Below are 54,385 nucleotides of genomic sequence, written 5' to 3'. Positions count from 1 at the left end.
GCGCCGTGCCAGGCCAGGCCGGCGCTGAGCGCCAGGGTGGAGACGGTGAAGGACAGGCCGAGCGCCTGCACCAGATCGTCCCGCCCCAGGCCCAGTGCGCCGAGATAGGGCACGGCGGGGATGACGAAGACGCCGGTGGCGCCGGTGACGAGGCCGGTTGCCGCGCCGACGGCCGGCCCGGCCCAGCCTTCCGCCGCTGGGGGCACGCGCAGCCGCAGCTTCGCCAGGCCCACCACCGCGTAGAGGAGCAGGGCGGCGCCGAGGGCCGCGGTGGCAAGGTGCCCGGCCCCGCCCGCGATCACGCCCGAACCGGCCCAGGTGCCCAGGGCGATGCCGAGCATCATGCGCCAGAGCCGACGGAGCAGCGCGCCGAAGCGCGGGCCGGCGAGAAGCTGCCAAACATTCGTCACCAACGAAGGCACAAGCAGCAAGGCCGCCGCTTCCGCCGGTGGCATGATCAGGCCGAGCAGGCCCATGGCGACAGTGGGAAGGCCGAGGCCGATCACGCCCTTGACCAGCCCGGCCAGCAGGAACACGGCGGTGATCGGCAGCCAGTAGGGCCAGAGGTCGCTCATGGCGGCGAGATTGCGGCCCGCCGCTGGCCCGGCACAATCTGGGAGTGGCAAAGCATACCTTCGGTGTTGACGAAGGCTCGAATCGAACGGAGCGCGCCTTGCATTTCGACCTGACCGATTTGCGGCTGTTCCTGCATGTGGCCGAGGCCGGCAGCATCACCGCGGGCGCGGCGCGCTCCGGCCTCGCCCTCGCCTCGGCCAGCGCGCGGATTCAGGGGATGGAGGAGCAGGCGGGGATTGCCCTGCTGGAACGCGGGCGGCGCGGCGTGCAGCCCACGCCGGCGGGGCGGGCGCTGCTGCACCATGCGCGGCTGGTCACGCAGCAGGTGGAGCGGATGCGCGGCGAGCTGGGCGAGTATGCGCGCGGCCTGAAGGGCCATGTGCGCCTGCTGGCCAATACCGCGGCCATGGCCGAGTTCCTGCCCGAGGCTCTCGCGGGCTTTCTCTCAGCGCATCCGAATGTGGATGTGGAGCTGGACGAGCGACCCAGCCCCGAGGTGGCCCGCGCCGTGGCGGAGGAGCTGGCGGATGTCGGGGTGGTGGCCGACCATGCCGACTTCACAGGGCTGGAGAGCTGGCCGTTCCGGAGGGACCGGCTGGTGCTTGTCGTGCCGCCCGGGCATGCGCTGGCCAGCAGGGGGCCGGTCGGCTTCGCGGAGGTGCTCAGGGAGGAGTTCGTGGGGCTGACGGGGGACAGCGCCCTTCACCATCACCTGGCCGGGCATGCGGCCCGGGCGGGCGGGCGGATGCGGCTCCGGGCGCGGGTGCGCGGGCTGGACGTGGCGTGCCGCATGGTGGCGCTCGGCGCCGGCATCGCCGTGGTGCCGGAGGCGGCGGCCCGCCGCTGGAGCGGCCATGGGGGGGCGCTCGTGACCCTCCGCCTGACCGATCCCTGGGCCGAGCGGCTGCTGACCGTGGTCGTCCGGCGGCTCGATGCCCTGCCCACGCATGCGCGGCAGCTTGTGGAGCACCTCGCCGGGCTGGCCTGACCGGGTTCCTGGAGCGCCCCTAGCCGGAGCAGGCGGGCCCAGGGAATTGTTGCGGCTGGTCGGTGCGGTCCGTCCCGCGCTGCGGGCCGGCCTGCGGGGCCGAGGGCCCGGCGGCTCAAAACTTGTGCCGCGCCAGGAGGCGCGCGAGCTGTGCCTTGTCCACAGGCTTCTCACAGCGCGGCACCTGGGAATAGGGCTCCGGGATGGCGGTGGCGTCGTAGCCCGTGGCGAAGATGTAGGGCAGGCCGCGGGCGGCCAGGGCATCCGCGACCGGATAGACGCGTTCGCCATGCAGGTTGATGTCGAGCACGGCGCCGTCCAGCCGTTCCTTCTCCTGCCCGAGCAGGGCCAGTGCCTGCTCCACCGAGCCGGCAGGGCCGACGACCTGGACGCCGAGCTCCTCAAGGGCCCGCACCAGTTCGACGGCGATCATGTAATCGTCCTCCACGACCAGTAACCGACGCCCGTGCAGCCCGCCGGGGCGGCTGTCACTCATCTCTGGCCTCCCTCCCGCTCGCGCTGACCGGCATCAGGACGGTCCAGCGCACGCCATCCGCCCTAAATTTGAGCTTGGTCTTTCTCTTGAGACGGTAGGGAAGCGCATAACCGTTTAGTTCGCTTCTAGAATTTTCTCGAATCGGTGAAATGTGATCCGGGATGACGCTACTGCCGGGCGCACCGGCTTCGACGTGCCTGGTCACGATGATCCGGCCCCTTCCGCCACCAGGGACCCATATTTCGTGGTGTTGCTTGCCAGTTCGTGCAGAACCCGGACGGCGTTGGCGGCCTGGGGCGCGAGGAGGGTATCGGCGGAGGCGCTGCTCATCCCGGCCTCCGAATAGGCCGACAGGCGCTCGGCGCCGGGTTCCAGCCCATGACCATGCTTTCCGGCCGCCCGGCGAGAATGGCGAAGTCAGTCGCGCTCTTGGCCAGGAACCTGAACAGCACGTCCTTGCGGACCGCTCCTGGCCCGGGCGGGCCCAACGACACCTCGCTCACACGCCTTCTCCTGTCCCACCGCGGGCTCCGGGGCGGTTGCCCAGGCCAGCGCGCTTCCCGCAGCCCTGCGGGGCTGGGGATCCCGGGCGCAGGACCCCGGCCGCAGGATCGGGGCAGCGAGCGTTCCATGGGCGGCGGGGGGTCTTCCATCACCTATGCTGGGGCCTGTGCCCGCCCCTGCGCCGGCCGGTGCTGGCCGGATCGGTCCCCCGCGCCTATCTTCCGGGTGAACCCTCCAGCAATTCGCAGGTCCTTGATGCGAGACCCCAACTTTACCGGCTACACCCCGAACCGCGTTGCCGGCGTGACGGCTGAGGAGGTGATCACGGTCACTTCCCGCCATGTGTTCTGTGACGGCGGCGGCTTTTCCGGCCATCCCGGCGTCTGGCTCCGCATTGAGGGGGAGGAGATCACCTGTCCCTATTGCTCCCGCACCTATCACCTCGCGCCGGGAGCGGGGGACGACGGGCATCACTGATGGATGAGGCTGGGGGAAGAAGATTTCTTTCCCGGCTTCCATCAGCTTTTTCCCTGGGTTTCCCGGGGGCGCCAGTAACGCTGGCGCGCCAGCGCTCCAGATAGAACAGGAGGTCCGGGGGTACGTCCTCCGGCTTTTTCGAGGACCGAGATGGCCACTGACCGTGAGAGCGCCGACGAGGCTATCGACAAGGAGCCCGTCAGCGACCCCGTCTCGGCCGAGGTGAATCCGGAGCGCCACCTGATCCTGGTGGACGGGTCCGGCTACATCTTCCGGGCCTTCCATGCGCTGCCGCCGATGACCAACCCGGCGGGGGTGCCGGTGAATGCCGTGTTCGGCTTCACGCAGATGCTGGCGAATTTCCTCTCCAAGCATGTGGGCAGCCACCTCGCGGTGGTGTTCGATGCCTCGCGCAGCACGTTCCGCAACGCGATCTATGCCGATTACAAGGCGCACCGGCCGGAGGCGCCGGAGGAGCTGAAGCCGCAGTTCGGGCTGATCCGGGAGGCGACCGACGCCTTCTGCGTCGCACGGGTGGAGCTGGACGGGTATGAGGCCGATGACCTGATCGCGGCCTATGCGACCGCCTTCGCCAAGGAGGGCGGGCAGGTCACCATCGTCTCCTCAGACAAGGATCTGATGCAGCTGGTGGGCGGCAGCATTCGCATGCTGGACCCGATCAAGCAGAAGCCGATCCTTGAGGCGGAGGTGCGGGAGAAGTTCGGCGTGCCGCCGGAGAAGGTGGTGGAGGTGCAGGCGCTGGCCGGCGATTCCACCGACAACGTGCCGGGCGTGCCGGGGATCGGCATCAAGACGGCGGCGCAGCTGATCGAGCAGTTCGGGGATGTGGAGACGCTGCTGTCGCGTCTTTCGGAGATCAAGCAGCCCAAGCGTCGCCAGGCGCTGGAGGAGAATGCGGAGAAGGCGCGCATCTCCCGCAAGCTGGTGGAGCTGGACCGCAACGCGCCGCTGCCCTGCCCGATGGATGAGTTGGTGACGCGCGCGCCGGATACGGGGAAGCTTTCCGCCTTCCTGAAGACCCATGGCTTCCGCAGCGTGCAGCACCGGCTGGGGCTGGACGCGAATGGGGAGGTGCCGAAGTCGCGCCCGGCCGGGCCGGCGCCGGCGCCCGCCGCGCTGACGCTGGCGGAGGAAGGGGTGCCTTTCGGGCCCTATGAGACGATCACCACGATCGATGCGCTGCATGCCTTCGTGGCGGCGGCGCGGGAATCCGGGGTGATGGCGCTGGATACGGAGACGACGAGCCTGGACGCGCTGAATGCGTCGCTGGTCGGCATCTGCATGGCTTATGCGCCGGGCAAGGCGGCCTATCTGCCGCTGCGGCATGAGGGCGCGGATATGCTGACTCCGGCGCCGGAGCAGTTGCCCTTCGATTCCGCGATCGAGGTGCTGCGGCCGTTGCTGGCCGATCCTTCCGTGCTGAAGGTGCTGCACAACGCCAAGTATGACCTGGAGGTGCTGAACCGGGAGCCGAATGGCGGGCTGGAGGTGTCGCCGATCGACGATACCATGATGATTTCCTACAGCCTGGATGCCGGGCGGCACGGGCATGGGATGGACGAGCTGTCGCGGCGCCATCTCTCGCACCAGCCGATCACCTATGACGAGGTGACGGGCACGGGGCGGGCGCGGAAGCCCTTCGCGCAGGTGCCGCTGGACATGGCCACCGCCTATGCCGCCGAGGATGCCGATGTGACGCTGCGGCTGTGGCAGGTGCTGCGGCCGAAGCTGCGCGAGGAGAAGGCGCTCGCTCTCTACGAGCAGGTCGAGCGGCGCATGATCACCGTGTTGCGCGACATGGAAATGGCGGGGGTGAAGGTGGATGGCCCCGCGCTGAAGCAGACGGGCGCGGAATTCACCGAGCGCATGGCGGCGCTGGAGAAGGAGATCCACGAGATCGCCGGCGAGGCCTTCGCGGTGGGATCGCCGAAGCAATTGGGCGAGATCCTGTTCGGCAAGCTGGGGCTGCAGGGCGGGAAGAAGGGAAAGTCGGGCGCCTATTCGACCGATGCGGCGACGCTGGAGGAGCTGGCGGCCACCACGGGGCACCCGTTGCCGCGCAAGGTGCTGGACTGGCGGCAGCTCTCGAAACTGAACTCCACCTATGTGGAGGGGCTGCAGGCGCAGCTGGCGGCGGATGGACGGGTCCATACGGACTTCTCCATGGCAATCACCAGCACGGGGCGGCTCTCCTCCACCGAGCCGAACCTGCAGAACATCCCGATCCGCACGGAGGAGGGGGCGCGCATCCGGCGGGCCTTCGTGGCGGAGCCCGGGCATTTGCTGCTGGCCGCCGACTATTCGCAGATCGAGCTGCGGCTGCTGGCGCATGTGGCGCAGGTGCCTTCCCTATTGGAGGCCTTCGCGACCGGGCAGGACATCCATGCCCGGACGGCCGCCGACATCTTCCGCATTCCGCCGGGCCAGGTGGACCGGGAGGCGCGGCGGCGGGCCAAGACGATCAATTTCGGCATCATCTACGGCATGTCCGCCTTCGGCCTGGCCGGGCGGCTGGGCATCGGGCCGGCTGAGGCGCGCGGGATCATCGACGCCTATTTCGCGCAATATCCGGGCATCCGTGACGCCATGGAGCGGTTCAAGGAGGATGCCCGGACCAATGGCTATGTCCTGACGCCCTTCGGGCGGAAGCTGTGGATCCCTGAGATCGCGTCAAAGAATCAGGGTCTGCGCGGCAATGCGGAGCGGGCGGCGATCAACGCGCCCTTCCAGGGCGGGGCGGCGGAAATCATCAAGCGGGCCATGGTCCGGCTGCCCAAGGCGCTGCGGGACGCCAATCTGCGCGCCCGCATGCTGTTGCAGGTGCATGACGAGTTGCTGTTCGAGGTGCCGGAGGAGGAGGTGGAGCGGACCAGCCCTGTGGTCCGCGAGGTGATGGAGGGTGTCGCCACCCTGGCCGTGCCGCTGGCCGTGGAAATCGGCACCGGGCATTCCTGGGCGGAGGCGCACTGAGCCTCCGCAGGGGCGCCGCCGCCTTCCTTTCCGCCGTTCTGCAATAACAAGGTGGCGTCGTGGCCGAAATGGCTGTTCTATTTGCTGGTGCCGTTCCGCCCCAGCGACTACTTCTGTTCTACTGTTTCCGGTACCGGCCATTGACGGCTGAAGCCGTATGACTTCGAGTGCGGAGCGCCTTATGTCCGAGTACCTCAACAGTGGCATCGAAGCCATCGGCAGCGTCGGCTGGGGCACGCATTTCTGCCAGTTCTACGAGACCGCCGACGATCTGGTCAGCACGCTGGTGCCCTATTTCAAGGCCGGGCTGGACGGGGGCGAGCGCTGCATGTGGGTCACGGCCCCACCGCTGCGTGCCGCCGAGGCAACCGATGCTCTGCGCAATGCCGTGCCGGATCTCGACCGGCGCCTCGCGCGCGGGGACATCGAGATCATGGACCATGACCGCTGGTATCATGCTGGCGGGGGCAAGATGGGCGCCGATGCCGTGATTTCCGGCTGGTTGCGGCGGAAGGACGAGGCCCTGGCCCTGGCCCTGGCCCTGGCCCTGGCCCTGGCCCTGGCCCTGGCCCTGGCCCTGGCCCTGGCCCTGGCCCTGGCCCTGGCCCTGGCCCTGGCCCTGGCCCTGGGCTATGCCGGCATGCGCGTCACGGGCAACACCTATTTCCTTGAGGCGGATGACTGGGATTCCTTCGCCGAATACGAGGAGAAGGTGAATGCCTGCTTCTGCGATCAGCGCATCCTCACTCTGTGCAGCTACTGCACGCTTCGGTGCGATGCGGGCCATGCCCTGGATGTCGTGCAGAACCACGAATTCGCCCTGGCGCGCCGCCGGGGCGCCTGGACGATGGTCGAGAGCAGTTCGGTCAAGCAGGCGAAGCAGGCGCTGGCGCGCGCCAATGCCGAGCTTGAGATGCGCGTGGAGCAGCGGACCAGCGCCCTTAGCAAGGCCCTGTTCGAGAAGGACATCCTCCTCAAGGAGGTGCATCACCGCGTCAAGAACAACCTGCAGGTGGTCGCCGCCCTCATCCAGCTCCGGGCGAAGCAATCCGATGATCCCGCGGGGCGCGCGGCCTTCACGGAAACCCTGCAGCGCATCAAGGCCATGAGCCTGGTCCATGACCAGCTCTATGGCGGCCAGGATACGAGCGGGATCAACTTTTCCGAGTATCTCGGTTCCCTCGCCGAAGCGACAACCTCGGGCTACGGCATGGTCGGGCAGGTGGCGATCGAGGTGGCTCCGTCCGCGGATCTTGTGGACCTGAACACGGCCGTGCCCCTGGGGCTGGCGGCGGCGGAGGGGCTGGCGAATGCCCTGAAGCACGGCTTCCCGGGCGGCCGGCGCGGCCATCTGTGGCTGAGCTTCCGCGCACCGGCGGGGGGAGTGGAGGGGGAGCTGATGATCCGGGATGACGGCATCGGCATCCAGGAGCAGGCGTCGGCCGGGCCGAAAGGCGTCGGGCTTTCGCTTGCCACCGCGCTGGCGCGCCAGATCGGCGGGCGGATTTCGGTGTCCCGCGACGGCGGAACGGTCTGGCGCCTGACCTATCCGGCCCCTTCCACACGAAGCAGCGATTTCGGGGTGCCGGACTCTGCGCCTGGTGGCTCTGCGCCTAGGATGGATTCCTGACGGGGCATCCCGGGCAGGGAAGGGTGACTTGTGACGACGATGTTTAGGGGGGGCTGCCTCTGCGGCGCCTCGCGTTACACGGCGCGTGGAGAACCGATCAATATCCGCATCTGCCATTGCCGTCTTTGCCAGAAGGCCACCGGCGCCGCCTTCAACGCCCGCGTCCTGATGCCCCGCGAGGCTGTCGAGGCCACCGGTCCGATCGGCCGCGTTGCCTCCTCCGCGGAGTTGAAGCGCGGCTTCTGCACGCAATGCGGCACTACCCTTTTCTCTGAGCGCGCGAGCGCCGGCGTCGTCGGCCTGACCTTCGGCAGCCTGGACGACCCCGATGCTTTCCAGCCCACCGACCATATCTGGACGTCCAGCAAGCAGAGCTGGCTCCGGCTTGATGACGGCCTGCCGCAACACCCGGAGGGGCCGCCTGCCTGAGGCGAGGCAAAGCGGCCCTTACGCGGACGAGAGCAGGCACTGATGGCACCAGACAGCGTGGCGGAGGATTCCGGGCTGGCCTTCCTGGCCGGCGGGGGCGAGCTGGGAAGGCTGATCGCCGGCTATGAATGGGCCACCACGCCACTGGGGCCCATCCAGGGCTGGCCGTCCATCCTCAAGACCACGGTCGCGCTGATCCTCCGGTCTCCCGTGCCCATCGTCACGCTTTGGGGCGAGGACGGCATCATGATTTACAATGATGCCTATTCCGGCTTCGCGGGTGGGCGGCATCCCTGGCTTCTCGGCACCAAGGTGCGGGAGGGCTGGCCCGAGGTCGCGGATTTCAACGACCATGTCATGAAGGTCGGCCTGGCCGGGAGGACGCTGACCTATCAGGACCAGGAGCTGACGCTGTACCGCAACGGGCAGCCGGAGCAGGTCTGGATGAACCTGGACTATTCGCCGATCATCGGCGAGCAGGGCGAGCCGCAGGGCGTCATCGCGATCGTGGTCGAGACCACGGGAAAGGTGCGGGCGGAGCGGAAGCTGCGCGTGACCGCCGAATCCCTGGCGCAGCTCAACACAACGCTGGAGCAGCAGGTTCAGGAGCGGACGCGCGACCGGGACCGCATGTGGCGGCTTTCCTCCGACATCATGCTGGTGGCGGATTTCGAGGGGCGCATCGAGGCGGTCAACCCGGCCTGGACCAGCTTGCTGGGCTGGGCGCAGGCGGAGCTGATCGGCGGGAACTTCATCGCCTTGGTGCATCCCGAGGATGTTGCGGCCACCCTGGCGGAGGTCGGCCGGCTGGCGGAAGGCATCACCACGCTGCGCTTCGAGAACCGCTACCAGCACAAGGACGGCAGCTACCGCTGGCTCTCCTGGACGGCGGTGCCGGACGAGCAATTCATCCATGCCGTTGGCCGCGACATCCAGGCGGAGAAGGAGGCGGCCGAGGCGCTGCGCCGGACGGAGGAGGCGCTGCGGCAGAGCCAGAAGATGGAGGCGGTGGGCCAGCTGACGGGCGGCATCGCGCATGACTTCAACAACCTGCTGACCGGCATCAGCGGCAGCCTGGAGCTTCTCAGCGGCCGCATCGCGCAGGGCCGATGGAGGGATCTGGACCGCTACATCGCCACCGCCCAGGGCGCGGCGGCGCGGGCTGCGGCGCTGACGCACCGGCTGCTGGCCTTCGCGCGGCGGCAGACGCTGGATCCCAGGCCCACCAATGTGAACCGCCTGATCGCGGGGATGGAGGAGTTGATCCGCCGCACTGTGGGCCCCGCCATCACCGTGGAGGTGATCGGCATTGCCGGACTCTGGACGGTGCTGGTTGACCCCAACCAGCTGGAGAGCGCGCTGCTGAACCTGTGCATCAATGCGCGGGACGCGATGCCGGAGGGCGGGCGGATCACCATCGAGACCGCCAATACGTGGCTGGACAAACGCGCGGCGCCCGAGCGCGACCTGCCGCCGGGCCAGTATATCTCGCTCTGCGTCACCGATACCGGAACCGGCATGACGCCCGAGGTGATCGCGCGCGCCTTCGACCCCTTCTTCACCACCAAGCCGATCGGCCAGGGGACCGGGCTTGGTCTGTCCATGATCTACGGCTTTGTCCGGCAATCGGGCGGGCAGGTGCGGATCTATTCCGAGGTCGGGCAGGGCACGACCATGTGCCTCTACCTGCCGCGCCACCATGGGCCGGAGGCGGCGACGGAGAGCCCGGCGGAACTATCCGCGGCGCCGCGGGCCGAGCAGGGCGAGACGGTGCTGGTTGTGGATGACGAGCCCACCGTACGCATGCTCGTGACCGAGGTGCTGGAGGACCTTGGCTATACCGCTGTTGAGGCGGTGGACGGCTCCACAGGGTTGCAGGTGCTGCGGTCGGACAGACGCATCGACCTGGTGGTGACGGATGTGGGGCTGCCGGGCGGGATGAACGGGCGGCAACTGGCGGATGCGGCGCGGGTTCTGCGACCGGGGCTGAAGATCCTGTTCATCACCGGCTATGCCGAGAATGCGGCGGTGGGGCATGGCCATCTGGAGCCGGGCATGCATGTGCTGACCAAGCCCTTCGCGATGGAAGCGCTGGCCAGCCGCATTCGGCAGGTGATCGCCGGACCCTAAGTCTGGTTCTTCTTCGCACGCGTTCACGTCGCATGCTCCGGCCAGCGCCCGGAAAATGCGTTCTCGCTTCCGGGCCGGCAGCCCTTGGCAATCCGCCCTATTCGTTCGGGCGGAGGACGTAACCCCGCTCGTTGAAGTAGCGGTCCAGCGTGGCCCGTGATGGTTTGGGGTCTGCCAGGGCTACATAGGTGTCGGGCCGGAGCAGATAGGCCGCGTCACGGGCCAAGCCCGCTTTTCCGTGTTCCGGACGCCATTCATAGGCGTGGAGCGGAATGCCATGGTTCTCGCACCATGCCCGCAGATCGGAGCCGGCCGTGCCATAGACCTGGACCTGCCAGGCGATGGCGGAAAGCGGGGCGTGGTTGTCCGAGCCTTCCGCGGCGACCCAGGGCAGCCGGTCACCGCCCCTGACCTGGCCGGCCATTCCCTCGCTCAAGGGGCTCTCGTGATAGTTCAGCGTGATCTGCGAGATGACGCTGAACATGAACTCGCGGACGGATTCGAAACCATAGGCGACCGTGGCGAAAAGAGGCGCGATCCTGGTTCGCACGAAATCGGCGAAGCTGCCTTCGGCGGTGATGAAGGTGAACAGGCGGTCTGTGGTGTCGACCAGCTTGCGTGCGAAGGCCAGGCGTTCGGTGTTGTAGCTGTCGAGCAGGCTGTCGGGCGCTTTTCCCTTCAGCACGGCCGCCAGCTTCCAGGCCAGGTTGATCGCGTCGCCGATGCCCGTGTTCATGCCCTGGCCGCCTGCCGGGCTGTGGACATGCGCGGCATCACCGAGCAGGAATGCGCGGCCGTGCCGGAACTCGCCGGTGACCCGGTGATGCACGCGGTAGGTGGAGAACCAGTTCACCTTCCGGATCTGCAACCCAAGGCTTCCGATCGCGCGGTGGCCGACATCATCGAAGGTCAGGCTCTCGGCATGCTCGGCCCTGTCGTCGCGCACGGCGCCGATCAGGCGGGCCTGGCCGTTCTTTCCATAGGGAAGCAGCACGACGAAATCCGAGGTGTCGAGGGCGATATGCGCCTCGCCATCCGGCAAGGGGCTGCTTGCCTCGATATCGGCGACGTAGAAGATGTGGCGGTAGGTTCCGCCCTCGAAACCCGTCCCGAGCTTGTGGCGGATGGGGGAGCGCGCGCCATCGCATCCCGCGATGTAGCGCGCTTCACAAAGCTGCTCCTCTCCGCCGGGGGTCCGCAGGCGGGCGGTCACATGATCGCCCCTATCCTCGAAATTGAGGAGTTCCGTCTCGCGCTCGACCGTGACGCCCAGCGCCTCCAGCCGCCCGACCAGCAGCTGTTCATGCTGGTCCTGCGGGTAGATCAGCAGGAAGGGATAGGGCGTCAGCTCCACGCCGGCCGTGCCGAAGGAGACAAGTGCCTTCTGTTCGCCCCTGACCCAGAGGTTGATCGCCTGGCTCTTGTGCCCGGCGGCGATCACGGCATCGGCCAGATCGAGCTGACGGTAGAGTTCGAGCGTGCGGGCCTGGACGCCCATGGCGCGGGAGGTGGTCCCGGGGCCGCTGCTCTTGTCGATGATGCGGACCTTCACGCCCTGTCTGGTCAGCCACATCGCCAGGACGAGGCCGGTTGGCCCGGCGCCGACGATCAGCACATCCTCGCGCGTCATGGCGCGCCTCCCTCTGCCTTGGTTTCATCCTTCGTCCTGAGAAGGCCGCGCAGGACGGTGTTCGCGTGCTGTGTGGCAAGCGCGCCCAGATCCGGAAGCGGCGCGCCGACCCCGCCGAAGACCTGGTGGAACAGCAGGGCCGCGAGCATTGGCCCGAGGATCGAGAAGGCATGCAGGCGGGGGTCGCCTTCCGCGACCTCTCCGCGCGCCTGGGCGCGTGCGACGATGCTGGTGACCAGGCCGAGGACCTTCGAGGCCACGTCGTCGTGCCAGATGCGGGCGAGGTCGGGAAAGCTGCGGGCCTCGGCGATCACCATGCGGGCGATGGCCGGGATGCGGTTGTCGCCCATCCCGCTGGCGGCGCGGGCCAGAAGCAGCGGCACGAGATCGGCCAGCGAGCCGTCGAAGGCTGTCGCGGCGCGTTCGATGGCCTCCAGGTTGGAGGCGATCGCGGCCCGCGCCACGGCGCGGAACAGGTCGTCCTTGGTTTCGAAGTAGAGATAGAGGGTTCCCTTGGCGACCCCTGCCCGCCGCGCGACCTCCTCGAGTTTTGTGGCCGCGAAGCCTTTCTCGGCGAAGACATCCATCGCCGCGTCGATGATTTCGCCCGGGCGTGCCTGTTTGCGCCTCTGGCGCCTGGGTTTCTCGCCGGCGGTCATGTCCATGGCGGGCCCGCATAGGCGGCGGCGCCATCCAGCCTGAGCCGTTCTCGTAGCCCGGTCATCACCTGTTCCGACCCATCCCGCCGGTTCTGTCGTCAACCGAAGCCCGGCCCGAAGGCGCGGGCATTCCTGTTCCGCCCACTAATGACTTTACGGTCATTAACGATCAAGGGTCGGATGATTCATGAATCCGGGATCGTTCCGGGACCGCCATCGGCTTTCCGGTGCGGGGCGCAACTGGCCCGCCCACTCCGCCTTCTGAGCGCGCCATGGTATCGCAGGGACGCGAATCCGGAGGGAACCCGACCATGCCGCTGAAGATCTATGGAGTCCTGCGATCCCGCGCGACGCGGCCTGTCTGGACGGCCATGGAGATGGGGCTGGAATTCGAGCGGATTCCCGTGGTCCAGGCCTACCGTCTGAAAGATCCTGCGGCGCCCGATGCGCCACTCAACACGGCCTCCCCTTCCTTCCGGGCGATCAATCCGAACGGGCTGATTCCCTCGATCGAGGATGACGGGTTCATCCTGCATGAGTCGCTGGCCATCAGCCTTTATCTGGCCCGCAAGCATGGCGGGCCGCTGGCACCGGCGGATGCGCGGGAGGAAGGGCTGGCGGTGATGTGGTCGCTCTGGGGGATGGGAACCGAGGCGGATTGCCTGGCCATTGTCCAGAAGCGCGATCCCGAAGCGGCGGCGGGCCGGCTTCGGGCGCCCTTCGGTGTGCTGGATGCCGCGCTGAAGCAGGGGGGCGGGCATCTGGTCGGGGGCCGCTTCACCGTGGCGGATATCAATCTGGCGGAGGTGATCCGCTACGCGCAGCCGGCGACGGCGCTGTTCGAGGAGAACCAGGCGGTACAGGCCTGGATCACGGCCTGCCAGTCCCGCCCCGCATTCCGGGCCATGATGAAGGAGCGGGAGGCGGAGCCGGCCTGACGGGCGGGATGGCTGACCTTTGGGCCGCCCATGCGTTAGGCGGCCAAGCGGTGGATTCGGAGGGATTTCCCAACGGGTCCGCCGCCCAATGGAAATCGGCGTCCTTTCCACTATATTACATGCCTGTGAGAAATCTCCTCGGGAGGACCACCCTTATGCGCCGCCGCGCCCGTCTTCTGGCCGCCTTCGCCGCCCTGGCGCTGGCACTTGCCCCCGCCTTCGCCGAGGCTCGCCCCGGTGGCGGGTCCTCCTCGGGCAGCCGTGGCAGCCGCAGCTACAGCGCGCCGCCCAGCACCCGCACCGCGCCCGGTACCGCCTCACCCTTCCAGCGCAGCGAGACGCCGCGCCAGGATCCGGGCGTGAACCCCGGCTATGGGCAGGCGCGTCCGGCCCCCTCCTACACCACGCCTTACAATAACCGGGGCGGGATGTTCGGCGGCGGCTTCATGTCGGGCCTGATGGGCGGGCTGCTCGGCGCCGGGCTGGCCGGGATGCTGTTCGGGAATGGCGCCTTCGGCGGCATGTCGGGCGGCGCGGGCTTCCTGGGCTTCCTGCTGCAGCTCGGCATTATCGCCGGCCTGATCTGGCTGGTGCTGCGCATGCTGCGCGGCAGCCGGGCCGGGTCCATGGCCAGTCCGATGATGGCGGGCAACCGTGGTGGCGCGGTGCCCGGCACCTATGCCCGGGAGATGGACGGCTCGATGGGCGGTGGCGGTGCGGTCCGTGGGCCCGCCGCGCGGCCGGTGGAGATCAACAACACCGACTTCGCTGCCTTCGAGCAGACGCTGATCCGCATCAACGAGGCCTGGTCGCGCCAGGACATGGCGACGCTGCAGCGGCTCTCGACGCCGGAGATGGCGCGCTACTTCCAGCAGGATCTGCGTGACCTGCAGGCGCGTGGCTGGCGCAATGAGACGCGCGATGTCCGGCTGGAATCCGGCGACCTGTCGGAGGCCTGGGCGGAGGATGGCGTGGATTATGCGACGGTCGCCATGCGCTTCAGCCTGGTGGACGTGACCCGCGACGCCAATGGCCAGGTGGTGGAGGGCGACCCCAATGCCCGCCAGACCGTGACCGAGATCTGGACCTTCGTCCGCCGCCCGCGGGAGTCCTGGCTGGTCTCCGCCATCCAGCAGACGCGCTGACGAGAACGGGCGCGCCAGCGACGCCGGCGCGCCCGCGAAAGAAGATGAGGGCCGGGGGAATTCCTTCCCCCGGCCCTTTTTGTTTCAGCCCGCCGTGATCTTCCCGACCTCCACCACGCGCCGCCACCGCTCGATCTCGCCATTCTGGAAGCTGGCGAATTCCTCGGGTGTGCTGCCGACCACCTCGAAGCCGAGTTCGTCCATGCGACGCGCGACCTCCGGCGAGCGGAGGGCGGCGACGGCCTGGGCGTGAATACGGTGCATGAGGGCAGGCGGCATGCCGGCCGGGCCGCCGAGGGCCTGCCAGGAATAGACCACCAGATCCTTCAGCCCGGCCTCGACCCCGGTGGGGAGGTTGGGAAGGAGGGAATGGCGCTTCTCGGCGGTGATGAGGATGGGCTTCACGCGGCCATCCGAGATCTGCGGCGCGATGGAGCCGAGATTCTGGAAGGAAAGCTGGACGTTGCCGGCGATCAGGTCGGTCGTGGCGGGGGCGCCGCCGGCATAGGGAACATGGGTGATGTCCGTGCCCGTGAGCTGCTTGAACATCTCCATGGTCAGATGGTCGGAGGAGCCGACACCGGAGGTGGAGTAGGAGGCGCGGTTGGCCTTTAGCCAAGCGATGAGGGTGGGCAGGTCGTTGGCCGGAACCTGGGCGGGATTCACGACCAGCACATTGGGGGTGCGGACGGTCTGGGTGATGCCGTTGAGCTGCTTCACCGGATCGTAGCCAAGATTGGGGCGCAGGGCGACGTTGATGGCCCAGGTGCTGATGGGGGCGTGCATCAGGGTATGGCCGTCCGGCGCGCTGCGGATCACGGCGCGGGCGCCGAGTTCGCCGGTGGCGCCGGGGCGGTTCTCGACCACCACGGGCTTGCTGAGGGCCTGGGACATCGGGCCGCTCATGGCGCGGGCCACGATGTCGGAAGAACTGCCGGGGGCGAAGGGAACGATGATGGTGACCGGGCGGGCGGGCCATTCCTCCTGCGCCCAGGCAGGCCGCATGGCCAGGATGGCGGGGGCGGGCAAAAGGCGCAGCAAGGCGCGACGGTTCATGAACCGTATCCTCCGGGATGTCATTGCCCCGGAGGCTAGGGCGGATCGCCAGGAGGTGGAACTACCCGGGATCGTGAGCGGGCGGAGGGGACCGACCCGCGCGGCTCAGCCGGCCAGGCCAAGCGCCATATAGGCCCGCGCGGCCGGCGGCCAGGCCTCCACGATGTCGATCCGCCAGTACCAGGCGGCCCCCAGCGCGGCGAGCAGGAGCAGGAGGGAGACCGCCCAGGCCAGGCCCGTGCGGCGGGCCGAGCTGGCCCGGGGGGCCAGTGCCGGGGCGGGACGCTCCGGCGCGAGGCGCGAGGTGATGATGGGGGCCGCCGACAGGTCGTCGTCCGTGAAATCGGCCTGGACTGCCGGGGGAAGCGGCGGAATTGCGACGGAGGGTTCGGGAACAAGCGTCCGGGCCGGTTCCATCGGAACCGGGATGGGCCGGGCAGGCTCCGCCGGAACCGGGACGGGCCTGGCGGGTTCAGCCGGAACCGGAACGGGCCGGGGGGCTGGGGCCGGGGGTGGAACCGGCTCGGGGGAAGTGGTGGCCAGGGCGCCGGTGGCGGCGGGGGACCAGGTGATGCCGCAACGGGCGCAACGCACGGTGCGCCCCTCCTCCAGCCGCGCGGCGATCGCGGGGGGAAGGTTGTATTCGGCGGCACAATTGGGACAGGCGACGCGCATGGCGCAAAATGCCGCTCACCCCCGGATTCGGCAACGCCCCCCGGCGCCGACACGCCGGTGCTATCGCTTCCCGGCCTGTCATGGCACATCGCGGGGATGGTGCGCTTCTCCCAGGTCGGGCTGCGCTATCCCGATCCCACCCGTTTCGGCGGCGGCGAGCGGGAAACGTTGCGCGACATTTCCTTCACGCTGCCGCAGGGGTCGTTCACTTGGCTGACCGGGCCCTCTGGCGCGGGCAAGACCTCTCTGTTGCGGATGATGCAGCTCGCATTGCGGCCGACGCGGGGGGAGGTGGAGGTGCTGGGCGTGCCGCTTTCCACCGCCAAGCGGGCGGATCTGCCCAGACTCCGGCGGCGGATTGGGGCGGTGTTCCAGGAATTCCGGCTGCTGCCCTATCTGACAGCCTTCGACAATGTGGCGCTGCCGCTGCGGCTGGCAGGCCGTGCGGAGGCCAGTTTGCGGCCGGATGTGGCGGAGATGCTGCGCTGGGTGGGGCTGGAAGGGCGCGAGGACGCGCTGCCGCAGCAGCTTTCGGGCGGCGAGCAGCAGCGTGTGGCGATCGCCCGCGCCGTGGTGACGCGCCCGGCCCTGCTGGTGGCCGACGAGCCGACGGGCAATCTGGATCCCTTGCAGGCGCGGCGGCTGCTGGTGCTGCTGGCGGAGATGAACCGGCTGGGGGCCACGGTGGTGGTGGCGACACATTCGCGGGAGCTGATCGCGCAGCATCCGGGCTGGGTGATGCAGGTGGATGGCGGGCGGATCGTGGGGCTGGACCCCTGGCCCTATGCGCCGGCGGAGGAGTTGCCGGCGACCGGTGGCCAGGAGGCCGGGGGGCCTGTGCCGGACATCGAGGCCGGGATGGTGCCGTCCGGGCCGGTTCCGCAGGAGCTGTCCCCGCCCGGGCCCGGACTGCCGGGCGACGCCAGAGAGGGGGTTCCGCCGGCCGATTCCTCCCAGATCTATGGGATGGACGCGGAAGCACCCTCGGAGCCCTTGCCTGAAGCCTTCGCGCCGGAAGGGATTGGCGGGTGGCAGACGGAGCCGGGCGGCGATCCCGAGGGGATGCCGGGCGAGACCGCCGGGGATGGGATCGGCCCTCCGCCGCCGCCACGCCGGGCCCGGCGGATCACGCAGAATATCTGGCCGAGCCTGAGGTCGGGTTCGCAGGATGGCTGAACGGCGGCGTCGTATTGCGCGCGACCCGTTGGGGTTGCGGCGCGCTCTCTCGGACCGGCTGCTACCCGGGCTGGTGGCGGCCATGGCGCTGTTGGCGGCACTGGCCCTGGCTGGGGCGCGCGGGGCAGACCGGCTGGCGGATCGCTGGCAGGCCGGGGCAGCCGCCGCAGTGACGGTGCAGGTGCCTGATCCGACACAGGAGCGGATGGCCATGGCGCTGGAGTTGCTGCGGGGCGATCCGATCATCGCCACGGCCACGGCCGTCAGCCCGGAGCGAGTGGCGGAGCTGCTGCGGCCCTGGCTGGGGGAGGCGCCCGTGCAGATCCTGCCGGGCGTGATCGAATTGCACCTGGCCGCCGCGCCCGAGGCGCTGCCGCCCCTGGCGGCACGGCTGGCCGAGGCGGTGCCGGGGGCGGAGCTGGAATCGCATGGAATCTGGGTGGCGCGGCTCTCGGCCCTGGCGCGCTCCGTCCAGGGGGTGGCACTGGCGGTGCTGACCCTTGTGGTGGGGGTGGCGGTGGCCGTGGTGGCGGTGGCGACACGGGCGGGGCTGGCGGCCCGGCGGGAGGCAATCGCGGTGCTGCATGACCTGGGCGCCACGGACCGCGCCATCGCCGGGCGCTTCGCGCGCCGGGTGGCGCTGCTGACCGGGCTGGGGGCGCTGCTGGGCGCGGCGCTGGCGGTGCCGGCCCTGGCGGCGCTCTCCGGCCTGGCCGCGCCGCTTTCGGGCGGGGTGGCGGCTTCGGGGGTGCTGGGGCAACTTCCCTGGGCGGGCATCGCGGCGCTGCCCCCCATGGCGGCGCTGATCGGCTGGGGCACGGCCCAGGCCACGGTCCGCCGCTGGCTGCGGCACCTTCCGTGATCCGGGCCGTGGCCTCCCTCCGCCCCGCGTTGCGGCGGCTGCCGCTGCTGTCCCTGGCAATGGGGATCGCGGTTCTGGCGCTTTCCGGCGGGTTCCTGTGGTTCCTGCACCGGGCGGCCGAGCCCACGCCCCCCGGCCCGCCCACGCCGGGGATCGCCGTGCTGACCGGGGGACCGGACAGGGTGGAGGCGGGGCTGACGCTGCTGGCGGAGCGGCCGGGGGCGCGGCTGATCGTTTCCGGCGTCGGGGCCGATTCCGGGCTGGTGGATCTGGCCCGGCAGGCCGGGATAGACCCTGCCCCGTTGGCCGCGCGCATTTCGCTGGGGCGTCAGGCCACGAGCACACGGGGCAATGCGCGGGAGATCGCGGCATGGGCCCGCGAAACCGGCATCCGGGAGATCACCGTGGTGACAGCCAGCTTCCATATGCCGCGTGCCTTGTTGGAGCTGCGGCGCAGCCTGCCGGAGGCCGTTCTGTATCCTTATTCCGTCCCCCCTTATATCTCGCGGCCCGTGCCGATGGTGCGCGAGTACGTGAAGCTGGTCGGCGCCGCGCTGGGGCTTTCGGCGCTGACGGAGCAGCCACGGCAGGCACGCTCGTGACCGTTATCCGCTCCGCCCTGTTCAATCTGCTGTTCTTCAGCCTCACCGCGATGACGGTGCTGTTCGGCCTGCCGCTGCTGGCCTTCCCACCGCGGGTCATGCACCGGTACCTGCGCGGCTGGTCACTCGCTTCGCTCTGGCTTCTGCGGGTGGTCTGCGGCATCCGGCTGCGCGTTACCGGGGCGGAGAACCTGCCCGTGTCCGGGCCGGCGCTGATTGCGGCCCAGCACCAGTCGGCCTTCGACACCATTGTCTGGCACGCCCTGCTGCCGCGCCCGGCCTATGTGATGAAGGCGGAGCTGATGCGGATTCCCGGCTGGGGGGCAATGGCGCGGCATGTCCACTCGATTCCCGTGGACCGGGAAGGGGGAGCGGCCACGCTGAAGCGGCTGGTGCGGGCGACGCGGGATGCCGCGGCGGCGGGATATCAGGTGGTGATCTTCCCGGAGGGCACGCGTTCCGCCCCTGGGCAGGTTCAGCCCTGGCAGCCCGGCTTCGCGGCCATGGCGGCGGCCACCGGCCTGCCCGTGGTGCCCGTGGCGACGGATTCCGGGCGGTACTGGGGGAAGCGCGCCTTCACCAAGCGGCCGGGCACCCTGACGGTGGCGGTGCTGCCGCCGATCCTGCCCGGTCTGCCCCGCAACGAGCTGACGGCGCGGGCGGAGAGCGCCGTGGCCAAGGCCTCGGCCGAGCTGTCGGGGGGTGTGGACAAGTTGGTGGAATAGCGGGACAGCACGCTTTCAACCGCGGCCGAAGACTCCCCGGCAAAGCCTTGTGGAGTCTTGGTTTCCCGAGGGTGTGACCGGGCTGTGGATAATGAAAAACTAAGACTTTTCAGTTGGTTGACTGATATTTTGTGGGAATCCGAGGAGTCCGGGGAACAAACTGGGGACTCAGGGGGGCTTTTGGGTGAGTCAATCGCCCCGTCTGTGGATAAGTTGAGGGAAAACTTATTTGGGGGAGTCCGTCGCCCACATGCCGCAGTGCCGCTGACCAGCCACGCGATCTTCCGGCTGCAAGTGCCTGAATGACTTGATAGGGCAACGAGGCCGTTGCCCGCCTCAGTCTGCGGGTTGCAGCAGGGCGGCGATGCGGTCGAGCCCGGCGTCGCGTACGCCGAGCTCCCGTAGGTGGGAGACGGTGTTGAGGAGGTAGTCGCGGTTCGGGCCCATTACCCCGTGGCCGCGCGCAATGGCGACCGCAGCGGCGTCGGGGGGAAGGGCGCCGCAATAATCCTTGGAGCGGCGATCCGCCACGAAGGTAACAGCGCGGCGCGTGCCGTCGCTATCGAGCAGGCACACCGGCAGGAGGCGGCGGTGATAGACATCGCCCGACATCTCCCGCTCGTGCAGATAGGCCAGGACTTCGGCGGCCCGGGGCGCGGCGACGCGGAAGGCGACACCCCGGCAGGAGCCGCCCCGATCGAGGCCGAGGACGAGGCCGGGCGCTTCCGGCGTGCCGCGGTAGCGGTGCGACCAGATGCAGAAGCGCCGGTGGAAGCCGCGCAGCAGGGCCGGATGGGCGGATTCGAACTGGAAGCCCGGCTTCCAGATCAGGGAGCCGTATCCGAAAACATAGAGATAGCCGTCTGGATCGAGCAGCGGAGACGGATCCAGCGTGGCGGGGTCCAAGGCTTCGGGTGCGGGGGCGGATGTGGGCGGATTGCTGGGGATCATGGTGCCGTTTCCCAACATAGGTGATCCCGGGCGGCGCTGCATCGGCCGGAGCACCTGGGCAAGGCTGGTGGCGCGGGGCCATATGGGCGCGCTGTGAGCGACACCGAGACCGCCCCCTCCCCCGCCACCCCGCGCCGCTGGCTCCGGCCCGGGCGGCTGATCCTGCTGGGGGTACTTCTTCTTGCGCTTCTGGCCGCGGCGCACAGCATTCTCTGGCACTGGATGGGCGAGCGGCTGCAGGCGGGGTTCGATGCCTGGGCGGCGGCGCGGCGGGCGCAGGGCTGGCGGATCGAATATGCCGCCCCGGTGCGCGGCGGCTGGCCGCTTTCCGCCACGCTGCGGCTGCGCGACTTCCGCATGGCGGGCGGCGGGGCAACCATTCCCGGCGGGCTGGACTGGACCGCGCCGGTGGTCGTCCTGCGGGTGGCGCTGCACAGCCCAGGGGAGCTGCGGATTTCCGCGGGCGGACCGCAGCGGCTGCGGATGGGTGCGGACGAGATCCGCTTCGCGGCGGACCGGTTCACGGCGACGCTGCCGCTTCAGGCCAATGTCCTGCCGCGCGGCGGCGAGTTCGAGGTGAGCCGGCTGCGGGTCGGCAACGCGGCGGGTGGAGTGGAGATCGGTTCCGCCCGGATCGCCCTGGACAGCCGAATGACCGCGATCGAGGGCGAGCCCGCCGTTACCCTGGAAGGCGAGGCGGAAAACGTGACCCTGCCCGCCCCCACGCCGCTGGGCCGGCAGGTGAGGTCGCTGCGGCTGGACGCGGCGCTGATGGGCCCCCTGCCCGGCGGACGCAATCCGACCAACCGGGCTGCCATATGGCGCGACGCCGGCGGCACGCTGGAATTGCGGCGGTTGAATCTGGAATACGGCCCGGCCACCGCCGAGGCCTCGGCCACCCTGGCGCTGGATGACCAGCTTCAGCCCATGGGCGCCGGGACGGTGAAGCTGACCGGCGCGGAGGCGGTGCTGGACGCGCTGGCGCGGGACGGGCTGATCACGGCGCGCAATGCGAATCTGGCGCGGCGTGTGGTGGCCCTGCTGGCCCGCCCGCCGGCTGAAGGGGAGCCGCCCCAGCTTGAGGTTCCGCTGACCCTGGAGGGGCGGAGCCTGGCGGTTGCGCGAATTCCGGTGGCGCAGATGCCGGTCCTGGTCTGGCCGGGGCCGGCTGAGGGAAGCGGGCCGGGGCCCTGAGGACGCGAGTGGCTGTGGGGAAGTGGCGCCTGGAAGGTGCCGCTATCCCCGGCGTGCCAGGATTGCCGACTGCCGCGCCAGGGTGAGGAGCGCCGTGCGGGCCACGGCGGCATCGGGCATCGGGCGGCCCGTGCCACCGGATTTGCTCTGGCGTTCGGCCTCCAGGAGGTTCGCCAGGACGGTCTCCAGGGCTTCCGGGCGCCAGATACGGAGGGCTTTCTCGAAACCGGGCTTGCTGCGGAAGAAGACCGGCGGTTGCAGGGCCTGGATGCCGGCGATCGAGGCCAGGTGCAGGCGCTGGACGTGGCGCAGCAGGGCGCGGATGACCTGGACGGGGTTGGCGCCCTCGGACATGGCGGATTCGAGGGCGCGGTCTGCGGTCGCGACATCGCCGGCGGTGGCGGCGATCAGGGCTTCGTCGAGTTCCAGGGCGGAGCCATCGCCGATGCAGGCAAGGACGTCCTCCTCGGCCAGCTTGCCGCCGGGGCCGGCATAGAGGGCGAGCTTTTCCAGCTCGCGGCGAAGGGTCTGGCGGTCATCGCCAAGGCGGCCGGCGAGCCAGGCGATGGCGGCGGGCTCGGCGGTAACACCGTTTTCCTTCAGCAGGGCGGCGATGGTGGCGGAAAGCTCGGCGCCGCGCTCGCGGTAGCAGGCGATGGCGGCGGCACGGGGATGGGCCTCGGCAAGCTGGCGGAGCTTGGAGCGGGCGGGAAGTTCGCCAGCCTCGACCAGGATGAGGGTGTCGCCCTCGGCGTCCAGCACCTCGCGCAGGGGCGTTGCCAGCGCGTCGGTGGCATCGCGGATGCGGACCACGCGGCGGCCGCCGGTAAGGGCAAGGGCGGCGGCTTCGCCGGCGAGGGCGCCGGGGCGGGCGGCGATGTCACGCGGCAGCTCGGCGACGCGGAAGGGATCGTTGCCGGGGGCGATGGCTTCCTGCAGCGCATCGGCCCGCTCGCGGGCAAGGCCGGCATCCTCGCCATGGAGAAGGACGGCGCGGGCGGCACCGGGGTCCTTCAGGAAGGCGGGCAGGCGGCGCCCATCGAGCTTCATGCGTCGCGCCCCGCGCCGTGGCTCAGGCCGCAGGCGTCTCGCGGAAGAGGATCGCCAGGCGCGTGGTGATGTCCTCCGCGATCTGCTCGACCAGCCGGCGCTCCGCGGCCTCGCTGCTGACAACGGAGGCGAAGTACTCGTTGTCCACGACGTTGTAGGAATCGATGGCACGGGCGGTGCCGGTGGCGACCTGGCGGGGCGGCACGGAGAGGGTCTGCAGCGTCCAGTTGCTGTTCATGACCATGCGGACACGGGAGATCGCGCCGGTCGGGCGGTAGCCCTGCGCCTCGTAGCTGGGCAGCAGTGTGACGTTCAGCTCGTAGCGGGCGGCCGTCGCGGAAGCCTTGCCCGGGGCCAGGCGGCGCTGCAGCGCCTGGTGGATGATCTGGCCGTTGCGGCCATAGGTGCGGCCCAGCCGGATGGCGGCGAGCTGCGCGGCGACATCGGAGCCGACCTCGCCCGGTTCGGGCGGCAGGTTCAGCGGGCGGAAGCCGCAGCCGGCCAGGGGAGCGGCGAGCGCGGTTGCCAGCCCCGCCAGCAGGCTGCGTCGGCCGATGGCCTTGGCGCGCCGCGGGACGGTGTCAAACGACGAAGTTGACGACACGGCCTGGGACATGGATGCGCTTCCGGATGGGCTTGCCGCCGATGGCGCGCTGCACATTCTCCTCCGCCTCTGCCATGGCGAGCAGATCCGCCTCGGCGATGTTGACGGGGACGGAGAGGGTGGCGCGCAGCTTGCCGAGAACCTGGACGGCGATGGTCATGCTCTCGGCCACCAGCAGGGCGGGATCGGCCTCGGGCCAGGACATCTGGGCCACCAGGGCCGTGTCGCCGGGGTGGAGGATGGACCAGAGCTCCTCGGCCAGATGGGGCATCATGGGGGCGATGAGGCGGGCCATGATGGACAGGGCCTCACGCCGTGCCTCGATGCCCGCCGGGCTGGATTCGATGGCATTGGCGAATTCGTGCAGGCGCGCGACGGCGACGTTGAAGGCGAAGCTTTCCAGCGCCTGGGTGACCGCCGCGATGGTGCGGTGGGCGGCCTGCATGAGCGGGCGGGCCTCACCGTCGCCGGCGCGCTGCTCCAGTGTGCTCGCGAGGCGCCAGACGCGCTGGACGAAGCGGTGGGCGCCGGAGACGCCGGCCTCGCTCCACTCCATGTCGCGGTCGGGCGGGTTGTCGGCCAGGATGAACCAGCGCGCGGTGTCGGCGCCGTAGCGGGAGATGATGGCGCCGGGGTCGATCGTGTTGCGCTTCGACTTCGACATCTTGTCGTTGCGCGAGACGATGAGCGGGGTGCCCGTGGCCTTCTCGATGGCGCCGCCATCGGGCGTGGCCTCCACCTCGTCCGGGGCCAGCCAGCGGCCGTCGGGCGCCTTGTAGGAGGCGTGCTGCACCATGCCCTGGGTGAAGAGGCCGGCGAAGGGCTCGGGCGTCTTCAGATGGCCCATGGTGGAGAGGGCGCGGGTGAAGAAGCGGGAATAGAGCAGGTGCAGGATCGCGTGCTCGATGCCGCCGATATACTGGTCCACGGGAAGCCAGGCATTCGCGGCTTCGGCCACCAGCGGCGTCTTCGCATGCGGCGCGGTGAAGCGGGCGAAGTACCAGGAGCTGTCGACGAAGGTGTCGAAGGTGTCGGTTTCGCGCCGGCCCTGCTTGCCGCAGGACGGGCAGGCGACGTGCTTCCAGCTGGGGTGGTGGTCCAGCGGGTTACCCGGGCGGGTGAAGTCCACATCCTCCGGCAGCTTCACGGGAAGCTGGTCCTTGGGAACGGGGACGATGCCGCAATCATCGCAATGGATGACGGGGATTGGGCAGCCCCAGTAGCGCTGGCGGGAGACGCCCCAGTCGCGCAGGCGCCAGTTCACCACACCCTGGCCGAGGCCCTTCTTCTCCAGCGCGTCAATGGCGGCGCGCTTGCCGGCATCGCTGCCGAGGCCATTCAGGAATTCGGAGTTGTAGAGCGTGCCGTCGCCAGTCCAGGCGGTCTTGCCGATGGTGAAGGAGGCGGGGTCCTCGCCTGGGGGCAGCACGACGGGCGGAACGGGCAGGTCGTATTTGCGGGCGAAGTCGAGGTCACGCTGGTCATGGGCGGGGCAGCCGAAAAGGGCGCCCGTGCCGTATTCCATCAGGACGAAATTCGCGATCCAGACGGGGAAGGTCGCGCCCTCGATGAAGGGGTGCTTCACCCGGAAGCCGGTGTCGAAGCCCTTCTTCTCCGCCTGCTCGATGGCGGCCTCGCTGGTGCCCTGGCTGCGGCACTCGGCAATGAATTCGGCGGCCTTCGGGTCACGCGCAGCGGCTGCGGCGGCGAGCGGGTGCTCGGCGGCGACGGCCAGGAAGGACATGCCGTAGAGTGTGTCGGGGCGGGTGGTGAAGACTTCCACCTCGGTCGCGCCATCCACGGCCCCGGCGAGCTGGAAGCGGACGCGGGCACCCTCACTGCGGCCGATCCAGTTGGCCTGCATGGTGCGGACGCGCTCGGGCCAGCGATCCAGCGTATCGAGCGCCTCAAGCAGCTGCGGGGCGAACTTCGTGATCGCGAGGAACCACTGGGAGAGCTCGCGCTTCTCCACCGGGGCGCCGGAGCGCCAGCCCTTGCCGTCGATGACCTGTTCATTGGCCAGCACGGTGCCGTCCACCGGATCCCAGTTCACCCAGGACTTGCGGCGCTCGACCAGGCCGGCGGCCATGAAGTCGAGGAAGAGGGACTGCTGCTGGCCGTAATATTCGGGATCGCAGGTGGCGAATTCGCGGGACCAGTCGAGCGAGAGGCCCATGCTCTTCAGCTCGGACCGCATGTTCGCGATATTGGCGTAGGTCCAGGCGGCGGGATGGGTGCCACGTTCGCGGGCCGCATTCTCGGCCGGAAGGCCGAAGGCGTCCCAACCCATGGGGTGCATCACCTGCAGGCCGCGGGCGCGCTTGTAGCGGGCCACCACGTCGCCCAGCGTGTAGTTCCGCACATGCCCCATATGGATCTTGCCGGAGGGGTAGGGAAACATCTCCAGCACGTAGTATTTGGGCCGGGTGCCATCGGGCACATCGGGCGCCGCGAAGCAAGCGGCGTCCTGCCAGGCCTGCTGCCAGCGGGGCTCTGCGGCGACGAAGTCGTAGCGGGCGGGAGTGTCGGACGGACCGTCAGTCATCGGGGGCCAGTATGGGCCTTGTTTGGTGGTGCGTCCTGATATTCCGCATGGGCCGGGGTGGGAAGGGGCGTTGGACGCGGCGCAACCCTGGCCTGCGGCGGCGGTTCAACGCCTGCCCCAAACATGAAGGAATGGTGACATGCGACACATGTCAACCCTCGCCCTGCTGGCCGGGCTCCTGGCGGTGCCGGCCATGGCCCAGCCCGTCGGGACCGCGCCGGGCGCGGCAGGCGCCACGAACATCCCGGCCGGCCATATCCGTGCCGAGCAGCTGATCGACCGCGATGTCTATGCCACGGATGATGTGGAGATCGGCGAGGTCGAGGACCTGATCATTGACCCGCAGGGCCGCGTTTCCATGGTGGTGATCGAGGTGGAGAGCCGGCTGGGGCTGAGGCAGAAATATGTCGGGGTACCGATGGAGCGGGTGCGCGCCGATCCGGGCATGCGGCGCGTGCGAATCGACATGGCCTCGAACGAGATCCGCTCCCTGCCCGCGGTGAATTACCAGGACTGACAAAGAAGGCCGCGGCCCATTGGGACGCGGCCCTTCCGGGTCCGCTCAGAGCGCGGCGGACTGGCTCCGCAGCTCGCGGGCGCGGGCGAGGACCTTGTCCTCGAGCTCCGTGCCGGTGGCGTTGGCGACGGGGGCATCCACCCACTGGCCGTTCCGCAGTTCCTGGCGGAAGACGGACACGCGCACACCGTCGGAGCGGAGCTGGCGGCCGAGGATATAGGCGGTGGCGCGGAAGCGCTCGCCCGGAGCCGCAGGGGGCGAGTACCAGTCCGTGATGATGACGCCGCCGAAGGGATCCGCCGAGGCGAGCGGCATGAAGGAGAGGGTGTCGAGGCTGGCGCGCCAGAGATAGGCGTTTACGCCGAGAGAGCCACCGACATCACCGGCGCCGCCGCCGCCTTCACGGCTGCGGCTGCGATCGGTGCCGAGGACCAGCACGCCGTCCTGATTGCCGGAGAGGCGACCGGCCACGCGGGCGCGGGCGCTGTCGTCATAATACTCGTCGTTTCCGACCATGCGGCTCTGGCCGCAGGCAGCGAGGAGGACGGGTAGGGCGAGGACGGCAAGGCGGGTGTGGCGCATGGTGCCGGCACGTAAGGCGGGGTTCGGGCCGCGCGCAAGTGAGAAAACGTAAACTGTGAAACGAGAAGGGGCGGCGGGTTGCCCCGCCGCCCCTTCCATTCGGCCAGAGGCCGCGTGCCTGCCCGATCAGAAGGCGACGCGGAAGCCCGTCTGGAAGATCGACACATGGGCGCCAGCCGTGGAGCCGGTGCCGTTGGTGAGGAAGTTGAAGTTCCGCTCCTTGCGGTCGATCTGGTTGTACTCGACGAACAGGTCCAGGCCCGGCGCGATGCGGTAGTTGCCGCCAACCGACCAGCCCGTGTCCTTGCGGCCGCCGGTCGCGATGGAGGTGTTGCCGGCGGAGATGGTCTGGGTGACCAGGCCGCCGATCGTGAAGGCCTCGAAGTTGTAGAGAACGCTGGCCTGCCAGGAGGTCGTGTTGCGGTCGTCCACAACGGCGCCCGGACGGCTCGGCGCGATGGTGTTGAAGCCCGGGGCGAAGTCACCGGTGGTGAACCAGCCGCCCGCCGTGAAGCCATAGGCGGTCAGCGCGGTGCCGGCCCAGACCGCGTCGAGATGCTGGGGCGAGACGCCGGTCATGTTCTTGACGGAGTCCGCACCGATGTAGCCGACGGTCACAGCGGCGCCGACAGGGCCCAGCGACCCGCGCCAGCGGACAGCGGCCTGGACCTCGTTGCGGCGACGGAAGTTCTGGCCGGAGATGCCGCCCACGCGGTCGCAGAGGGTCGCATTGGCGAGGCTGTCGCAGCCGGAGAGCGGGCCCTCGTTGCTGTTGAAGGCAAAGCTGCCGCCGACGTCGAAGCCGAAGAACTGCGGCGAGAGATAGATGACCTTGGTGTTGTCGCCGAGGTCATTCACGTTGTTGAAGGTGGCACGGAAGTTGGCGCCGACGACCTGCTGGGTGGTGTTGCCGGAGTCCAGGCTGCCCGTACCGAAACCAGTCACGTGACCAGATTGCAGCTGAGCGATCGCGCCGTCCTCATCGCCGTAGCGAAGCTGGCCCCAAGGACCCGCCATGTAGGCCCAGACCTCGTCGAAGTTCAGCGTGTTCTTGGCGCCGCCGGTGCTGACCTGACCGCCGGACACAGTGGCAGCCTGACGATAGGCGTCGTGCTCGATTTCCATCGCGACACCGTAGAGGAGGCCGTTGGCCGCCTTGCCGGAGGCAAGGATGTGGAACTCCACTTCCTCGGAGAAGTCGGACTTGCCGAGGCGGACCGCGTTGCCGCCGGAGCCGTTGATGTTCGCACCGGCGGGGGAGTTGTCGCCGTTCGTCGAGGTGTAGTTGTAGATGGCGCGGAAGTAGCCGCCTACGCGCACCTCAAGGCCGCGCATCGAAGTGCCGGCCGTACCGAGGGACCGGGAGAAAGCGTCGGTGCTCAGCGACTGGGCGTGGGCGCCACCGGGCGCGAAAAGGGCAGCGGCGGCGACAGCCGTGCTGCCAAGAAGAAGCTTGCGCATCCCAAATCCTCCTGACGTGCCGGGAAACCGTCCCGGCGCTACCTGCGACCCGCCCGCCCCCCTCGGCGGGTTTGCTACAGGGATGTGCATCCGTTGGATGCGCTCCCCTGGCGCGAGCCCGGGCGGACTATGGTTCAAGCCTCTCACAGGCGTCCATCGTGCAATGGCGAAGAACGCGACATGCGCGAAACACTGTGTCTGGACTGCCACACAGCCCGTTGCGGCCTGTCGGAACGCAGGCGGGCGGGCCGCCTTGCCAGGCCAACGCCCTGTATCGGGACGCCAGCGAAATGGCGGACCTGGCCGCCCACGGCGTTTGCAGTTCCCCTTTCCGGGGCCGGCGCTCAGGCCAAGGCGGCAATCGCCGCCCAGCCAGCGGCACAGGGCGGCAACCGGCGCGCCCTGCGGGCGGAGAGGCCACCCAGCGCGATCACCGGCCGGCTGCTTCGGCGCGCGAGAGCGGCCCAGCGCAGCGGGCCAAGCGCGGGAGCGCCGGGATGGCTCGCGGTCGGGAAAACAGGGGAGAGGAGTACGGCGTCCGCGCGCAGGCGCCGGGCGCGCGCCAGCCCGGCCCGGCCATGGGCGGCGACCGACAGGAGAGGCCCATGGCCGCCTCGCCGCGCGATCAGGACGGGGAGAAGATTCGCCACGGCACGGCGGTCCGGCAGGTGCAGGCCGCAGCGATGCGCCAGGGCAACACGCCCCTGCCCCGCCACTAGCAGCTGGAGCCGGCGCTGTCGGACGAGGGTGGCCAGCGGGCGAAGCAGGGCAGGGGCAAGATCGCGTGCCAGGACGGCGCTGCCCGGGGGAAGGCGGCGCGCGGCCGCGCGGGGATCGGGCAGTCGGCGCGCGTCGCTCAAGAGCCAAAGACGCGGGATGGGGCGGCGGAATGGGCGGGGTGCCACACCTTCTCTCCTATACGCCGGCTCTCCTATACGCCGGGAATGGCGGTTGGGCGCCGATTCGCCGGTTCGGGCGTTTCCAGCGATCCGCGATCCGCTCTAGCTTCCGGCCCCGCATGACCGAACCTCTCCCGATCGACGCGGATGCCATTGCCGCGAACCTCGCCCGGATCAAGGCGCGCATCGCCCAGGCCTGCGATAAGGCCGGGCGCGATCCGGCGGGGGTGACACTTGTCGCCGTTTCCAAGACGCATCCGGCGGAGGCCGTGCGGGCCGCCCTGGCGGCAGGGCAGGCTGTGTTCGGGGAGAACCGGGTGCAGGAGGCCGCGGGGAAGTTCCCGGGGCTGCGGGCGGAGCATCCGGGGCTGCGGCTGCACATCATCGGCGGGCTGCAGACGAATAAGGCGCGGGACGCGGTGCGGGTGGCCGACATGATCGAGAGCCTGGACCGGCCCAAATTGGCGGCGGCCATTGCGGAAGCGATTCGCAAGGAGGGGCGGGCGCCCGGGCTGCTGGTGCAGGTGAACACGGGGAACGAGCCGCAGAAATTCGGAGTCGCTCGGGAGGAGGCGAGCGCCTTCCTGCGGGCATGCCGGGAAGAACACGGGCTGACCGTGTCCGGGCTGATGTGCATCCCGCCGGAGGGCGAGGACCCGGTGCCGCATTTCCGTTTCCTGGCGGAACTGGCGGCGAAGGAGGGGCTGGCAACGCTTTCCATGGGAATGAGCGGCGATTTCGAGGCAGCGATCGCCTGCGGGGCGACGCAGGTGCGCGTGGGCAGCGCGATCTTCGGGGCGCGGCCTTATCCGGCCCCCGAACCGAGATGAGCGACGCCGCCGCCTGGGATGCGCGCTATGCCGGGGGTGGCTTCGCCTTCGGCGACGCGCCGAATCGGTATCTGGAAGCGCAGGCGGCGTGGCTGCGGCCGGGGATGCGGGCGCTGGCCATCGGCGATGGCGAAGGGCGGAACGGCGTCTGGCTGGCGGAGCGCGGGCTGGAGGTGACGAGCGTGGATTGGTCGGCGGCGGGGCTGGCCAAGGCGGAGGCGCTGGCCGCCGAGCGCGGGGTGGCGCTGCGGACGGCGGTGGCGGATCTGACGCGCTGGGATTGGCCGGTGGGTCGCTTCGACCTCGTGGCCTGGATTTTCGTGCATCTGCCGCCGGCGGACCGGGCCCTGGTGGCGGAGCGGGCGGTGGCCTCGCTTGCGCCGGGCGGGCTGCTGGTGCTGGAGGCGTTCACGCCGGCACAGGAAGGGAGGCGCTCGGGCGGGCCGCGGGATCCGGAGCTGCTGTGGTCGGGGGACTTGGTGCGGGAGCACTTCGCCGGGCTGGAGTTGCTGGAATGCCTGGAGGGGACGGTGCTGCTGGATGAGGGGCCGAAGCACCAGGGCCATGCCGAGGTGGTGCGGGGGCTTTTGAGGAAGGGGTGAAAAGCCGGGGAAGGTGACCCCCCGTCCCTTCTATCGTCGGGGTTTAGTCTTGGCGCTTGGAGGATGCTGCCCCGCACCTGACCCGAGGAAGAACGGCATAGGGCAGCAGTGTCCACAAGCGAGCCACCCAACCGAGATCCAGGCGAATGCCATTGAGGGGCAGTCCCATCCCCGGCGTTTCCAGCCCTTCAGTCTGGCGTCCGCCTTCGTCGGAGGAGCAGTTCTGGGCTTCCAAACCTCATGCCGTTCTGCTTCGCGCCCATGCCGGTCGTCCGAAGGCCGTCGTCCGGCTCCCGATGGCGGAGGTGAGCTCTGGCCACCGGATGGACGCCGGGGGAGAGGGCAGACCTAACCTATCTCTGATGCCTGGCTTTGAATGCTTCTTCGGCACAGCTTATTAGCTCATGGAGCCGATAGGGCTTCTGGACTACCGGCGTATCGCGGTACGCCTCGTCGAGCCCAACGCGCCCGTAACCGGTGGCGAAGATGAACGGAACGGCCCGTTTGCGCAGAATTTCGGCGACAGGATAGCTGCGAGCCGCCCCCAGGTTAACGTCCAGTATGGCAAGCTCGATCCTCTCATCCGCCGCGAGGACCAACGCCTCCTTGAGGTCCATGGCAAGCATCACTTCGCATCCGGCATCCAGCAGGATGTCCTCCGCAAGGGCGGCCACAAGGCTCTCGTCCTCGACGAGCAGCACGCGACGGCCGGCGAGCGCCTCCACTGTGCGTTCCAGTCTCAGGCAGCCGAACCAAAGGCGTTTTTGAACGCCTCATGGTCGGCGGGGTTGGCCGAGGGGAGGCGCAGGTTCATCGTGCAGACGAGGCCGCCTGGACGGTAATCGAGCGCCACCGATCCGGAGAACTCCATCGCGAATTGCCGCTCCAGGAGACGGGTGCCGAAGCCTTTCCGCGCTGGCGGCGTCACCTCGGGGCCGCCGCTCTCCTCCCAGCGCATCGCGAGCCGTTCGTGTCCATCCTCCTTGAGCACCGACCACTCGAGGAGGATCTTGCCGCCGGGGACCGACAGGGAGCCGTACTTGGCGGCGTTGGTCGCTAACTCGTGGAGCACCATCGAGAGCGAAACCACCATCTTGGGACCAAGAGGATAGTCGCGGCCGACAAGCTCAAAACAGCCTAGCGTGTGGTAAGGCGCAATGGCGATGCTGACGGTGCTGCGGAGACTTGCGCCCGTCCACCCCTGGGCCGTCAGCACGTTATGCGCGGCCGAAAGTGCGGAGAGCCGGCCCATGAACGCCTCGCGCGCATCAGCATCCGCGCCCTTCAACGACTGGAAGGCGATGGATTGGACGGCGGCAAGCGTATTTTTAACCCTGTGATTCAGCTCGTCGATGAGCAGGCGTTGTTGCTCTCTGGCTGCTTTCTCCGCGCGGATGTCACGCACTTCGATGATGGTGCCGACTGTGTTCGAAGCCTCGTCGCGAATGGGGCTCGCGGTGTAGGCCACGGGATAGAAGCTGCCGTTCTTGTGAACAAAGACTTCTTCTCCCTGCATCTGGTTATGCTCGGGAAATGCTCGATCAATGGCGCACTCGGAAAGCGGGAACGGCTGTCCGTCGGGATAGGTGTGGTGGACGATATCGTGGAGCGGCCTGTCGAGCGCCAGCACCTCGCTGAGCGTGTAGCCAGTGAGCTTCTCGGCCGCCTTGTTCATGTAGATACAGTGCTGGCGACCGTCCATGAGGAGAATGGAAACGGTGGCGTTGTCGAGCACCGCCTGGAGACGCCGCTCGCTGTCGTCCAGCACAGTTGGATTACCGCCGTGGCCCACAGGTGTCATACCCCCCGAACCAGCCATCCGTGAACCTTGGCAATCGCCGATTGAAAGGGCTGCGTTACCCGGAGGAACACAGGTCCGCAACGGGGCGGAAGCAGGCCTGACGCGGCCAGATCGGGCACGTCCGCTTCTGGAGGCAGGGCCCTGGGGCCGGATGGACGGCTTTCGGCCAGTTCAGGCCATCCAGCGTGCGGCTGAAGCGGACATTCATTCCTAGGCCTTTTCCAGCCTTCCACGCCCCCGAAGCGCGGTAGCTTTTCCCTCTGGCGGAGCGATACTTCCGCGCGCCCAATCTGACCTAAGTGGCTGATGCTGTATCCTATTTTCAGGAATCGGTGGGCGCTGCTGCCCCATACCGAAGAAGGGGATGAGGGGTCCAGGGAACGATTTTTCAGGCCTTTGCCGAAGCCGCGAGCCATCCACCCCCGACCACCAGCGCCGCCGCCGTGGCCACGCGCGGGCCGAGAACCCCCTCCCCGGCCAGCAGCAGAAGCAGGGTGGAGGCGACCGGGGTGGCGTAGGCCAGGGTGCCGAGCAGGCGGGGGTCGCCGCGCTTCATGCCGATGTCCCAAAGAAAGAAGGCGGCACCGACCGGGCCGAGGCCCAGGAGCAGGGCGGAGAGCCACTGGCGGGCATCGGGCGTGACGGTCGGCTCGAAGATGAGATGTGCCAGGGCTGCCAGGGCGGCGGATGCCAGGCAGAAGCCGGCCACCGCTTCCGTGGGGACGGCCGCGAGGCGGCGGGAGGTCACGGAATAAGTGGCCCAAACCAGGGCGGCGGCGGCGGCGCAGAGGAAGCCGGGGGCGGCGCCGGGTGGGAAGGCGGCGCCGGGGCCGATCACCAGGGCGCAGCCGAGGAAGCCGAGCACGACTCCGGCCAGGCGGCGGGGGCCGAGGGGCAGGCCCAGGATCGGGGCGGAGAGAAGGACGATCAGCAGGGGCCAGAGATAGTTGATGAGGCTGGCCTCCACCGGCGGGGCCCAGGCGAGGGCGGCGAAGTAGAGGGCGTGATAGCCGAAAAGGCCGCCGACCCCGTGCAGCCAGGCGATGGGGGGCTGGCGCAGGGCGCCGAGCTGGCCGCGCAGCGCAAGCCAGGCGGTGGCAAGCAGGCCGGCGGCGGCGAAGGACATGGCGGTGACCTGGAGAGGCGGCAGGCCAGCGGCGCCGCGGGCGAGCAGGGCGAGGAAGGCCCAGAGCACCAGGGCACCAATGCCGGAAAGAGTTGGACCGTTCACGTGGGGAAGCCGACAATCATCGGGGCAACCGGGGGGGTGGGGGCGCGTTGCCTGCGCGTCCTGCCGGGGCTGTCCGGCGCCGGAACGGCATAGGAGTTGAACACGGTGGGCTTCCTGATTCGCACGGCGATTACGGCCGTGGCCTTCTACATTGCCGCGAACATGGTGAGCGGGCTTTATTTCCCGAGCCTGGCCAATCTGATCATCGCGGCGATCATCTTCGGGGTGGTGAATGCGGTGATCCGGCCGATCGTGGCCACGCTGTCCCTGCCGCTGACGGTGATCACGCTCGGGCTGTTCACCCTGGTGATCAATGCCCTGATGCTGGCGCTGACCGCGCTGCTGATGCCGGGGATGCGGATCACCAGCTTCGGCACGGCCATCCTTGCCGCCATCATCATCTGGGTCGTGTCCTGGATTGCGAACAAGCTGATCGGCGACCGCGCGACGGCCTGATCCGGGTCCGGCGCCGTCAGGCGGCGCCGGGCAGGGGGCGCCAGGGCAGGGCGGCGAACTGGGTGGCGTGCCAGGTGACGTCGCGCCACACGCCGCCGGTGACATAGGGGTCCGCCGCCCACCAGGCCTGCGCATCCTCGATGGAGGGGTGGGCGGTGATGGCAACGGACCCGATCATGTTTCCGCCGGGGGCGTCGAGAATGGCTCCACCCAGGGTCAGCAGGCCCGCTTCGGCGGCGGGGCGGGCACGGGCGAGATGTGCCTCCCGCACGGCGAGCCGGCGGGAGAGAGCTTCCGGGTCGGTGCCGTCACGGACAATGGCGATGCTGTGGGTTGGGCGGGATGGCGCGGGGCCGCTAGGCAGCGGGCGGTAGGGAAGCGGGGCCACCCGGAAGGGGTGCACCATGTGGTCCGCCCAGATGCCTTCGCGCCGGAAGGGCTCGGACTCCAGGTAGCGGCCGGGCGAATCGGTGGACAGGATCATCAGCGAGCCGCGATAGGCGCCAGCCCCGTCCATCAGGGGGATGCCAAGGATGAGTTCGCCCGCTTCCGCCATCTGGCGGAGCAGGGCGATGTGGGCCGGGCGTACCGCATCGATCCGCGCGGCCGCGTCGGGCGCGGCCCCGGCCAGCACCAAGCATTGATCCGTCATCACCGGTCCTCCGTACGGGGAGGCTGGTGTGCGGAAGCGGCCAGGACAAGACAGGCCCGGGGCGTCCGCATGGCTGCGGATACCCCGGGCCTTGATCCTTACTTGTTCGTCCGGCCGAGATGGCCCGAGCCTACCCCACCATCGGGCCTGGTATCGTTCCCGACATCGCCCTCGTCGGTGTTGTCGGCCTGCAGCACGGCGGGGTCGGTGCCGCGGCCGAAAACGCCCTTGGAGGAGCCGATTCCGGGGTTGCGCTCGTCGTCGGAGGGCGGGCGGGGGATGCCGTCGCCCAGCCCTTCCTCGTTCGGGCCACCCTTGGGATGCTTCGAAGCGGTCATACGCACCTCCCGTTCCATGGAGCAGAGGGTAACGGATGGCGGCCCCGGCGGTTCCGAACGGCGGTCAGTACATATGCTGGCCGCCATTGATGGAGAGGGTGGAGCCGGTGATGAAATCGGCGTCGTCCGCCGTCAGGAAGGCGACGCCGCGGGCGATGTCGTCGGCGGTGCCGAGGCGGCCGCGCGGGATGCGGGCGATGATTTTCTCCAGCACGTCCGGCGGCACGGCGCGGACCATTTCGGTATCCACATATCCCGGGGCGATGGCGTTGACCGTGACGCTGAAGCGCGCCCCTTCCTGGGCAAGGGCCTTGGTGAAGCCGTGGATGCCGGATTTTGCGGCGGCGTAGTTCACCTGGCCGTACTGGCCGGCCTGGCCGTTGATCGAGCCGATATTCACGATGCGGCCGAACTTGCGGGCCGTCATGCCATCCCAGACCAGCTTGCACATGTTGAAGCAGGAGCCGAGGTTGGTATCAATCACGTCGTCCCACTGCTTGCGGTCCATGCGCTTCATGGTGTTGTCCCGGGTGATGCCGGCATTGTTCACCAGGATCTCGATCGGGCCGACCTCAGCCTCGATCTTCCGGATCGCAGCCTGGCAGGCCTCGAAGTCGGAGACGTCGAACTTGTAGGTCGGGATGCCCGTACGCTCGGTGAAGGCCTGCGCTGCGGCGTCGTTTCCGGCATAGGAGGCGACAACCGTTCGGCCGGCTCTTTGCAGGTGCTCGCTGATGGCCGCCCCGATGCCGCGCTGGCCGCCGGTGACGAGTGCGATACGTGCCATTCGATGTCCCTTTCCAGGCGCTTAGTCTCCCATTCCCAAGCTGACGCCGGGTCCCGCGCCCATCAAGGGCAGCGGGGCCGGGATCGCACTGCACAAGAGCGATTTCTCTGCCACGGCGCAGGCCCAATCCCGAGTTGCGCGAAACGAGTCCTGGCTTTTCGCGCCCGGAGCGGTGTAGGACGCCGCCCGCCCCCCCCGCCGAGGACTTGCTTTCATGGATACCCCGATCGCTGCCGTGCTCTGGCCGGATCACGCCCGGCGCGACATGGTCGCGTTGCTGCGACTGGTGGCTCATCTGGAGCGCTGCTGCCTGGAGATCGGTGCCGAGGAAGCCGCGGGCCATCTGGCCGAAGCGGCGTCCTGCCTGGCACAGGACGGGGCGCAGCGGCGGCTGGCGGCCTGAGGCGGCCCCGGGGAAGGCCCGGCCTTTACGGAGCCTCTCAGGAAGCAGCGTGCCGTCTTCATAGGCAGGTTGGCGCGCCAGCCTGTTCCCCACGGCGCGAAAGAGCCCCTTTGCCCCTCTTCCGCCCCGCATTGTTTCCGGCCTAGCGTTCCGCCTCCCTCTGCCGGAGATGACGCGATGAGCCTGACGCGCCGCAACCTGCTCGCCGGAGCGGGGTCCGCTCCGTTCCTGATGAGTGCCTCCGCCGCCCTGGCGCAGGGCGTGCAGCCGAAGCGCGGCGGGGTGCTGAACGTCATCCTGAATCCCGAGCCGCCCATCCTGCAGATCGGCGTGAACAACCAGACGCCGACGCTGATCTGCGGCAGCAAGATCACCCAGGGCCTGCTGAAGTTCTCGCCCACGCTGGACCCGCTGCCGGAATTGGCGAAGAGCTGGACGGTGAGCCCGGACGGTCTGGAATACGTCTTCAAGCTGCAGGAGAACGTGAAGTGGCATGACGGCCGCCCCTTCACGGCCGATGATGTCCTCTATTCCGTCATGACCTTCAACAAGGAGATCGTGCCACGCCTGCGGGGCGTGCTCTCCGGTATCTCGGAGGCGACGGCGCCCGATCCGCACACCGTTCGCTTCGTGCTGAAGCAGGCCTTTCAGCCCTTCCTGCTGTGCTTCGACGCCACGGCGCTGCCGATCGTGGCGAAGCATATCTATGACGGCAACGATATCCGTTCGAATCCCTTCAACGCCAAGCCGATCGGCACGGGGCCCTTCAAGTTCGTGGAGTGGCAGCGCGGCAATTTCGTGCGGATGGAGCGATTCGAGGATTACTGGAAGCCCGGCCAGCCCTATCTGGACGGCATCTTGTGGCGCGTGATCCCGGACGGGCAGAGCCGGCGGTTGGCCATCCAGTCCGGCCAGGTGCAGATGACCACCGCCACGGATATCGAGCCCTTCGACATCCCCGCGCTGCGCCAAGTACCGAATCTGAACGTGACCACGAAGGGGTGGGAGTATTTCTCCCCGCTCTTCTGGTTCGAGGTGAACCACCGGGTGAAGCCCTTCGACGACAAGCGGGTGCGGCAGGCCATGAGCATGGCGCTGGATCGCAACTTCATCGTCAACCGGCTGTGGTTCGGCCTGGGCAAGGCGGCGACGGGGCCGGTGGCCTCCACCACGCGTTTCCATGATGCCAGCGCGAAGATCGCGCCTTTCGACGTGAACAGGGCCAAGGCGCTGCTGGACGAGGCGGGGCTGAAGCCGAACGCGCAGGGCATCCGCGGGTCGTTCAAATACGTCATTCCGCCTTATGGCGAGATCTGGAACCGCATGGGCGAGTATTTCCGCCAGGCCATGCGCCAGATCGGCTTCGACGTGACGCTGGAATCGACGGATGCCGGCACCTGGGGCTCGCGCGTCGCGAACTGGGATTATGAGGCGACCTCCAACGTCCTCTACCAGTATGGCGACCCGACGCTGGGTGTGGAGCGGAGCTATGTTTCCTCCAACATCCAGAAGATCCTGTTCACCAACACGGCGGGCTATTCCAACCCGAAGGTGGACGAGCTCTTCGCCAAGGCGCGTACCGGCGCGACTGAGGCGGAGCGGCGCGCGGCTTTCTCGGAGGTGCAGAAGATCCTGGTGGAGGAGGTGCCTCTGCTCTGGGTGGTGGAGGTGAACTACCCGACCGTGACGGACAAGCGGCTGCACAATGCCGTCCAGCTCGGCACGGGCAACCACGCCAGCTACGACGACGTGTTCCTCGCATAAGCCATGGAATTGTCGCGTCTGCCCGGTTTCCTGCTGCGCCGGGTGCTGAAGTCGGTCGTCGTCGTGCTGGCGATCGTGGTGTGCAACTTCCTGCTGATCCATGCGGCGCCGGGTGACCCGGCGACCGTCATGGCCGGGCAGTCGGGCGCGGCGGACCCGCAATATATGGAGCAGCTGCGGCGGCAGTTCGGGCTGGACCAGCCGCTGACAACCCAGCTCTGGATCTATCTGAAGGGCGTGCTCCATCTCGATCTCGGATTCAGCCACCGGCAGCAGGCGGGGGTGTGGCAGCTGATCATGGACCGGCTGCCGGCGACGCTGCTGCTGACGGGGGCGGCCTTCGTGATCGCCATCGTCGGGGGCGTGGCGATGGGGGCGCTGGCGGCGCGGCGCGTCGGAACCTGGGCCGATTCGGTCATTACGGTGATCGCGCTGGCCTTCTACGCAACGCCGCTCTTCTGGGTCGGGCTGATGCTGGTGCTGCTGTTCAGCGTCTATCTGGAATGGCTGCCGAGCTTCGGGATGAGCGACCCGAGCCTGAATGCGACGGGGCTGGCGCTGTGGTGGGACGTGGCGCAGCACCTGGTGCTGCCGGCGGTGACGCTGGGGCTGTTCTACCTGGCCGTATATGCGCGGCTGACGCGGGCCACGATGCTGGAGGTGGCGGACCAGGATTTCGTGAAGACGGCGCGTGCCAAGGGCGTGCCGGAAGGGCGCGTGCTGCGGGCGCATGTGCTGCGTAACGCCCTGCTGCCGGTGATCACCTTCGCGGGCATCCAGGCCGGGCAATTGGTCGGCGGGTCGATCCTGGTGGAGACGGTCTTCGCCTGGCCGGGGATCGGGCGGCTGGCGTTCGAGGCGCTGCTGGCGCGGGACTATCAGGTGCTGATGGGCGTGTTCTTCATCACCTCCGTGGTGGTGGTGCTGTTCAACCTGCTGACGGATCTGCTCTACGCGCTGGTCGATCCGCGGGTGGAGGTGGCGTGATGGGGATGCTCCGCCGCTTCATGCGCCATCCCGGGGCCGTGGTCGGCGCCGTGGTGATGCTGCTGGTGCTGGCCGTGGCGGTGCTGGCGCCGGTGCTCTTTCCCGGCAGCCCCTGGGATATGGCGGGCGCGCCTTTCTCTCCCCCGGGGGAGGATGGGATGCTGCTGGGGACGGACAGCCTGGGCCGGGATGTCGCGGCGGGCATCGCCTATGGCGCGCAGGTCTCACTTCTGGTGGGGGTGGTGGCGACCGCCGTGTCGATCGTGATCGGCGTCGCGCTGGGGGCCGTGGCCGGGTATCTCGGCGGGGTGGTGGATGACGCGGTGATGCGCTTCACCGAGTTCTTCCAGACCATTCCCTCCTTTGTGCTGGCCATCCTGCTGGTTGCGATCTTCACGCCTTCGATCACCTCGATCGTGGCGGCGATCGCGATCGTGTCCTGGCCGCCTGTCGCCCGCGTCGTGCGTGCCGAGTTCCTGAGCCTGCGCGGGCGGGAATTCGTGCAGGCGGCGGAGGTGCTGGGGAAGCGGCCCATCGCGATCGTGCTGACGGATATCCTGCCAAATGCGCTCTCGCCCATCATCGTGCTGGCCTCGCTCAACACGGCGAATGCGATCCTGCTGGAGAGCTCGCTCTCCTTCCTCGGCCTGGGCGATCCGAACCTGATGTCCTGGGGTTTCCTGATCGGGTCGGGGCGGTCGGTGATCCGGTTGGCCTGGTGGATGAGCGTGTTTCCGGGGATCGCGATCTTCATCACGGTGCTGGCGCTGAACCTGATTGGCGAGGGGCTGTCGGATGCGATGAATCCGCGGCTGCGGAAGCGGGGGGCGCGGTGAGCCTGCTATCCGTCGAAGGGCTGACCATCGGGCTGCCGCCCGGGGGGGACCGGCCGAATGCGATCGAGGATGTGAACCTGACCGTGGCGCCGGGGGAAATCCTGTGCGTGGTCGGGGAGAGCGGCTCAGGCAAGTCGATGACGGCGAATGCCGCCATGGGCCTGTTGCCGCCGGGGCTGCCGGTGAAGTCCGGGCGAATCCTGTTCGAGGGGCAGGACCTGCTGGCGAAGTCGCGGGAGGAGATGCGGCGGCTGCGCGGGGCGCGGCTGGCGATGATCTTCCAGGAACCGATGACGGCGCTGAACCCGCTGATGCGGGTGGGCGACCAGATCGCGGAAGCGTTGCGCGTGCATGGCGCGGGCGCGGATGCGGCGCGGCGGGTGCCGGAATTGCTCGAAGCGGTGAATCTGCCGGATCCGGTGAATTTGGCGCGCTCCTATCCGTTCCGGCTTTCGGGCGGACAGCGGCAGCGCGTGATGATCGCCATGGCGCTGGCGCTGGAGCCGGCTCTGCTGATCGCGGATGAGCCGACCACGGCGCTCGACGTCACGACGCAGATGCAGATCCTGCGGCTGATCCGGGAGGTGCAGGAGCGGCGCGGGACGGGGGTGATGTTCATCACCCATGACTTCGGCGTGGTGGCGGAGATCGCGGACCGCGTGGCGGTGATGCAGCGCGGGCGGATCGTGGAGAGCGGGCCCGCGGCGGAGGTGCTGAACGCGCCGAAGCATGAATATACCCGGGCGCTGATCGCCGCCGTGCCGCGCGGGGCAGCAGTGGCGCGGGAGCCCGTGAAGCCGGGCGCGCCGATCCTGGCGCTGCGCGGCGTGCAGAAGACCTATCACCGCGGCGGCGGGTGGTTCGGGAAGGGGCTGTCCTTCAAGGCGGTGCATGACGCCGACATCGTGCTGCACCGGGGCGAGACGCTGGGCATCGTGGGGGAGAGCGGCTCCGGCAAATCCACCCTGGCGCGGACCGTGGTACGGCTGGTGCGGCCGGAGCAGGGGGAAATCCTGTTCCATGGGACCGATCTGCGGCCCTTGGGGCGCGAGGCCTGGAAGCCTTTCCGGCGGCAGATCCAGATGGTGTTCCAGGATCCCTATGCCTCGTTGAACCCGCGCCGATCCGTGGGAGAAGCGATCGCGGAGGGGCCGATCACGCATGGCACGCCGCGCGCACAGGCCCTGGAGCGGGCGCGGGAGCTGCTGCGGCTGGTGCAGCTCGATCCCGGGGCGATGGACCGGTATCCGCATGAGTTCTCGGGCGGGCAGCGGCAGCGCATCGGGCTGGCGCGGGCGCTGGCGATGGAGCCGGAGCTGCTGATCGCGGATGAGCCGGTCTCGGCGCTGGATGTTTCCGTGCAGGCGCAGGTGCTGGCCCTGCTGGCGGATATCCGCCAGCGCCTGGGCCTGACCATGCTGTTCATCACCCATGACTTGCGCGTGGCGGCCGAGATCTGCGACCGGGTGGCGGTGATGCAGCGCGGAGTGATCGTGGAGCAGGGGCCGACGGCGGAGGTGTTCAACGCGCCGGGCCATCCCTACACGCGGGCGCTGCTGGAGAGCATTCCCGGGCGGGGCTGGACGCCGCCAGGATAGGGCTCTGGGCGGCCTCGTCTCTGCCCCGGCATGCAAACGGGCCGCCGTTCCAGACGTTCGACTGACCGGGCCGAGCAGATCGGCCGCGCCCGGACGGAGGTCAGGATCGATGAGCGAAAAGAAGGACACGGGTCATCAGGGGAAGGGCGATGCCAAGCCGCATGATCCGATGATCAATCAGACCCTGCAGACCGGGAATCCGCTCAGCAACCAGACTTCCAAGACCGGGAACCAGCTGGATTATGAGCCCGGGCAGCCCGTGAAGGAATCGAACAAGGCCGAGGGGCATGCGGGGAACCAGGGGCCCCAGGGAGCCTGATCCGTTGCTGGCTGGGAGGCCCCGGCTCCCAGCCCCTCCGCCAGGAAACTGGGTTTCCTGGACCTTCCAACTGTTGGCGGCTGATCCGGGTTCCGCCGAGGGTCTATGACAGCCGGCGATAGCCAGTGTCGTCCTGGAAGCCTGGGGTAAAGGCCTGCGGCGCTGCCCTCGGTCGCGTTAGCCCGCCGAATCCCTGTCCATTATTCGGGCAAGGCAGGACACGACCTCCTCGGGGTCATAGGGCTTGGTGATAACGGGCGCGTCCACGTGCTGCCCCTTGTTCACCGCTGATGCTTCGAGACCGGTCGCGAACACGAAAGGCACGCCCAGCGAGGCAAGGCGATCGGCGACCGGAAGGGCCGACTTGCCGTCGGCGAGCGTGTAGTCGATCACGGCGGCGTCGATCCCGCCCTCAGACATGGCCGTCGTGATCGCTGACAGAGCCTCCGCGACCCTCGCGGCCTGGACGACAGCCTGCGCACCCGCGATCATCAGCGTGTCTTCCAGCAGGAAAGTGACCAGCGGCTCATCCTCGACCACGAAGATGCGCCGACCTTGAAATCCTGAAGCCATATGAACTCCCCGGCTGAGAGCCGCCCTGTGCCCGAAACCTACATCGGCACCGCATGTCGGCCCAGAACAAAGCGGCTGCCCCAGCCAGCCGCGCCAAGGCCTTCCGGATCCGGTGGAAGGAGACCTGCACCCGGCAGACGGCGCGCCCCGGCATCCCTTGCCGCACCGCGGCGGGGTTCAGTCCCGTGCCGATCGGGGTGACCGTGCCGGGGTGACCGGCATCGTCACCGCCTTCGCTTGGAGGGGGCCGATTCCGGCGCGGGTTGGGCGGCCGGGGGCAGGTCTTCTTCCAGGATGGTGAGGTGCACGGCGTAGGACACTTCGCCGTCCTCGGCATCGCGGTGGAGCGTGCCGATCACCTCGCCCCCGGCCTCAATCTCGACGCTCATCCCCGCCCGCTGCGGGGCTATGACGCTGATGCGCTCCGTCCCCAGCAGCCGACGCAGATAGGCCTGCACGCGTTCAATCTCAGATTTCGTCAAATTCCAGTAACTCCCACCGTCTCGGGCGCCGTCACGGGCTTCCCTACCCAAGACGATCTACCCGCGAAGGCGTTGGTTTGCGATGAGGGAAGGCCCTGATGTGCTTCACCATGATCCAGGGAAGCATGGCGGTGGATCAGGACGGGTGAGCGCATTGGCACGGCATGGGTTTGACATGGGGCATACAGGGCCCACTGTGCAAGACCAGCTGGATCTCGGCCACGCCCCGGCGCAACCTCCGCCGTCTGTCACCCGGTGAGGCCATGGATCCCATCACGCCCTTTCCCATCGCCGTCTGCGGAATAGAGGAGCTCGCTGGCCATTGCGAGACCGGGATCAGCCATGTGCTGTCCATCCTCGATCCGGACCACCCGGTGCCCGAGGCCTTCGGTGCCTTTGGCGAGCATGCGAGGCTCGAGCTCCGCTTCCACGACGTGATCGAGGACGTGCCGAACGGCGAGGCACCGCGGGAGGAGCATGTCGCCGCCATCCTCCGCTTCGGCCGTGACCTGCTGGCCGAACCGGCCGAGGCGGCGAAGCTGCTGGTGCATTGCCATGCCGGCATCTCGCGCTCCACCGCCTCCATGGTGCTCATTCTGGCCCAGGCGCAACCGGGTGAGCCGGCCGAGCGGATCCTGCAGGAGGTGTTGGCAATCAGGGAGAAGGCCTGGCCCAACCTCCGGATGCTGGAGATGGGTGACCGGATGCTCGGCCGCAGTGGGAGCCTCGTCAGGGCCGCGGCGCCGGTCTACCGCCATCAGCTCCGCATTCGGCCGCACCTGGCGGATGTCATGCGCGGCGCCGGGCGGGGCCGCGAGGTGGACGCGGCCGAGGCGCTGGGCTGACCCCGCCTCAGGCTGCCAGCGACCGCGAGAACGGTTCAGCACGGACCTAAATATCTGATGCCGTAGCCCAATTTCAGAATTTAGCGGACCCTGCTGCCCGAGATCGAAAAGGCAGATCGCGGGGTCCGGGAAGGCCGCTGGCTCCCGGCGAAAGGGGGCGTCGGGGGAAGCGGCGCTTCCCCCGGGCCGTCAGGCCGCGCGCTTCTGCCGGGTCAGGCCGAGTTGCTCCCACACCGTGGACATGGCGTCGGCGAGATGGGCGATGGCGGCGTCGTCATGGAAGGGCGTCGGCGTGATGCGCAGGCGCTCCAGGCCACGGGGAACCGTTGGGAAGTTGATGGGCTGGATGTAGATGCCGTGGTCATCCAGCAGCATGTCGCTCGCCCGGCGGCAGAGGGCGGCGTCGTTGACCATGACGGGCACGATGTGGCTGGGGGCGTCCAGCACCGGCAGGCCCTCGGCCCGCAGGGCGGCGCGGGTGGCGCGGGCGCGCTCCTGATGGGCGATCCGCTCGGCATCCGAGGCGCGGAGGTGGCGGATGCTGGCCAGGGCGCCGGCGGCGATGGCCGGGGCCAGGGTGGTGGAGAAGATGAAGCCCGGCGCGAAGGAGCGGATGGCGTCGATCAGGGTGCGGCTGCCCGCGACATAGCCCCCGCCCACGCCATAAGCCTTGCCGAGGGTGCCCTCGATCACGTCGATCTGCACGCCGTCCCGCGCTGCCACGCCGGCGCCGCCGGGACCGTAGAGGCCGACGGCATGAACCTCGTCGATATAGGTCAGGGCGTTGTGCTGGCGGGCGAGCTCCGCGATGGCGCGGATGGGGGCGATGTCGCCATCCATCGAATAGACGGATTCGAAGGCGACGATCTTGGGGGCCTCGGGCGGCAGCTCCGCGAGGAGTTCCGCGAGATGCGCGACATCGTTGTGGCGGAAGATGCGCTTCGGCCCACGGCCGTTGCGGATGCCCGCGATCATCGAAGCGTGGTTGTCGGCGTCCGAAAGGATGGTGGCGCCGAGCAGGGTGGCGAGGGTGGAGAGTGCGGCCTCGTTGGCGGCAAAGCCGGAGGTGAAGACCAGCGCGGCTTCCTTGCCGTGAAGCGAGGCAAGCTCGGCTTCCAGCGCGACATGGTGGCGGCCAGTGCCGGAGATGTTGCGTGTGCCGCCCGCGCCAGCGCCGTCCTCCCGGATGGCGGCGATCATGGCGTCGCGCACCACGGGATGCTGGCCCATGCCGAGATAGTCGTTGCTGCACCAGACCACGACGGGGCTGCCATCCGGGCGGAGGGCCGTGGGGAAGGAACCGGGCTGCCGGTGTAGGGTCTGGAAGCGGCGGTAGCGGCCCTCGGCGCGCAATGCGTCCAGATGAGCGGCGAGAAGCTGGTCATAGTCGGGCATGGCGATTTGCTTATGGGCCGATGCAGTTCTGTGCCGTGGGGTAGGCCCCTGGAAGCAGGGAATCAACACCAAGGGTGAAAAAGGCCCTTGGACAAATTGTCGCACCACTCGAACCGGCGCGCCCGAACGCGAAGAAAAAGACGATGGAAGCAGGTGTTCACCTGGGCCCCGGGGGAAGAACTCCTTCTTCCCCCGGGCCTTCTTTCTCAGGCGGCCTCGACGCACATGGCGACGCCCATGCCGCCGCCGATGCAGAGAGTGGCGAGGCCCTTCTTCGCGCCCTGGCGCTTCATCTGGAACAGAAGCGTGGTCAGGACACGGGCGCCGGACGCGCCGATCGGGTGGCCCAAGGCGATGGCGCCGCCATTCACATTCACCTTGGCCGGATCCCAGCCCAGGTCCTTGTTCACCGCGCAGGCCTGGGCGGCGAAGGCCTCATTGGCCTCGATCAGGTCGAGATCGTCGATGGACCAGCCGGCCTTCTGCAGGGCCTTGCGGGAGGCCGGGATGGGGCCGGTGCCCATGATGGTGGGATCCACGCCCGCCGTGGCCCAGGAGACGATGCGGGCAAGCGGGGTGACACCACGCTTCGCGGCCTCGGCGCCGCGCATGACCAGGATGGCGGCCGCGCCGTCATTGATGCCGGAGGCATTGCCGGCGGTGACGGAGCCCTCCTTGGAGAAGGCGGGGCGGAGCTTCTGGAGAATCTCCAGGGAGGTTTCGGGCTTCGGGTACTCGTCGTTCTCGTAGACTGTCTCGCCCTTGCGGCCCTTCACGGTGACGGGGACGATCTCGTCCTTGAAGCGGCCGGCCTTCATGGCCTCGCCCGCCTTGCGCTGGGAGTTGTAGGCGAACTCGTCCTGCTGTTCCCGGGTGATCTGGAACTTCTGGGCCACGTTCTCGGCGGTCGTACCCATGTGGTAGCCGTGGAAGGCGTCCCACAGCCCGTCCTTGATCATGGTGTCGATGAGTTGGAGGTCGCCCATCTTCTGGCCGGCACGAAGCTGCTGGGCGTGGGGCGCCTGGGTCATGCTCTCCTGCCCGCCGGCCAGGACGATGCTGGCGTCGCCGGTGGCGATCTGCTGGGCGGCCAGGGCGACGGAGCGGAGGCCGGAGCCGCAAAGCTGGTTGATGCCGAAGGCGGTGCGCTCGACCGGGATGCCGGCGAGGACGGAGGCCTGGCGGGCGGGGTTCTGGCCGGCGGCCGCGGTGAGCACCTGGCCAAGGATGACCTCGTCCACCTCCGCAGCCTCGACCTTGGCGCGTTCCAGCGCGGCCTTGATGGCGATGGCGCCGAGCTGGTGGGCGGGCAGGCTGGAGAAGGCGCCGTTGAAGCTGCCGACCGGTGTGCGGGCGGCGGAGGCGATGACGATGTCGTCCATGTCCGGCTGTTCCTCAGGGCTTGTCGTTGATGCGCGGAGGCGGCCGAGACTGCGCCGGGCGGCCCCACCACACAACCCGCAGGCTATGTGGCGTGGGCCGGGCGGGCGGAACAGGGGCAAGGAGAGCACAGAGTTTCGTGACCGATCCGGAATGGATCACCACCTGCCGGAAGGCTTCAGATACCGTGCAGCCAGTCCCGCAACGGGCGCCACAGCACGGCTTCTGCCTTCATCCCGGCGGCCATGCCGATATGGCCGGCGGGCACGTCCAGCACCGCGGCGCCTGGCAGGCGGTCGGCCAGGGCGCGGGCGCTTTCGGGTGGGACGATGCGGTCGCCGCGTGGAATGGCGAGGAAGCTGGGGCCGCGCCAGCCGGCGGGGTCCACCGGGGCGCCTGCGAGATGCCAGGCGTTCCGCTTGGGGGTGTTGTCGCCGTACCAGCCCGCCAGGCATTCGCGGGCCACGGGCGCGGGAAGGGGGATGCCATCATTCAGCCAATCCTCCAGCGCCACGAAATGCGCGGCACGGGGGGAAGTGGGATCCAGCCGGCCGAAGGCCCGGAATTTCCGGGCGATGCCAAAGGGGTCGATGCCGGCGAAGAGAAGCTGGAGCAGATCCACCGGCATGGCCCCGGTGGCGGCCAGCAGGGGTTCCAGCCCGGGCAGCAGGGCGGCGGCGGAACGGGCGCGGGCCTCTGCCTCGCCGCCACCGGCATGGAAATCCCAGGGGGTGGCGAGGAGGGCGAGGCCGCGGACCCGGTCCGGGCGGCGCAGGGCGGCGGCGAGGGCGAGAAGGCCGCCCATGCAGTAGCCGACCAGGGTAACGGGGCCGCCGGTGGCCTCGGCGCTGGCGAGGATGGCGCGTTCCAGCCGGCCGGCGATCCAGTCGGTGAGGGTCATGGCGCGCTCAGCGGGGCCGGGGGTGCCCCAGTCCAGCAGCAAGGGGCGGATGCCCTGCCCGGCCAGCCAGCGCAGCATGGAGTGGCCGGGCATCAGGTCCAGCACGGTGGCGCGGTTGATCAGGGAGGGGATGACAAGGGCCGGAGGACCGGTACCGCCGTAATCGAGAACTCGCGCGGGTCCCTCGGACCAGAGGGCGGGCGGGTCGGGCAGGTCGCGGCGCCAGGGATGGTCGCGATAGGCGACGATGCCGCGCAGCATCGCCGCGTCCTCGTGCCAGAGCTGGCGGGCGATCGCGGCGCGGAAGCCCTCCGGGTCAGCGGCGACGGCGGGGCTTCGCAGAATCCGGTCGTGCTCCGCCTTTGCCTGTGCCGAGCGCGGCGCGAAGCCCGGCCAGCTCACGTTCCAGGGCGTCGAGCCGGGCGCGGAGGGGAGCGGCGTCCGGATCGGGAGCGAGGCCGTCGCCAGCCAGGCCCGGCCCATGGCCAGGGTCAGATGGGCCGGCAGGGGGCGCGGGCCGCGGCGCTTGGTCACGCGGGGGCTCCGGCGCGGGGGTGGAGGGGGCAGACCATGGAGGGGGCGGCCAGGAGGCAGGCGGAGTTGCCGCCCAGGGCATACCAGGCCAGGGCGGAACCCAGCCCTGCCCGGGGGGCCAGCCCGTGAAAGGGGCCATGGGCCCGGGCGGCACGGTACGCGCCGATTCGGCCCAGCCCCGTGTCCAGGCGGCCAGCGCCGCGGACCAGGCTGTCCAGGCGGAGGTCAGTTCCGGATCGTTGCCAAGGGCGGCCAGCTCGCCCTGCCAGAGGGCGATCCAGTCGGCGGCCAGGCGCGCCAGCTCCGGCGCGTCGCCCTTCTCCGATCCATTGCTTCCCGATCCGTCCATGCATTCCCCGGCTGGTATCCCGAAGCTGCGGCCGCTGCCCGGCCGGCGTTGCGCCACGGCCTCCTAACGGCCCCCTCGTCCTTCGGTGTCCGTTTCGCTATACGAAACTACGCCTCAACTTGGACGCGAAGCGGCTTCCGCGCCGCAGCGGGGCGGGTCTAGCATTGCATCCCGGCCCGGGATCAAGGCGATACCCGCCCCCGCGTGCAAGAGCGTCCGTGGGAGGAAGACAGATGATGATCGAGCCCATCACGCCAAAGGACACGGCGGCCGAAACCCCGGCCCGCCCGCCGGTGGTGGTGAAGAAATACGCCAATCGCCGTCTCTACAACACCGAAACCTCATCCTATGTCACGCTGGAGGATCTGGCGGCGATGGTGCGGCAGGGGCGGGACTTCACCGTCTCTGACGCCAAGTCGGGCGAGGACATCACCCGATCCGTGCTGACGCAAATTATCGTGGAAGAGGAGAGCAAGGGCACGAACCTGCTGCCCGTGCCCTTCCTGCGCCAGCTCATCGGCCTTTATGGCGACAGCCTGCAATCCGTCGTGCCGCGTTATCTGGAGGCGACGATGGGAACCTTCGCGCGCCAGCAGGACGATATGCGCCGCGCGGCGCAGGGCGCGATGGGCAGCACGATGGGCGGCTTCAACGCCTTTGCCCCCTTCGAGGAAATGGGCAAGCAGAACCTGGCCATGCTGGAGCGGGCGATGAGCCTGTTCTCCCCCTTCCCCCGCACCGGTGGCACGACGGCACCGGCGCCGGCGGATGAGGTGGAAGCGATGCGCGAGGAGTTGGCGGCGCTGCGGGAAGAGGTGGAGATGCTGCGGCGGAAGAGCGGCGCTGAGTGAGGCCGCGGGGGCTGGGAGCGTTGCTGCCCCCAGCCCCACCTCGCCGGGGAGCGTGATGCTCCCCGGATGCCGGAGGCCCCGGCTGGCTATTCGGCCGGCACCATCTCCGGTGCCTGCTTGGGCGAGGTTTGCCACAGCTCGGGCCGCAACTCCTCCGGACGGTCGGGGAAGAGCAGGGCGCAGACCAGGGTGATGCCGCTGAAGGCGGCGAGCACGACCAGCACCAGGTTCAGATTGCCAAAGGCATCGTGGAGCGCGGCGATGATCGGCGAGGCCGCCGCGGCACCGATGAAGGCCAGGAAGAAGCGGATCGAGTAGAGCCGCACCCGCAAGGCCGGAGCGATGTAGCGCGCCGTCATCGTCTCACCGACCGTGACCTGACCGAAGATCGAGGCGGCGGCGAGGGCGGCAACGGGCAGCACGGCCCAGCCCTGAAGGAATGACAGGGCGAGCAGGGCCGGCACCAACGCGACCGCCAGGGGCAGGAAGACGCGCTTCAACGTCGTGCGGTCGATGAAACGGCCGACGGTGAACTGGGTGAGGCCGCCGAAAAGCGTGGCGGCGAAGGCGAGCACGCCGACCAGCGGCAGCAGGCCCGGGCTGTCCGCCATGCGCTCCTGCATCAGCTTCGGGATCAGCAGGGTGAAGGCATTGAAGACGAAGCCGGAGGTGACAGCCATCAGCAGGAGGGTGGCCGTGGCCTGGCGCAGGATCCGGCGCGGGATCTCGGGAAAGGGGCGGGTGCTGCGGGCGTGCCGGCGGGTATCGAAGGCCGGCTCGCGCAGCCAGAGGAGGCCGAGGGCCAGGATGACCAGCCCCGGCACGATGAAGGCCCAGCGCCAGTTGCCCTGGGCCACCAGCACGGCCGTCAGCACCGGCGCCGTGGCGACACCGAGATTGCCGAAGGCGCCGTTGACTCCCATGGAGCGGCCCACCCGGTCGCCGGCGATCTCCACCAGCATGGCCGTGCCGATCGGGTGGTAGATGGCGTTGAACATGCCGGCCACCGCCAGCGTCGCGGCCAGGCCCCAGGGGCCGGACACCAGGCCCGAGGCGACCAGGGCGCCACCGGTGCCCAGGAAGAAGATGGTCATCAGCATGGGGCGGCCGATCTTCTCGGCCAGCCAGCCCATGGGCAGGGCGCAGACGCCGTAAAGGACAAACATGCCCGTGCCCAGGGCGAGGATGGGCCCGTATTCGCCGCCGAAAGTACCCGCATCGCGCGCCACCATGCCCAGCACGGCGGTGGCGAGGATGAGCAGCGTGTAGTGACACATCAGATGCGCGGCATTGATGAACCAGACCTGCCGCGTGGCCGGATCGTTTGGCATTGGCATTCTCCCTGGTTCCCAGATTACCCTGGCCGAAAGGAGACGTTCGGCCAGATGCTGTCGGGAACCGGCCAAGCTTCCGCCACCTACCGCCCGCTGCCCGAGGATTCGGTGAACCGGCCATTGGCGGCGTTCCAGCGCGACTATGCCGATGGCGAATCCACCGGGCGGCACAGCCATGCCCGCGCGCAGCTTCTCTACGCGTTGCGCGGGGTGATGCGGATCGTGACCGACGCGGCCAGCTTCGTGGTGCCGGCGGGCCGGGCGCTCTGGGTGCCGGCCGGGGAGCCTCATTCGGTTTCCATCGTCGGCACCGTGGCGATGCGAGCCCTGTTCCTTCGGGAGGATGCCGCACGCGCCGGGCCAGAGCGGGTGACGGTGCTCGCTGCTTCCCCGCTGTTGCGGGAGCTGATCCTGGCAGCCTGCGAGGAGCCCCTGGAATGGGATGAGCACGGACGCGGTGGGCATCTGGCCGCGCTGATGCTGGAGGAGATCCACCGCGCGCCCACCCTGCCCTTTGGCGTGCCCGAACCGCGCGAGCCGCGGCTGGCGAGGCTGACAGCGGCGTTGCGGGCGGACCCGGCCAGCCCCCTATCGCTGGAGGATTGGGCGGCGCGGATCGGCGCCTCGCCGCGCAGCCTCTCCCGGCTGTTCCGGGCGGAAACGGGGCTGTCCTTCGGGGCTTGGCGTCAGGCGATGCGGCTGGCCGAGGCAGCGGCGCTGCTGGCACAGGGCGTGCCGCCGGCCCGTGCGGCGGCGGCGGTGGGCTATGCCTCGGCGCCCGCCTTTGGGGCGGCGTTCCGGGCCGCCTTCGGGGTGACGCCGGCCGGAGCGGCGCGGACGGCCCCGGCAGGCGCTGCTCCCCCTGGGCAAAGCGAAGCTTTGTCCCACAGGCAAAGCGAAGCTTTGTCCCACAGGCAAAGCGAAGCTTTGTCCCACCGGCAAGGCGAAGCGTTGTTCCGCAGCTAGAGCGAATCCCTGTGCGGAGCCGCTGACCGGATGTTTCTGGGGGCAGCGTCAGGTCCTGAGCGTGAGGCGGACCGGACCCTCGTCATGATCGGATCGCGAAGACTACGGCAGCGCGCACATCAGCGTGGAAGCGCGGCACGGCCTGCTTCGGCGATCGCCACATCGTGCTGCGGCGTGTCAGCGGACACACCGATGGCACCCACGACCTGGCCTTCCACGACGAGCGGCAAGCCGCCGGACATCATGACGAAATGCCCGGTGATGGCAGCCGGGCGCTGGCCATTGATGGCATCCTCGAAAGCGCTTGTGGGACGGCGGAACATGGCGGCGGTGCGTGCCTTGCCAGGGGCGATGTCCGCGGCAGCCGGGCCGGAACCATCCATGCGCACCATCGCCAGCAGGGCGCCGCCCGCGTCGGTGACGGCAATGGCACCGGGCCAGCCCTGCGTCCTCGCCTCGGTTTCCGCAGCCGAAAGAACCGTCCGGGCGGCGTCCAGGGTCAGAACGGGCTGGCGCGGCAGATCGGCAGCCTTCGCCACCCCGGTGATGAGTGCCGGCAGGATCAACAAGGCCTGGAGCGAATGACGATGGGACATGAATATGCTCCGGAGAATGTTGCGATCTCGGGAATGGAGTGGCGTCACTGGCGCGCGCTTTCGCGCGTGACGCCGGTTGCCCAGGCGAAGCCGACAACAGCACCCTTCATGTAAGGCAGGGTCGCGATGGTCACGACGGCGATCAGAGGCAGCCAGATGGCGAACATGATCCACATGGCCGGGGCCCATGCCTTATCCATCCAGAACACGAAGGGCACGATCAGGTGGCCGACAAGGAAAAGCGTCAGGTAGGGAGGCGCGTCATCGGCGGGGTAGAGCGTGTTGTCCGCCCCGCACGCCTCGCAGTGCTCGGTCACCTTAAGGAAGCCAGAAAACAGGCGCCCCTCGCCGCAATGGGGGCAGCGCAGGCCCAGACCCCGGCGGAGGCCCGTGGCGATCTTGGACTTCTCGGTCATCACCTTTCTCCAGTCCGGCCGCCAGGCACCTCTTGCCATACAATACTAGAAATGACACATACAATTAATGGGCCGGTGGGCCTTATATATGGATTGTCAGGTTTGTTCGCAAGATGAATGCGCCGCAGCGGGACGGAAGCTGGACCCCACGGATTGAGGGCAAGGAGGGTCCAATTTACCTCGCCATCGCCGACGCGATCGGGGCGGCCGTTGCGGCTGGGGAGCTGCAGCCAGGCGAGCGGCTTCCCACGCATCGCGCCTTGGCCGACGCCCTCGGCGTTGATCTGACCACGGTTACCCGGGCCTATGCCGAAGGACGCAAGCGCGGCCTGCTTCAGGCGACGGTTGGGCGCGGCACCTTCGTCCGCTCCCCTGCGGGACCGGCAGTCCGGCCGAAAACGCAGGAGGGCCCTGTCGATCTCGGCATGAACCTGCCGCCGCTGCCTGCGGACGCTTCCCTGCAGAATCTGTTGCAGCAAGGGATTACGCGCCTGCTGGGCCAGGGCGACATGGCCCAGCTTCTGACCTATCGCTCCGGTTCCGGCACGGCCGAGGAGCGGGCGGCCGGGGCCATCTGGCTGGGGCCGACCCTCGGCGACCTGGATCCGGAGCGGGTTTTGGTTTGCCCGGGCGCGCAGCCCGCCCTGCTTGCAATCCTGGGCAGCCTGGGTGGGGCAGGCGACGTCGTTCTGACGGACGGGCTTACCTATCCCGGCATCCGAAGCGCCGCCGCGCAGCTGGGAATCCGGCTGATCGGCATCGCCGCGGATGCCGAGGGATTGCTGCCTGAGGCTGTGGACGCCGCCTGCCAGGAGAGTCCGGCAAAGGCCCTGTACTGCATCCCGACAATCCAAAACCCAACCACCGTGACGATGCCGCCCGGACGACGACGTGCCATCGTCGAGGCGGCACGGCGGCATGGCCTGCGCATCGTGGAGGACGACGCCTATGGGCTGCTACCGTCCCGCCCCGTGCCCGCGATCGCGTCGATCGCGCCGGATATCAGCTTCCACATCTCGACCGTGTCGAAGGTGCTCTCGCCCGCTCTGCGGATGGCTTATCTGGTGGCGCCCGATGTGCGCTGCGCGGGACGGCTGAGTGCCACCCTGCGCGCGAACGTGCTGATGGCCTCGCCGCTACTGACCAGTCTTGTCATGGCCTGGGTGCGGGATGGCACCGCCGGTGCGGTTGTCTCGGCGATCCGGCGTGAAAGTGCTGCGCGCCAGAAAATGGCCCAGGAAATCCTGCCCGCGCAGTCCTTCGACGCTCATCCCGAAGGCTTGCATCTGTGGCTTCATCTTCCGCCCCGTTGGAACCGCCTCGATTTCGTGGCGCATCTCCGGCGTCAGGGTGGCCTGGCGGTGGTGCCGAGTGACGCTTTCGCCGTCAGCGCGAAAGATCCGCCTCCTGATGCGGTGCGTGTCTCTCTCGGGGCGGCGGCAAACCGGGACGATCTGCGGCGTGCCTTGCGCTTCCTTGCCATGGTGCTGGCGGAGGAAGTGCCGGTACCATTTTCGGAGATCGTCTGAGGATGGCCCCCACGCCCGCAGCGTGGGAACTCAAGCCGATCGACCGTTGCCAGTGTACCGGCCTTGATCTTCAGAAGACGTGATGACTTGCCCCGCCATTGCGGGCCAGGTGCTGCTCACCTCCGCCCCGCTTGAAAC

General features: G+C 69.0%; 55 protein-coding genes (1 of these 55 only partly in view). 27 read left to right on the top strand and 28 right to left on the bottom strand.

What is annotated here, in order from left to right:
• Nucleotides 1-575 carry the 5' portion of a sulfite exporter TauE/SafE family protein gene (locus tag ACO1BU_RS11700; RefSeq protein ID WP_424136121.1) on the bottom strand. Its footprint begins 172 nt before the window's first position, so only the first 575 of its 747 coding nucleotides appear in the window; the start codon lies at nucleotides 573-575; the stop codon falls past the left edge of the window.
• A gap of 44 nt (nucleotides 576-619) precedes the next feature.
• Between ACO1BU_RS11700 and ACO1BU_RS11695 the strand changes: the two genes are divergently transcribed.
• Complete coding sequence (locus tag ACO1BU_RS11695) at nucleotides 620-1,564, top strand: LysR family transcriptional regulator (RefSeq protein ID WP_424136120.1); 945 nt, start codon at nucleotides 620-622, stop codon at nucleotides 1,562-1,564.
• Nucleotides 1,565-1,679: 115 nt separating this feature from the next.
• On the opposite strand, the gene ACO1BU_RS11690 is transcribed toward ACO1BU_RS11695, so the two are convergent.
• Both ACO1BU_RS11690 and ACO1BU_RS11685 read right to left on the bottom strand, forming a co-directional pair.
• Nucleotides 1,680-2,060, bottom strand: coding sequence for a response regulator (locus ACO1BU_RS11690; RefSeq protein WP_424136119.1), 381 nt, complete (start codon nucleotides 2,058-2,060; stop codon nucleotides 1,680-1,682).
• Nucleotides 2,061-2,261: 201 nt separating this feature from the next.
• On the bottom strand, nucleotides 2,262-2,390 hold the full coding sequence (locus ACO1BU_RS11685) for a hypothetical protein (RefSeq protein ID WP_424136118.1): 129 nt from the start codon (nucleotides 2,388-2,390) through the stop codon (nucleotides 2,262-2,264).
• 429 nt (nucleotides 2,391-2,819) lie between these two features.
• Here ACO1BU_RS11685 and ACO1BU_RS11680 point away from each other — a divergent pair, with 429 nt between their 5' ends.
• The 5 genes from ACO1BU_RS11680 to ACO1BU_RS11660 all read left to right on the top strand — a co-directional run bounded on the left by ACO1BU_RS11680 (nucleotide 2,820) and on the right by ACO1BU_RS11660 (nucleotide 10,221).
• Nucleotides 2,820-3,041: a zinc-finger domain-containing protein gene (locus ACO1BU_RS11680; RefSeq protein WP_424136117.1), complete on the top strand. Its 222-nt coding sequence runs from the start codon at nucleotides 2,820-2,822 to the stop codon at nucleotides 3,039-3,041.
• A 222-nt stretch (nucleotides 3,042-3,263) separates the two neighbouring features.
• Nucleotides 3,264-6,032 carry a DNA polymerase I gene (gene polA / locus ACO1BU_RS11675; RefSeq protein ID WP_424136133.1) on the top strand — a complete coding sequence of 923 codons (2,769 nt, stop codon included), beginning with the start codon at nucleotides 3,264-3,266 and terminating at the stop codon, nucleotides 6,030-6,032.
• Between the two features lie 181 nt (nucleotides 6,033-6,213).
• Nucleotides 6,214-7,662, top strand: a complete 1,449-nt coding sequence (locus ACO1BU_RS11670) for a sensor histidine kinase (RefSeq protein ID WP_424136116.1) — start codon at nucleotides 6,214-6,216, stop codon at nucleotides 7,660-7,662.
• Nucleotides 7,663-7,701: 39 nt separating this feature from the next.
• On the top strand, nucleotides 7,702-8,091 hold the full coding sequence (locus tag ACO1BU_RS11665) for a GFA family protein (protein ID WP_424136132.1): 390 nt from the start codon (nucleotides 7,702-7,704) through the stop codon (nucleotides 8,089-8,091).
• Between the two features lie 42 nt (nucleotides 8,092-8,133).
• Nucleotides 8,134-10,221 carry a hybrid sensor histidine kinase/response regulator gene (locus ACO1BU_RS11660; RefSeq protein WP_424136115.1) on the top strand — a complete coding sequence of 696 codons (2,088 nt, stop codon included), beginning with the start codon at nucleotides 8,134-8,136 and terminating at the stop codon, nucleotides 10,219-10,221.
• 97 nt (nucleotides 10,222-10,318) lie between these two features.
• On the opposite strand, the gene ACO1BU_RS11655 is transcribed toward ACO1BU_RS11660, so the two are convergent.
• A complete protein-coding gene (locus ACO1BU_RS11655; RefSeq protein ID WP_424136114.1) occupies nucleotides 10,319-11,851 on the bottom strand; it encodes an FAD-dependent oxidoreductase in 1,533 nt (510 codons plus the stop codon).
• Nucleotides 11,848-12,516 carry a TetR/AcrR family transcriptional regulator gene (locus ACO1BU_RS11650; protein ID WP_424136113.1) on the bottom strand — a complete coding sequence of 223 codons (669 nt, stop codon included), beginning with the start codon at nucleotides 12,514-12,516 and terminating at the stop codon, nucleotides 11,848-11,850. Before ACO1BU_RS11650 ends, ACO1BU_RS11655 begins: the two co-directional genes overlap by 4 nt.
• Before the next feature lie 305 nt (nucleotides 12,517-12,821).
• On the opposite strand from ACO1BU_RS11650, the gene ACO1BU_RS11645 reads away from it, so the two are divergent.
• On the top strand, nucleotides 12,822-13,448 hold the full coding sequence (locus ACO1BU_RS11645; RefSeq protein WP_424136112.1) for a glutathione S-transferase family protein: 627 nt from the start codon (nucleotides 12,822-12,824) through the stop codon (nucleotides 13,446-13,448).
• Between the two features lie 155 nt (nucleotides 13,449-13,603).
• Nucleotides 13,604-14,593, top strand: a complete 990-nt coding sequence (locus ACO1BU_RS11640) for a Tim44 domain-containing protein (RefSeq protein WP_424136111.1) — start codon at nucleotides 13,604-13,606, stop codon at nucleotides 14,591-14,593.
• Nucleotides 14,594-14,677: 84 nt separating this feature from the next.
• Here ACO1BU_RS11640 and ACO1BU_RS11635 read toward each other — a convergent pair whose 3' ends face one another.
• Nucleotides 14,678-15,649, bottom strand: a complete 972-nt coding sequence (locus tag ACO1BU_RS11635) for a Bug family tripartite tricarboxylate transporter substrate binding protein (protein WP_424136110.1) — start codon at nucleotides 15,647-15,649, stop codon at nucleotides 14,678-14,680.
• Nucleotides 15,650-15,754: 105 nt separating this feature from the next.
• Complete coding sequence (locus ACO1BU_RS11630) at nucleotides 15,755-16,324, bottom strand: zinc-ribbon domain-containing protein (protein WP_424136109.1); 570 nt, start codon at nucleotides 16,322-16,324, stop codon at nucleotides 15,755-15,757.
• Between the two features lie 57 nt (nucleotides 16,325-16,381).
• Between ACO1BU_RS11630 and ACO1BU_RS11625 the strand changes: the two genes are divergently transcribed.
• From ACO1BU_RS11625 to ACO1BU_RS11610, 4 genes are read left to right on the top strand one after another with little or no spacing between them, the layout of a single operon-like run.
• On the top strand, nucleotides 16,382-17,500 hold the full coding sequence (locus ACO1BU_RS11625) for a cell division ATP-binding protein FtsE (RefSeq protein WP_424136108.1): 1,119 nt from the start codon (nucleotides 16,382-16,384) through the stop codon (nucleotides 17,498-17,500).
• Nucleotides 17,493-18,362, top strand: coding sequence for a cell division protein FtsX (locus ACO1BU_RS11620; protein ID WP_424136107.1), 870 nt, complete (start codon nucleotides 17,493-17,495; stop codon nucleotides 18,360-18,362). Before ACO1BU_RS11625 ends, ACO1BU_RS11620 begins: the two co-directional genes overlap by 8 nt.
• The gene (locus tag ACO1BU_RS11615) at nucleotides 18,359-18,964 is read left to right on the top strand and encodes a YdcF family protein (protein WP_424136106.1); all 606 of its coding nucleotides are present in this window, start codon (nucleotides 18,359-18,361) and stop codon (nucleotides 18,962-18,964) included. The genes ACO1BU_RS11620 and ACO1BU_RS11615 overlap by 4 nt, the downstream gene beginning before the upstream one ends.
• Nucleotides 18,961-19,689 (top strand): lysophospholipid acyltransferase family protein, encoded by a 729-nt coding sequence (locus tag ACO1BU_RS11610; RefSeq protein WP_424136105.1) that lies wholly within the window; start codon nucleotides 18,961-18,963, stop codon nucleotides 19,687-19,689. Before ACO1BU_RS11615 ends, ACO1BU_RS11610 begins: the two co-directional genes overlap by 4 nt.
• Nucleotides 19,690-20,025: 336 nt before the next feature.
• Here ACO1BU_RS11610 and ACO1BU_RS11605 read toward each other — a convergent pair whose 3' ends face one another.
• A complete protein-coding gene (locus ACO1BU_RS11605; RefSeq protein WP_424136104.1) occupies nucleotides 20,026-20,640 on the bottom strand; it encodes a gamma-glutamylcyclotransferase in 615 nt (204 codons plus the stop codon).
• A gap of 93 nt (nucleotides 20,641-20,733) precedes the next feature.
• Here ACO1BU_RS11605 and ACO1BU_RS11600 point away from each other — a divergent pair, with 93 nt between their 5' ends.
• Nucleotides 20,734-21,834, top strand: coding sequence for a DUF2125 domain-containing protein (locus ACO1BU_RS11600; protein ID WP_424136103.1), 1,101 nt, complete (start codon nucleotides 20,734-20,736; stop codon nucleotides 21,832-21,834).
• 42 nt (nucleotides 21,835-21,876) lie between these two features.
• On the opposite strand, the gene holA is transcribed toward ACO1BU_RS11600, so the two are convergent.
• From holA to leuS, 3 genes are read right to left on the bottom strand one after another with little or no spacing between them, the layout of a single operon-like run.
• The gene (holA, locus tag ACO1BU_RS11595; RefSeq protein ID WP_424136102.1) at nucleotides 21,877-22,884 is read right to left on the bottom strand and encodes a DNA polymerase III subunit delta; all 1,008 of its coding nucleotides are present in this window, start codon (nucleotides 22,882-22,884) and stop codon (nucleotides 21,877-21,879) included.
• A gap of 22 nt (nucleotides 22,885-22,906) precedes the next feature.
• On the bottom strand, nucleotides 22,907-23,500 hold the full coding sequence (lptE, locus tag ACO1BU_RS11590) for an LPS assembly lipoprotein LptE (protein ID WP_424136101.1): 594 nt from the start codon (nucleotides 23,498-23,500) through the stop codon (nucleotides 22,907-22,909).
• Nucleotides 23,466-26,033, bottom strand: a complete 2,568-nt coding sequence (gene leuS / locus ACO1BU_RS11585; RefSeq protein WP_424136100.1) for a leucine--tRNA ligase — start codon at nucleotides 26,031-26,033, stop codon at nucleotides 23,466-23,468. Before leuS ends, lptE begins: the two co-directional genes overlap by 35 nt.
• Before the next feature lie 139 nt (nucleotides 26,034-26,172).
• On the opposite strand from leuS, the gene ACO1BU_RS11580 reads away from it, so the two are divergent.
• Nucleotides 26,173-26,550, top strand: coding sequence for a PRC-barrel domain-containing protein (locus tag ACO1BU_RS11580; RefSeq protein ID WP_424136099.1), 378 nt, complete (start codon nucleotides 26,173-26,175; stop codon nucleotides 26,548-26,550).
• Between the two features lie 45 nt (nucleotides 26,551-26,595).
• Here the strand turns inward: ACO1BU_RS11580 and ACO1BU_RS11575 are convergent, their stop codons facing one another.
• The 3 genes from ACO1BU_RS11575 to ACO1BU_RS11565 form a co-directional block, all read right to left on the bottom strand.
• Entirely contained in the window at nucleotides 26,596-27,132 is a 537-nt protein-coding gene (locus tag ACO1BU_RS11575) for a DUF3576 domain-containing protein (protein ID WP_424136098.1), read from the bottom strand.
• Between the two features lie 126 nt (nucleotides 27,133-27,258).
• On the bottom strand, nucleotides 27,259-28,593 hold the full coding sequence (locus ACO1BU_RS11570) for a porin (RefSeq protein ID WP_424136097.1): 1,335 nt from the start codon (nucleotides 28,591-28,593) through the stop codon (nucleotides 27,259-27,261).
• Nucleotides 28,594-28,937: 344 nt separating this feature from the next.
• Nucleotides 28,938-29,498, bottom strand: coding sequence for a thiamine phosphate synthase (locus ACO1BU_RS11565; protein WP_424136096.1), 561 nt, complete (start codon nucleotides 29,496-29,498; stop codon nucleotides 28,938-28,940).
• A gap of 113 nt (nucleotides 29,499-29,611) precedes the next feature.
• Here ACO1BU_RS11565 and ACO1BU_RS11560 point away from each other — a divergent pair, with 113 nt between their 5' ends.
• Nucleotides 29,612-30,322, top strand: a complete 711-nt coding sequence (locus tag ACO1BU_RS11560) for a YggS family pyridoxal phosphate-dependent enzyme (protein ID WP_424136095.1) — start codon at nucleotides 29,612-29,614, stop codon at nucleotides 30,320-30,322.
• Nucleotides 30,319-30,924 (top strand): class I SAM-dependent methyltransferase, encoded by a 606-nt coding sequence (locus ACO1BU_RS11555; protein ID WP_424136094.1) that lies wholly within the window; start codon nucleotides 30,319-30,321, stop codon nucleotides 30,922-30,924. The genes ACO1BU_RS11560 and ACO1BU_RS11555 overlap by 4 nt, the downstream gene beginning before the upstream one ends.
• A 353-nt stretch (nucleotides 30,925-31,277) precedes the next feature.
• On the opposite strand, the gene ACO1BU_RS11550 is transcribed toward ACO1BU_RS11555, so the two are convergent.
• From ACO1BU_RS11550 to yddG, 3 genes are all read right to left on the bottom strand, one after another.
• On the bottom strand, nucleotides 31,278-31,649 hold the full coding sequence (locus tag ACO1BU_RS11550; RefSeq protein ID WP_424136093.1) for a response regulator: 372 nt from the start codon (nucleotides 31,647-31,649) through the stop codon (nucleotides 31,278-31,280).
• 14 nt (nucleotides 31,650-31,663) lie between these two features.
• Entirely contained in the window at nucleotides 31,664-32,725 is a 1,062-nt protein-coding gene (locus tag ACO1BU_RS11545; RefSeq protein WP_424136092.1) for a sensor histidine kinase, read from the bottom strand.
• Between the two features lie 388 nt (nucleotides 32,726-33,113).
• Nucleotides 33,114-33,956: an aromatic amino acid exporter YddG gene (gene yddG, locus ACO1BU_RS11540; protein ID WP_424136091.1), complete on the bottom strand. Its 843-nt coding sequence runs from the start codon at nucleotides 33,954-33,956 to the stop codon at nucleotides 33,114-33,116.
• A gap of 105 nt (nucleotides 33,957-34,061) precedes the next feature.
• Between yddG and ACO1BU_RS11535 the strand changes: the two genes are divergently transcribed.
• Nucleotides 34,062-34,412: a phage holin family protein gene (locus ACO1BU_RS11535; protein WP_424136090.1), complete on the top strand. Its 351-nt coding sequence runs from the start codon at nucleotides 34,062-34,064 to the stop codon at nucleotides 34,410-34,412.
• A 16-nt stretch (nucleotides 34,413-34,428) separates the two neighbouring features.
• Here the strand turns inward: ACO1BU_RS11535 and ACO1BU_RS11530 are convergent, their stop codons facing one another.
• The 3 genes from ACO1BU_RS11530 to phbB form a co-directional block, all read right to left on the bottom strand.
• Entirely contained in the window at nucleotides 34,429-35,064 is a 636-nt protein-coding gene (locus ACO1BU_RS11530; protein ID WP_424136089.1) for a YciI family protein, read from the bottom strand.
• 98 nt (nucleotides 35,065-35,162) lie between these two features.
• Nucleotides 35,163-35,402, bottom strand: coding sequence for a hypothetical protein (locus ACO1BU_RS11525; protein ID WP_424136088.1), 240 nt, complete (start codon nucleotides 35,400-35,402; stop codon nucleotides 35,163-35,165).
• Nucleotides 35,403-35,466: 64 nt separating this feature from the next.
• Complete coding sequence (phbB, locus tag ACO1BU_RS11520; RefSeq protein WP_424136087.1) at nucleotides 35,467-36,189, bottom strand: acetoacetyl-CoA reductase; 723 nt, start codon at nucleotides 36,187-36,189, stop codon at nucleotides 35,467-35,469.
• Between the two features lie 214 nt (nucleotides 36,190-36,403).
• Between phbB and ACO1BU_RS11515 the strand changes: the two genes are divergently transcribed.
• The 6 genes from ACO1BU_RS11515 to ACO1BU_RS11490 all read left to right on the top strand — a co-directional run bounded on the left by ACO1BU_RS11515 (nucleotide 36,404) and on the right by ACO1BU_RS11490 (nucleotide 42,096).
• Nucleotides 36,404-36,592 carry a soj family protein gene (locus ACO1BU_RS11515; RefSeq protein ID WP_424136086.1) on the top strand — a complete coding sequence of 63 codons (189 nt, stop codon included), beginning with the start codon at nucleotides 36,404-36,406 and terminating at the stop codon, nucleotides 36,590-36,592.
• A gap of 177 nt (nucleotides 36,593-36,769) precedes the next feature.
• The gene (locus ACO1BU_RS11510; RefSeq protein ID WP_424136085.1) at nucleotides 36,770-38,356 is read left to right on the top strand and encodes an ABC transporter substrate-binding protein; all 1,587 of its coding nucleotides are present in this window, start codon (nucleotides 36,770-36,772) and stop codon (nucleotides 38,354-38,356) included.
• A 3-nt stretch (nucleotides 38,357-38,359) separates the two neighbouring features.
• Nucleotides 38,360-39,343, top strand: a complete 984-nt coding sequence (locus tag ACO1BU_RS11505; RefSeq protein WP_424136084.1) for an ABC transporter permease — start codon at nucleotides 38,360-38,362, stop codon at nucleotides 39,341-39,343.
• Complete coding sequence (locus ACO1BU_RS11500; protein ID WP_424136083.1) at nucleotides 39,343-40,179, top strand: ABC transporter permease; 837 nt, start codon at nucleotides 39,343-39,345, stop codon at nucleotides 40,177-40,179. Before ACO1BU_RS11505 ends, ACO1BU_RS11500 begins: the two co-directional genes overlap by 1 nt.
• Nucleotides 40,176-41,777, top strand: coding sequence for an ABC transporter ATP-binding protein (locus tag ACO1BU_RS11495; protein ID WP_424136082.1), 1,602 nt, complete (start codon nucleotides 40,176-40,178; stop codon nucleotides 41,775-41,777). The genes ACO1BU_RS11500 and ACO1BU_RS11495 overlap by 4 nt, the downstream gene beginning before the upstream one ends.
• 109 nt (nucleotides 41,778-41,886) lie before the next feature.
• Nucleotides 41,887-42,096 (top strand): hypothetical protein, encoded by a 210-nt coding sequence (locus ACO1BU_RS11490; protein ID WP_424136081.1) that lies wholly within the window; start codon nucleotides 41,887-41,889, stop codon nucleotides 42,094-42,096.
• A gap of 177 nt (nucleotides 42,097-42,273) precedes the next feature.
• Here the strand turns inward: ACO1BU_RS11490 and ACO1BU_RS11485 are convergent, their stop codons facing one another.
• Both ACO1BU_RS11485 and ACO1BU_RS11480 read right to left on the bottom strand, forming a co-directional pair.
• Nucleotides 42,274-42,669 carry a response regulator gene (locus ACO1BU_RS11485; protein WP_424136080.1) on the bottom strand — a complete coding sequence of 132 codons (396 nt, stop codon included), beginning with the start codon at nucleotides 42,667-42,669 and terminating at the stop codon, nucleotides 42,274-42,276.
• Nucleotides 42,670-42,893: 224 nt separating this feature from the next.
• Nucleotides 42,894-43,151, bottom strand: a complete 258-nt coding sequence (locus ACO1BU_RS11480; protein ID WP_424136079.1) for a DUF3126 family protein — start codon at nucleotides 43,149-43,151, stop codon at nucleotides 42,894-42,896.
• Between the two features lie 263 nt (nucleotides 43,152-43,414).
• Between ACO1BU_RS11480 and ACO1BU_RS11475 the strand changes: the two genes are divergently transcribed.
• Nucleotides 43,415-43,996: a tyrosine phosphatase family protein gene (locus tag ACO1BU_RS11475; RefSeq protein ID WP_424136078.1), complete on the top strand. Its 582-nt coding sequence runs from the start codon at nucleotides 43,415-43,417 to the stop codon at nucleotides 43,994-43,996.
• 189 nt (nucleotides 43,997-44,185) lie between these two features.
• Here ACO1BU_RS11475 and hemA read toward each other — a convergent pair whose 3' ends face one another.
• The 3 genes from hemA to ACO1BU_RS11460 all read right to left on the bottom strand — a co-directional run bounded on the left by hemA (nucleotide 44,186) and on the right by ACO1BU_RS11460 (nucleotide 48,206).
• A complete protein-coding gene (gene hemA, locus ACO1BU_RS11470) occupies nucleotides 44,186-45,391 on the bottom strand; it encodes a 5-aminolevulinate synthase (RefSeq protein WP_424136077.1) in 1,206 nt (401 codons plus the stop codon).
• A 206-nt stretch (nucleotides 45,392-45,597) separates the two neighbouring features.
• The gene (locus ACO1BU_RS11465; protein WP_424136076.1) at nucleotides 45,598-46,773 is read right to left on the bottom strand and encodes an acetyl-CoA C-acetyltransferase; all 1,176 of its coding nucleotides are present in this window, start codon (nucleotides 46,771-46,773) and stop codon (nucleotides 45,598-45,600) included.
• 176 nt (nucleotides 46,774-46,949) lie between these two features.
• Nucleotides 46,950-48,206, bottom strand: a complete 1,257-nt coding sequence (locus ACO1BU_RS11460) for an alpha/beta fold hydrolase (RefSeq protein WP_424136075.1) — start codon at nucleotides 48,204-48,206, stop codon at nucleotides 46,950-46,952.
• 585 nt (nucleotides 48,207-48,791) lie between these two features.
• On the opposite strand from ACO1BU_RS11460, the gene phaR reads away from it, so the two are divergent.
• The gene (gene phaR, locus ACO1BU_RS11455; RefSeq protein ID WP_424136131.1) at nucleotides 48,792-49,406 is read left to right on the top strand and encodes a polyhydroxyalkanoate synthesis repressor PhaR; all 615 of its coding nucleotides are present in this window, start codon (nucleotides 48,792-48,794) and stop codon (nucleotides 49,404-49,406) included.
• Between the two features lie 86 nt (nucleotides 49,407-49,492).
• On the opposite strand, the gene ACO1BU_RS11450 is transcribed toward phaR, so the two are convergent.
• A complete protein-coding gene (locus tag ACO1BU_RS11450) occupies nucleotides 49,493-50,737 on the bottom strand; it encodes an MFS transporter (RefSeq protein WP_424136074.1) in 1,245 nt (414 codons plus the stop codon).
• A 54-nt stretch (nucleotides 50,738-50,791) separates the two neighbouring features.
• Between ACO1BU_RS11450 and ACO1BU_RS11445 the strand changes: the two genes are divergently transcribed.
• Nucleotides 50,792-51,706, top strand: a complete 915-nt coding sequence (locus ACO1BU_RS11445; protein WP_424136073.1) for an AraC family ligand binding domain-containing protein — start codon at nucleotides 50,792-50,794, stop codon at nucleotides 51,704-51,706.
• Between the two features lie 119 nt (nucleotides 51,707-51,825).
• On the opposite strand, the gene ACO1BU_RS11440 is transcribed toward ACO1BU_RS11445, so the two are convergent.
• The gene (locus ACO1BU_RS11440; protein ID WP_424136072.1) at nucleotides 51,826-52,302 is read right to left on the bottom strand and encodes a GlcG/HbpS family heme-binding protein; all 477 of its coding nucleotides are present in this window, start codon (nucleotides 52,300-52,302) and stop codon (nucleotides 51,826-51,828) included.
• A 44-nt stretch (nucleotides 52,303-52,346) separates the two neighbouring features.
• Nucleotides 52,347-52,718, bottom strand: a complete 372-nt coding sequence (locus ACO1BU_RS11435; RefSeq protein WP_424136071.1) for a DUF983 domain-containing protein — start codon at nucleotides 52,716-52,718, stop codon at nucleotides 52,347-52,349.
• 113 nt (nucleotides 52,719-52,831) lie between these two features.
• Between ACO1BU_RS11435 and ACO1BU_RS11430 the strand changes: the two genes are divergently transcribed.
• Nucleotides 52,832-54,247, top strand: a complete 1,416-nt coding sequence (locus tag ACO1BU_RS11430) for an aminotransferase-like domain-containing protein (RefSeq protein ID WP_424136070.1) — start codon at nucleotides 52,832-52,834, stop codon at nucleotides 54,245-54,247.
• Nucleotides 54,248-54,385 lie beyond the last annotated feature (138 nt).

The organism is Roseomonas chloroacetimidivorans, from assembly GCF_049629625.1.
In the GTDB taxonomy this organism is placed as follows: Bacteria; Pseudomonadota; Alphaproteobacteria; order Acetobacterales; family Acetobacteraceae; genus Roseomonas; species Roseomonas chloroacetimidivorans.
This window is presented reverse-complemented; position numbering and strand designations above follow the sequence as displayed.

Excerpts from the sequence above, each read along its gene's own strand:
- ACO1BU_RS11485 (WP_424136080.1), bottom strand. The coding sequence starts at position 42,669 with ATGGCTTCAGGATTTCAAGGTCGGCGCATCTTCGTGGTCGAGGATGAG.
- ACO1BU_RS11465 (WP_424136076.1), bottom strand. The coding sequence starts at position 46,773 with ATGGACGACATCGTCATCGCCTCCGCCGCCCGCACACCGGTCGGCAGC.
- ACO1BU_RS11560 (WP_424136095.1), top strand. The coding sequence starts at position 29,612 with ATGACCGAACCTCTCCCGATCGACGCGGATGCCATTGCCGCGAACCTC.
- ACO1BU_RS11620 (WP_424136107.1), top strand. The coding sequence starts at position 17,493 with ATGGCTGAACGGCGGCGTCGTATTGCGCGCGACCCGTTGGGGTTGCGG.
- ACO1BU_RS11440 (WP_424136072.1), bottom strand. The coding sequence starts at position 52,302 with ATGTCCCATCGTCATTCGCTCCAGGCCTTGTTGATCCTGCCGGCACTC.
- ACO1BU_RS11510 (WP_424136085.1), top strand. The coding sequence starts at position 36,770 with ATGAGCCTGACGCGCCGCAACCTGCTCGCCGGAGCGGGGTCCGCTCCG.
- hemA (WP_424136077.1), bottom strand. The coding sequence starts at position 45,391 with ATGCCCGACTATGACCAGCTTCTCGCCGCTCATCTGGACGCATTGCGC.
- ACO1BU_RS11680 (WP_424136117.1), top strand. The coding sequence starts at position 2,820 with ATGCGAGACCCCAACTTTACCGGCTACACCCCGAACCGCGTTGCCGGC.
- ACO1BU_RS11685 (WP_424136118.1), bottom strand. The coding sequence starts at position 2,390 with ATGAGCAGCGCCTCCGCCGATACCCTCCTCGCGCCCCAGGCCGCCAAC.
- lptE (WP_424136101.1), bottom strand. The coding sequence starts at position 23,500 with ATGTCCCAGGCCGTGTCGTCAACTTCGTCGTTTGACACCGTCCCGCGG.
- ACO1BU_RS11570 (WP_424136097.1), bottom strand. The coding sequence starts at position 28,593 with ATGCGCAAGCTTCTTCTTGGCAGCACGGCTGTCGCCGCCGCTGCCCTT.
- phaR (WP_424136131.1), top strand. The coding sequence starts at position 48,792 with ATGATCGAGCCCATCACGCCAAAGGACACGGCGGCCGAAACCCCGGCC.
- ACO1BU_RS11525 (WP_424136088.1), bottom strand. The coding sequence starts at position 35,402 with ATGACCGCTTCGAAGCATCCCAAGGGTGGCCCGAACGAGGAAGGGCTG.
- holA (WP_424136102.1), bottom strand. The coding sequence starts at position 22,884 with ATGAAGCTCGATGGGCGCCGCCTGCCCGCCTTCCTGAAGGACCCCGGT.
- ACO1BU_RS11445 (WP_424136073.1), top strand. The coding sequence starts at position 50,792 with ATGCTGTCGGGAACCGGCCAAGCTTCCGCCACCTACCGCCCGCTGCCC.
- ACO1BU_RS11555 (WP_424136094.1), top strand. The coding sequence starts at position 30,319 with ATGAGCGACGCCGCCGCCTGGGATGCGCGCTATGCCGGGGGTGGCTTC.
- ACO1BU_RS11670 (WP_424136116.1), top strand. The coding sequence starts at position 6,214 with ATGTCCGAGTACCTCAACAGTGGCATCGAAGCCATCGGCAGCGTCGGC.
- ACO1BU_RS11530 (WP_424136089.1), bottom strand. The coding sequence starts at position 35,064 with ATGACGGATCAATGCTTGGTGCTGGCCGGGGCCGCGCCCGACGCGGCC.
- ACO1BU_RS11505 (WP_424136084.1), top strand. The coding sequence starts at position 38,360 with ATGGAATTGTCGCGTCTGCCCGGTTTCCTGCTGCGCCGGGTGCTGAAG.
- ACO1BU_RS11490 (WP_424136081.1), top strand. The coding sequence starts at position 41,887 with ATGAGCGAAAAGAAGGACACGGGTCATCAGGGGAAGGGCGATGCCAAG.
- ACO1BU_RS11475 (WP_424136078.1), top strand. The coding sequence starts at position 43,415 with ATGGATCCCATCACGCCCTTTCCCATCGCCGTCTGCGGAATAGAGGAG.
- ACO1BU_RS11515 (WP_424136086.1), top strand. The coding sequence starts at position 36,404 with ATGGATACCCCGATCGCTGCCGTGCTCTGGCCGGATCACGCCCGGCGC.
- phbB (WP_424136087.1), bottom strand. The coding sequence starts at position 36,189 with ATGGCACGTATCGCACTCGTCACCGGCGGCCAGCGCGGCATCGGGGCG.
- ACO1BU_RS11665 (WP_424136132.1), top strand. The coding sequence starts at position 7,702 with ATGTTTAGGGGGGGCTGCCTCTGCGGCGCCTCGCGTTACACGGCGCGT.
- ACO1BU_RS11580 (WP_424136099.1), top strand. The coding sequence starts at position 26,173 with ATGCGACACATGTCAACCCTCGCCCTGCTGGCCGGGCTCCTGGCGGTG.
- ACO1BU_RS11435 (WP_424136071.1), bottom strand. The coding sequence starts at position 52,718 with ATGACCGAGAAGTCCAAGATCGCCACGGGCCTCCGCCGGGGTCTGGGC.
- ACO1BU_RS11605 (WP_424136104.1), bottom strand. The coding sequence starts at position 20,640 with ATGATCCCCAGCAATCCGCCCACATCCGCCCCCGCACCCGAAGCCTTG.
- ACO1BU_RS11450 (WP_424136074.1), bottom strand. The coding sequence starts at position 50,737 with ATGCCAAACGATCCGGCCACGCGGCAGGTCTGGTTCATCAATGCCGCG.
- ACO1BU_RS11630 (WP_424136109.1), bottom strand. The coding sequence starts at position 16,324 with ATGCGCGTCGCCTGTCCCAATTGTGCCGCCGAATACAACCTTCCCCCC.
- ACO1BU_RS11500 (WP_424136083.1), top strand. The coding sequence starts at position 39,343 with ATGGGGATGCTCCGCCGCTTCATGCGCCATCCCGGGGCCGTGGTCGGC.
- ACO1BU_RS11575 (WP_424136098.1), bottom strand. The coding sequence starts at position 27,132 with ATGCGCCACACCCGCCTTGCCGTCCTCGCCCTACCCGTCCTCCTCGCT.
- ACO1BU_RS11635 (WP_424136110.1), bottom strand. The coding sequence starts at position 15,649 with ATGAACCGTCGCGCCTTGCTGCGCCTTTTGCCCGCCCCCGCCATCCTG.
- ACO1BU_RS11640 (WP_424136111.1), top strand. The coding sequence starts at position 13,604 with ATGCGCCGCCGCGCCCGTCTTCTGGCCGCCTTCGCCGCCCTGGCGCTG.
- ACO1BU_RS11650 (WP_424136113.1), bottom strand. The coding sequence starts at position 12,516 with ATGGACATGACCGCCGGCGAGAAACCCAGGCGCCAGAGGCGCAAACAG.
- ACO1BU_RS11690 (WP_424136119.1), bottom strand. The coding sequence starts at position 2,060 with ATGAGTGACAGCCGCCCCGGCGGGCTGCACGGGCGTCGGTTACTGGTC.
- ACO1BU_RS11545 (WP_424136092.1), bottom strand. The coding sequence starts at position 32,725 with ATGACACCTGTGGGCCACGGCGGTAATCCAACTGTGCTGGACGACAGC.
- ACO1BU_RS11660 (WP_424136115.1), top strand. The coding sequence starts at position 8,134 with ATGGCACCAGACAGCGTGGCGGAGGATTCCGGGCTGGCCTTCCTGGCC.
- leuS (WP_424136100.1), bottom strand. The coding sequence starts at position 26,033 with ATGACTGACGGTCCGTCCGACACTCCCGCCCGCTACGACTTCGTCGCC.
- ACO1BU_RS11430 (WP_424136070.1), top strand. The coding sequence starts at position 52,832 with ATGAATGCGCCGCAGCGGGACGGAAGCTGGACCCCACGGATTGAGGGC.
- ACO1BU_RS11655 (WP_424136114.1), bottom strand. The coding sequence starts at position 11,851 with ATGACGCGCGAGGATGTGCTGATCGTCGGCGCCGGGCCAACCGGCCTC.
- ACO1BU_RS11645 (WP_424136112.1), top strand. The coding sequence starts at position 12,822 with ATGCCGCTGAAGATCTATGGAGTCCTGCGATCCCGCGCGACGCGGCCT.